This window comes from Streptomyces diversicolor (assembly GCF_057537855.1).
Genome location: NZ_BAAJXA010000034.1, coordinates 1 through 57,671, shown reverse-complemented (window position 1 = coordinate 57,671; position 57,671 = coordinate 1). Strand labels below are relative to the sequence as shown.

Sequence of the window (57,671 nt, the reverse complement as noted above, 5' to 3'; positions counted from 1 at the left end):
CGGCGACAAGGAGCTGCGCAATCGCGCCGATCTGCGCTGGTTCCTCGATCACGAGGCCGCGCCGGACACCTCACTGCTCGTCAGCAGCAGCAAGGTCGGCGAGTCCAACTACAAGGCCACGCGGGAATTCATCAAGCGGGTGGTGGCCACGCGCCTGACCCGGATCTCGTCGATCATCCTCGACAGCGGCGGACACAACTTCAACACCTGGCGGCGCGAGATCCCGGGAACGCTGCAGTGGCTGAGCCGTAGATTGACCGACCACTGAAAACGATCTTGCTGAATTCGGTGGCGCGGTGCGCCGATGACGTTCCCTATGTTGCGAGAAGGCTTCGGTATGGCTGTGTTTTTACGGGGCGGGCCACCACCATTCGCCTACGCGCGGTAAGTTTCTGGCCATGCCACGTGGACGTCACCGCCATTCCCCCCCTTTGCACAGGCTGTTGCCGCCCTCGGCGATCGCCGGCGTCTCCCTCGTCTGCGCGCTGGGCCCCTGGGTGTCCTCTGATCCGATGGTGCTCCGCCTGGTCGCCGCGGGCGCCGCGGCGACCGCGTTCGTGGGCGCGGCCGTGATGCGCCGCTGGGACGCGCAGGCGGGCAAGCAGGTCGCCGACCTCACGCGCGCGCGTGCCGGTGACGAGTGGCGCCACGAGGAGCGGGTCGCGGAACTGGAGAGCGACCTGGAGGAGTCGCGCGAACTGCGCGTCAAGCTGGAGCAGCGGCTGCGCGCCAAGCGAGCCGAACTGGCCGGGCTGCGCAACGAGCACGCCGCGCTGCTGCGGCGCTACGCCACGGCGGAGACCGAGCGCGCCACCGCCCTGGAGGGCCGCCGGCTGCTGGAGATCGAGGCCGCGCCCTCGCCCGCGCCGCCGTCCGCGCCGGCCGGGGCGCGGCCGGAGCCCGCACGGGCGGCTGCCGTCACGTCCGGGGCCGGCCGGTCCGACGCCGGCCGGTCGGCGGACGAGCCCGTGGAGCGCGCGGCGAATGCGGGGGACGACAAGAACGAGGCCGGTGAGGGGAAGCGGGCGGCTGCCGGGGCGTTCTCGCCCGAGGGGTCCCAGATGTTCCTGCGGGCCCAGGCGGCGCTGTCCCGCTTGGCCGGCGGTGACGTGGCTGCCGCGGCCGACGAGGCGCCTGTGGCCGAGGAAGTTTCCGCGGCTGACGAGGCTTCCGCTGCGGAGGGGGCTTCCGCGGCTGACGAGGCTTCCGCCCCCGAGGCTCCCGAGGCCGCCGCAGAGCACGCCCCCGAGCCCGCCGCCCAAACGGTGCCCGGTTCCGCCCTCGACGCCGTCTTGAAGGCCGCGTCCGCCTCGGCACCGGCGCCGCGGAGGGACCCAGAGTCCGCTCCCAAAGGGGAGAACAGGCGCGCCGACCGCGTGACGGACGAGGCCGAGGCCGCCGAGGCGCGGCCGAGCGGCGGCGACGCTGAGCACGTCAGGGAGCCCGCCACGGGATCCGTCCCGGAGGACGAGGACCAGGGGCAGCCCGAGGCGGTCGCCGGGCACGAGCACGCGACCGCCGTCAACACTCCCGCGCCCACCGGTTCCGCCAAGTCCACGGGGCAGCCCTCGGGGCACTTCACCGTGCCGACCGCGGTGGCCGTCGTACCGGCCGCGCCCGCGCGACGGCCGGCGGTCGAAGGCGGGTTCGACTTCTTCGGCACCCAGAAGGACGCTCCGTCGGCCCCCTTCGACGCCGTGCAGAACGAGGACCTGGCCGACGTGGTCGGCCAGGAGGCGCTCGCACTCCACAAGGCCGAGTCCGAGGGCGGGTTCAAGTCCGCGGACACGAAGGCGGACGACGCCGGCGAGGTCATCGACCTGACGGCGCACGACGAGACGGAACACATCGACCTGCACGGGCTGCGCAGCGCGGCCTCCTGACCCCGGCCGAGCGCGCTCCCACCGGCAAACTGGCTCGGCCTGCTCGGCCTGCTCGGCCTGCTCGGCCTGCTCGGCCCGTCCGCGCCAACGGCTCTGGGCGACCCCCGGCGGTGCCTGCGGTCGCGCGCGGCGGCGCGGGTCCGGGCCTGCCGCCGGCCAGTGCCTGTGGGCGCGTGCGCGGGCGGGCGTGGGGGCAGTCCGCCGATCCGGCGGGTCAACTCTCGGTGTGGTGCGGCGCGTTGAGGTCGGCTCCTGAGCCGGTGGGGGCGTTTGGGCCGACTTCCGTTCCGTCGGGCGTGTGCGGGTCAACTCTCGGTGTGGTGACGCGTATTGAGGTTGGCTGCTGAGCCGGTGGGCGCGTCGCCGACTTCCGATCCGCCGGGCACGTTCGGGCCAACCCTCGATCCGATCGGGCGTGTTCAGGCCCACTCCCGATCCCGGGGGCGTGTTGGCCGGCTCTCGGTCCGCCAGGCGTGTTCGGGCCCACTCCCGGTCCGCCGGGCGCGTTCGCCGGTTCCCGGTACGACGTCCCGGTGGCTCGACGGGTGGCGGGGCCGCGACCGGTGGGGGCGGCGCCCGGGCCGGCGGGCGGGTTCAGGTCATCCATCGGTCCGGTGGGGCGTCCCTGCGGCCCGTCCGGGAGCGCTCGGCCTGGGCGCGCAGCAGTTCCGCCGCCTCCCGGGCGTCCCGCAGACGGGCCGTGACGGTTCCGTCGGCCCCGGTGTCCACATGGACGTTCGCGAGGCGCCACAAGCGCCCCCAGGGGCCCTGAGTGAGCCGTACGCTCTGGACCTTGGCGTGCGGCACCAGCGACAGGCTCTGGCGCAGCAGCCCGTGCCGGGCGGCGAACACCGTGTCGGTGACCGCGACGCCGTGCCCGCGCCACCACACCGGCAGACACCGCCACGCGCGCCGCGGCGGGCGCTCCACCGACCGCGGCACGACCACGCCGGGCAGCACGCGCGCGATGACCGATTCGGCGACCTGGCGCGGGGCGACCGGCACCAGCACGGAGTTCGACGACCCGGCGACCTCCAGTTCCACCCGCACCCAGCCGCGCCGGCGCCACAGCGGCGGCTCCACGATCCGCACCGTCTGCACCCGCCCCGGCGGCACCGTCTCGTGCGCGCGGTCGAGCAGCCCGTGGTCGATCCGCAGCCCGTCCGGGGACTCGGCCACCGTCCAGTCGTACTCGGCGACGAACCGTCCCACGCTGCTCGCGCCCGCCGCGCCGAGCAGCGGCAGCCCGGTGGCGAGCACCGTCCACACGCTGTGGGTGGCCAGCCACAGCACGGGCGGCACGACGAGCGCGGCCAGCAACGAGCCCCAGGTGGCGCCCGTCAGCACCAGGGAGACCGCGAGGTCACGCGCGGGCAGCCGCAGCAGTTCGTGCGCCGGCGCCTCGCCGACCTCATGCGCCGTCTCGGGCGCGAAACCGGCGGCGCGCGCGAGCAGTTCCGCGCGCAGGGCGCGCGCCTCGCCCTCTCCCAGGAAGGCGAGTTCGTCCTTCTTGTCGGCCCCGACGACATCGATCCGCAGCTTGGCGACGCCCGCCACGCGCGCGAGGAGGGGACGCGTCACGTCGACGGCCTGGATGCGCTCCAGCCGGATGTGCGCCGTGCGCCGGAACAACAGGCCGGTGCGTATGCGCAGTTCGCTGTCGGTCACCGAGAAGTGGGTGAACCACCAGGACAGGAAGCCGTAGAGGGCGGCGGCCGGGACCAGCACGGCTAGCCCGGTCAGCAGCCATGCCGTGGTCAGCCTGGTCAGCTGCTCCTGCGCCTGGTTCGGATCGTGCATCGCCCATCCGGCGAGCACGGCGACCGGCGCCCACGCCCGCCGGAACGGCGTCACCGGGTGCAGCCGCCGCTCGGTCACGGCCCGCCGCGGTCGTACGCCGTCCTCGACGCCCGGCGCGGTCACAGGCCGGCCGATCGGGCCTCGCCCAGCTCGGTGAGCCGGTCCCGCAGCCGTTCCGCCTCGGCCGGATCCAGGCCCGGGATGGTGGCGTCGGTGGCCGCGGCGGCGGTGTGCAGCTGGACGCTGGCCAGCCCGAAGTGCCGCTCCACGGGGCCGGACGTCACCTCCACGAGCTGCATGCGTCCATAGGGCACGACGGTCTCCTCGCGCCACAGGACGCCTCGGCTGATCAGCAGGTCGTCGGCGCGCTCGGCGTACCGCCATGAGCGCCAGTTGCGGCCCAGCATCACCCAGCCCCATGCCAGCAGGGCGAGCGGCAGCAGCGCGAACGCGGCCCAGGGCGGCCCGGCGAGCAGGCCGGGCAGCAGGCCCGCGGCGAGGGCGACCAGGCCCAGCCACACCGACAGCAGCAGCCGCCGCATCCGCAGCAGCCCCGGCGGCAGCCCGGTCCACACCGGCTCGGACCCCGCCGTCCCGGTAGTCGCCGTTGTCACCTTTATCCCCGTTGTCCCGGTCGCGCCCGCTGTCCCCGTGCCCTCGGCGCTCCCCTCCGCTCCCGCCTCGCGCGGGCTCCCCGTCTCCATACGGCCAGCCTACGTAGGGGAGACTGGACGCATGACTCCTACGACGGAGACCACGGTCGGGATCGGCGGCGCGGCGGAGAGCACCGACATGGTGCTCAACATCGGCCCGCAGCACCCTTCCACGCACGGCGTGCTGCGGCTGCGGCTCGTGCTGGACGGCGAGCGCATCGTGCGCGCGGAACCCGTGATCGGCTACATGCACCGGGGCGCGGAGAAGCTCTTCGAGGCGCGCGACTACCGCCAGATCATCATGCTCGCCAACCGCCACGACTGGCTGTCGGCGTTCTCCAACGAACTGGGCGTGGTGCTCGCCGTGGAGCGGATGCTCGGCATGGAGGTCCCCACGCGCGCGGTGTGGACGCGCACGCTGCTCGCCGAGCTGAACCGGGTGCTCAACCACCTGATGTTCCTGGGCTCCTACCCGCTGGAGCTGGGCGGCATCACCCCCGTCTTCTACGCGTTCCGGGAGCGGGAGGTGCTGCAGAACGTCATGGAGGAGGTCTCCGGCGGGCGCATGCACTACATGTTCAACCGGGTCGGCGGCCTCAAGGAGGACCTGCCGGCCGGCTGGACGGCACGCGCGCGTGCCGCCGTCGCCGCGGTGCGCTCGCGCATGGACGTCTTCGACGACCTGGTCCTCGGCAACGAGATCTTCCGCGGCCGCACCCGCGGCGTCGGGACGCTCACGCCGCGGATCGTGCACGCGTACGGCGTGAGCGGGCCCATCGCCCGGGCGGCCGGCGTCGACTTCGACCTGCGGCGCGACGAGCCGTACCTGGCGTACGGGGAGCTGCGGGACACCCTGCGGGTGGTGACCCGGCAGGAGGGCGACTGCCTCGCCCGCTTCGAGTGCCTGCTGGAGCAGACGCACAACGCCCTGGCGCTGGCCGACGCCTGCCTCGACCGGCTCGCGGAGCTGCCGCCCGGCCCGATCAACCAGCGGCTGCCGAAGGTCCTGAAGGCGCCCGAGGGGCACACGTACGCGTGGACCGAGAACCCGCTCGGGATCAACGGCTACTACCTGGTGAGCAAGGGGGAGAAGACCCCGTACCGGCTCAAGCTGCGCTCCGCCTCGTACAACAACATCCAGGCGCTCACCGAACTGCTCCCGGGCACGCTGGTCGCGGACATGGTGGCGATCCTGGGCTCGATGTTCTTCGTGGTCGGAGACATCGACAAGTAATCGACAAGTACCGGCCCCCAGTCCCCGGGACGAGGAGGGGGCCCGGGGGCGCCTCATACGAGGGCGGGATCTGCGGGCGGCACGCGCGTGCACCGGGCGCGCGCCCCGGGGACGCCGGCCGCGGACTGGGCCTGCGGCGAGCGGCCCGGGCGTGTCGCATGGGCTGGGTCCGACGAGAGCGGCCCGGGGGTGTCAGGCGCGGGCGGGGTCCGAGGGCAGCGGCCTGGGCGCGTCAGGCGCGAGCTGGGACTCATGCGGGTGGCCTGGGCGGGGTGGGCGTGGGTTGGGTTCGGGGGTGTGGCCCGGGTGTCGCGCGGGCGGGGTCTGTGGGTGGCACGGGCGTGCGTTTGGGTGCTTGGGTGCGTCAGGCGGGGGCCGGGTCCGGGGGGAGCGGGTGTGGGATGCCGACTGGCTGGAGCAGCCAGCCGAAGTCGCCCAGGCCGCCGGTCGCGGTGAGTTCCGCGGCCTCGCCGGCGCTCGCGAGGGCGCGGAGGTATGCCTGGGGGTCCGTGGAGGCGAGCGCCAGCGGGGGGCGTGTGCCGGCGAGGCCGAGGGCGCGCAGCGCATCGCGTTGTGTGAGCAGGCGCGCGTCCGGGAGCGCCCGCGCCGCGCGGAAGGCTGTACCGGCGCCAGACCCGGCACGCACGCCCGCTGCTGCCGCACCTCCCGGCGCCGTGCCGACGCTACGCGCCCCTTCGGCTCCCGTCCCACCTGCGGCTCCGAGCGGGCTCTCGGCTTTCGGCGGGCCCTGGGCGTCCGGCGCGTCCTGTGCGCCTCGCGCGGTGGTCGACGTATCTGGCGCCGCTGAGGCACCCCGCGTGCGGGGGGCACTCTGCGCCGCTGACGCGCCCTTCGCACCGGCCTGCGCACCTTCCGGCGCCGTGTCGGCGCTACGGGGCCCTTCGGCTCCCGTCCCACCTTCGGCTCCGAGCGGGCTCTCGGCTTTCGGCGGGCCCTGGGCGTCCGGCGCGTCCTGTGCGCCTGGCGCGGTGGTCGACGTATCTGGCGCCGCTGAGGCACCCCGCGTGCGGGGGGCACTCTGCGCCGCTGACGCGCCCTTCGCACCGGCCTGCGCGCCTTCCGGCGCCGTGTCGGAGCTACGGGTCCCATCGGTCCCCGTCCCACCTTCGGCTCCCGTCCCACCCTCGACTCGCGGCGCGTCCTCTGCGCCTCGCGCGGCGGTCGACGCACCCGGCGCCGCTGAGGCGTCCCGGGTGCAGGGGGCGCCCTGCGCCGCTGATGTGCCCTCCGCGGCGGAGGCACCCCGCGCCGCTGTGGCGCCGCAGGCACCCGCCTGGGCTGCGCAGGCGTCCAGTGCCACATGGGCCGTGATGTCGCAGGAGCCGTCCGGCACGGGGGCCGTCTCGCGGCCGTCCCGGAATCCGGTGAGCGTCCCGAACGGGGGCCGTGAGCGCGCCGTGTGCGCATAGTCGACGGCCACCGCGAGCCCCCGCTCGACGCACGCGACCGCGGATGCCCACGCGGTGTCGCGCGGCAGCCCGATCTCCGCGCGCAGCCCCTCCTCGGGCGGCAGCGGCCACCAGCGCGCGAGCCATGCAGCCGCTGGCCCCGTCACGGGCTCCCCGAGCCGTTCGGCGCCGTCCTCCCGTACGAGCACCAGCCGGGGCACGCCTGCGTGGTCCACCTCGGCGACGTCCAGCGGCACGTTGTCCAGCCATTCGTTGGCGAACAGCAGCCCGGTGATCCCGGCAGGGGCCTGACTCAGCCAGCTGATCCGCGCGTCGAGCCCCGCCGGGCGGGCGGCGATCTCCACGGCGTACGCGCGCGTGCGTGCGGCCACCTCTTCGGGGAGCGCGGCGAGCACACCGGTGACCAGTTCACCCCGCCCCGCTGCCATGTCCACGAAGTCCAGCGTCCCGGGCCGTCCGAGCGCGTCGTCCACCCGGCACAGCAGCCTCGCCACGGCCGCGGCGAACAGCGGCGACGCGTGCACGGACGTACGGAAGTGCCCGGCGGGCCCCTCGGGACGCCGGTAGAAGCCGCCGGGCCCGTACAGCGCGGCCTCGGTGGCGGCCCGCCAGCCGCGCCACACGCCCGGCGCGAGGCCCCGCTCCGCGCCGCCCGTTCCGCCTGCGGACCCGCCCGTGGTTCCGCGCGTCGTCCCGTCCGTCATCGGACCAGACTAGGCGCACAGATGATCACGGTCTCCACCTTGCGGAGTATGTGCGTCAGCCGCGGATCGGCCCTCCGGTTGACCCCTGCACACATCACACTTCCCTACTCTGGGTTACGTGCAGCGCCTCTACGACTTCCTTCGCAGACACCCGACGTGGGTCGACACCTTCTGGGCCGTCGTCCTGTTCGGGATCTCCTGCGTGGGGGTCGTCAGTGTCCACAGGACGCCGCGCCACCACGGATCGGTCGCCTCGGGGCTGGCCGTGTCCGCCGTGCTGTGTGTCGTCATCGCGCTGCGCCGCCGGCTGCCGGAGCCGATGCTGCTGGTGGCCGCCGCGACCGGAGTGGCCCAGCTCGTCCTGGACGTCGAGACGACCGTCGCCGACTTCGCCATGCTGGTGATCATCTACACGGTCGCCGCGACCGGCGCGCGCTGGGCCTCCTGGTTCGCCCTGGGCACCGGCCTGTGCGCGGCGACCCTGGCGCAGATCCGCTGGCCGGCCGAGCACACGGGCTTCGCGGGGCAGATCGCGATGGCGGTCTTCCAGACGGTGCCGTTCGCCCTCGCCTGGGTGCTCGGCGACTCCATGCGCACGCGCCGCGCCTACTTCGCCCAGCTGGAGGAGCGGGCCGCCCGCCTGGAGAAGGAACGCGAGGCGCAGGCCAAGGTGGCGGTCGCCGCCGAGCGCGCCCGGATCGCGCGCGAGTTGCACGACGTCGTCGCGCACAACGTGTCGGTGATGGTGGTGCAGGCGGACGGCGCCGCCTACGTCCTCGACGCCGCGCCCGACCAGGCGAAGAAGGCCCTGGAGACGATCTCCTCCACCGGCCGCCAGGCGCTCGCCGAGATGCGCCGCCTGCTCGGCGTGCTGCGCACCGGCGAGCACAAGGAAGCCGGCGAGTACGTCCCGCAGCCCGACGTGGAGCAGATCGACGAGCTGATCGAGCAGTGCCGCAGCTCCGGGCTGCCCGTCGACTTCAAGGTCGAGGGCACCCCGCGCCCGCTGCCCAGCGGCGTCGAGCTGACCGCGTACCGCATCGTGCAGGAGGCCCTGACCAACACCCGCAAGCACGGCGGTCCGAACGCGGGCGCCAGCGTGCGCCTCGTCTACTTCGACGACGGGCTCGGCCTGCTCGTAGAGGACGACGGCAAGGGCGCCCCGCACGAGCTGTACGAGGAAGGCGGCGCCGACGGCGGGGGCCACGGCCTGATCGGCATGCGCGAGCGGGTCGGCATGGTCGGCGGCACTCTCGACGCGGGGCCCCGTCCGGGCGGAGGATTCCGCATCAGTGCCCTGCTGCCGCTCAAACCAGCGCATTGACGCCGGCGCACGCCCCTGCCGACACCTGTCACACCCCGCGGCAGACCCCCAGAGCCGAAGAGAGGACCCGATGACGATCCGCGTGATGCTCGTCGATGACCAGGTGCTGCTGCGCACCGGTTTCCGGATGGTGCTCGCCGCCCAGCCGGACATGGAGGTCGTCGCGGAAGCGGGTGACGGCGTCGAGGCCCTTCAGGTGCTGCGCTCCACCGCCGTCGACGTCGTCCTGATGGACGTCCGCATGCCGAAGCTGGACGGCGTGGAGGCCACCCGCCGCATCTGCTCGGAGCCCGACCCGCCGAAGGTGCTGATCCTGACCACCTTCGACCTGGACGAGTACGCCTTCTCCGGGCTGAAGGCGGGCGCTTCCGGCTTCATGCTGAAGGACGTGCCGCCCGCCGAACTGCTGGCCGCCATCCGCTCCGTGCACAGCGGCGACGCCGTCGTCGCCCCCTCCACCACCCGGCGCCTGCTCGACCGTTTCGCGCCGATGCTGCCCGCCGCCGGCCGGGAGCCGCAGCACAAGGAGCTGGACCGGCTCACGGACCGCGAGCGCGAGGTCATGGTGCTGGTGGCCCAGGGCCTGTCGAACGGTGAGATCGCGGCCCGGCTGGTGCTGTCCGAGGCGACGGTCAAGACCCACGTCGGCCGCATCCTGACCAAGCTGGGGCTGCGGGACCGGGTGCAGGTGGTGGTCCTCGCGTACGAGACGGGTCTGGTGCGGGCGGGCGGACACGGCTGACCGCGCGCCGGGGCATCGATAGGGTCTGCGCATGCTCCTGTGGATCAACGGCCCCTTCGGGGGCGGCAAGACACAGACCGCGCACGAGATCCAGCGCCGCCTGCCCGGCAGCGTGATCTGCGACCCCGAGCACCCCGGCTTCGGGCTGCGGCGCATGCTCCCGCCCGAACTGCGCGGAGATTTCCAGGACTTGGCCTCCTGGCGGCAGGGCGTGGTCGAAGTGCTCGATCTCGCCCTGGCCAAGCACGACGGCGTGGTGATCGCGCCCATGACGGTCACCGACCCCAGCCACTTCGCCGAGACCGTCGGCCGGCTGCGTGAACTCGGCCACGACGTCCAGCACTTCACGCTGCTCGCCGAGCGCGAGACGGTGCTGCGGCGGCTGCGCGAGCGGGGCCTCGGACATCTGCTGCGGCTCCCCGGCGGCAAGAAGACGGTTCCGCGCGGGGAGAGCTGGGCCGTCCAGCAGCTCGACCACTGCCTGGAGCGGCTGCGCGAGCCGGAGTTCGCCGAGCATCTGTGGACCGACCACTCGACCGTGCCCAAGACGGCGGACCGGATCGCGGTGCTGGCCGGGCTGACGCTGCTGCCCAACACCGAGGGCGCGCTGCGCACGCGGATCAGACAGGTCGGCGTGGGGCTGCGGCACATCCGCCTCGACTGATCACGGTCCGGCAGCGCCCCGAAGGGGCGCGGGGCTGTACCGATATGCGGCTCCGCCGCGCGAGCGCGACCAGCCACGATGCTGCCGCAGCCGACTGACCGCGCATCACGGCCCTTCCAGCGGAGCGCTAACGCAGCAGCCCCTCCAGGAGGTCGCCGCCCAGCCGGGCGACGACCGTCACGTCCAGCTGGTGCAGCACATAGCGGCCGCGCCGGCGGGTGCTGACCAGGCCCGCCTTCTTCAGCACGCCCAGGTGCCGGGACACCTCGGGTGCGGTCAGGCCATGTACCTGGGCCAGCTCGCTCGTGGTGTACGCGCTGCGCGCCAGATGGCGGCATATCCGCATGCGGACCGGGTGGGACAGCGCGGTCATCCGCAGCGTCAGCTGCTCCACCGACGGGGGCGAGGCCGGCTCGGGGGAGGCGATCGGGTAGTGCAGGGCGGGCTGCCACCCGTAGCGGTGCAGCACGCTCAGATGCGGCCGGCCCAGGGTCGACGGGATCAGGAGCAGGCCGCCGCCCGCGGTGACGGTGCGGCCCTCGGTGAGCTTGTCCACGGTGATCCGCGCGGCCGACTCGTCCAGCGTCACGGCCGGGGAGACGGCGGCCAGCGCCTCGGCCAGCCCCTTGCGGCGCAGCAGCTCGCCCTTGTGCCGGGCGTCCGCCGAGAGCTGGTGGCGCAGCCGGTCCCAGGTGTCCGCGAAGAACGCCTCGTCGCAGTCCTCCAGGAAGCGCCGCAGCCAGGCCCGGACGCTCGGCGGGTCGTCCAGCAGCCGCTGGGTGAACCGCACCTGCCGCGGCCCGCGCGAGGCGGCCGCCTCCAGCGCGCGGCGGCGCACCCCGGCGTTCGACAGGGTGTGCGGTGCCCGGTTGTCGTACGCGAGCACGCACGTGAACTCCAGGGCCGCGTCCACGAAATCCTCGTCCGCCAGCTTGTCCAGCAGGTCCATGTCCTCGGCCAGGGTGGTGCCCGGGACCGCGCCGGGCAGGCCCGCGAACGGCATGAACAGGTCCGAGAACGTCGTCCGCCACAGGAAGTCCGCGTCGCACATCCGGTCGGCGAGGTGCGCGTCCAGCCGGGCGGTGACGTCCGCCGCCCAGCCGCGCAGGCCCGGATGGTGCCCGGGCTCCGACAGCGCGTGCAGCGCCATGCCCAGTTCGGCCAGGGGCGAGGGCACGACGACGACCCGCTCCGGCCGCAGCCCCGCGATGTCGATGCGCACACTCATGCCCCCATGGTGCACGCCGCCACTGACATCGAGGGTGGTACGCGGGTTCCGACGCCCGGCGGCTACGGTTTCTCCGGCAGCCGGGCGGTGAACTCGGCCACGGCCGCCTTCACGTCCTGCGCCGTCCACTCCAGTCCGGCCGCCCCGACGGTGACCTCCGTCATGGCGAGGCCGGGGCCCCCGGACTGCCACGCGCCCGTGAAGAGGGCGACGGAGGTCTCCTCGGCTTGGCGCACCGCGGCCTCCGCGGCCACGTCCGGCTCGTACGGCAGCCAGACCTGGAACTGGTGGGTGTGCGGCTCCTGCGGGTGCACGCTCGCCCACGGCAGCCCGGCCGCGGTCAACCCCTCGCGCAGCGCGCCGGCCACCACGCGCGCGTGCCGCACGTACTCCGGCAGCCGGGGCAGTTCGCGCTCCAGTCCGACGAGCGCCGACAGCGCGGCCGGGAACTGCTGGAACAGCGTGCCGCCGTACCGGTGCCGCCAGACCTTGGCGTCCTCCACCAGCGCCCTGCCGCCGGCGAGCGCGGCGCCGCTCAGGCCGTCGAGGGACTTGTAGAACGACACGTAGACGCTGTCGGCCAGGCCGGCGATCTCGTCCAGGGAACGGCCGAAATGGACGGTCGACTCCCACAGCCGGGCCCCGTCGAAGTGCACCACGGCGTCCCGTTCCCGGGCGGCCGCCACGACCTCGGTCAGCTCCTGCCAGGTGGGCAGCACGAAACCGGCGTCCCGGAGGGGCAGCTCCAGCATCAGGGTGCCGAAGGGCTCCGCGAGGGCCTGTATCTCGCCGGCTGTGGGGAGCCGGGTCGCGGTGGTCACATGGACCGGGCGCAGGCCGCTGACCTGGCTGAGCGCATGCCGCTCGTGCACCTCGGGGTGCGACAGCGGGTGCAGTGCGACCGTGGTGTTGCCGGTGCGGGCCGCCCAGCAGCGCAGGGCCACCTGCTGGGCCATCGTGCCCGTTGGGAAGAACGCGGCGGCCTCCGTGCCGAGCAGCGCGGCGACCCGGTCCTCCAGGGCCGTCACGATCCGGTCGCCGTACATGTCCGCGGGTTCGTCCAGGTCGTACACCTGGGATCCGGCCTCCCGCAGCAGTTCCAGCCGTTCGCGGATCGTGGCCCGTATGCCGGGGCGGGCCAGCACGTGCCGCGTCTTCCGATGCGCCGCCGCCCGCCGCTCCCGCAGCCGCTCCGACGGCTCTCCGCCTCGCTCAGCCTCATCACTCATGCCTTGGATCATGCCGCGCCCCCCACCCCGAAGGCAGCCCCATTTCCAAGAGCCGCCGCCCCGGGCGCACCGCGGGCGCCGCGCAACGGTGCGGGTGGGGCGCGTGCGGGCGGTTCGAGTGGTGCGTGGACCGCGCGCGGGTGGTGTGGAGGCCACGCGCAAGCGGGTCGTGAGCTGGGCGTGGAGGGGCGCGTGCGAACCGGGGCTGTGCGGGGTGGGCGGTTCGCGCGTGGCGCGGCAGGCCGGGCGCGGCGATGGCATGCGATGCGGACGCCGGGCGGGGTGGTGCCCTGACGCGGGCTCGCGTGCGGTGGGGTCCATGTGTGGCCGGAGCGGGTTGACGGCGCATGTGGCATGGACGGCTGGTCGGTGCCTGTGGGGCCTGAGCCGTTCGACGGCCGTACGCGCACGATGTGGCTCTGGGGCTGTACGGGGCGGCTCGGATGGCGGGGCACGGGGCGGGGCCCGATGTGGGGCGTACGCAAGCAGTGGTGGTGGCGGACCTCCTCCGGGCGCCCCCGCGCACAGCCCGCCCCCGCGCGCGCCCGCTCTCGCGGCGCTCGCCCCCCGCGCGCGCCCTCTACTCGCGCCGCCCGCGCCTCGCCCCGCGCAGCCCCCGGGTGTCCCGCGCGACCCCCGATCCTGCGCGGCCCTCGATCCTGCGCGGCCCTCGATCCTGCGCGGCCCTCGATCCTGCGCGGCCCTCGATCCTGCGCGGCCCTCGCCCCGTGCGGCCCTCGATCCTGCGCGGCCCTCGCCCCGTGCGGGCCCCTTACCACAGAGCCCCAGCCGGTCCCGGGAAACCCACAGGCTGTGGATGAGCGGTTGGGGGCTGGGCCGATCGCGTTAACATGACGAGAAATCGTCCGGTACCCAGAGCGGACTGGAACGGGAAGGCCACCGTCGCGTGAGTACAGACCAACAGCCAGACCACAAGGACCGCCCCGCGCGGCTCACCGTGGGCGTCGTCGGCGCCGGCCGGGTGGGCCCGGCCCTGGCCGCGTCCCTGCGACTCGCCGGACACCGGCCGGTCGCCGTCTCCGCGGTCTCCGACGCCTCCAGGAGGCGGGCCGAACTGCTGCTGCCGGACGTGCCGGTCGTGCCGCCCGCCGAGGTCCTTGAGCGGGCCGACCTGGTTCTGCTCACCGTCCCGGACGACACCCTGCCGGGCCTGGTGACGGGCCTCGCCGAGACCGGCGCCGTACGGCCGGGTCAGCTGCTCGTGCACACCTCGGGGCGGTATGGCGCGCGGGTCCTGGACCCGGCGCTGCGCGCGGGCGCGCTGCCGCTGGCGCTGCACCCCGTGCTGACCTTCACCGGCACCCCCGTGGACGTGCAGCGGCTGGCCGGCTGCTCCTTCGGCGTCACCGCCCCCGACGAGCTGCGGCTGGCCGCCGAGGCCCTGGTCATCGAGATGGGCGGCGAACCCGAGTGGATCGCCGAGGAGAACCGCCCGCTGTACCACGCGGCCCTCGCCCTGGGCGCCAACCATCTGGTGACCCTGGTCGCGCAGTCCATGGAGTTGCTGCGCGCGGCCGGCGTCGCGGCGCCCGACCGGATGCTCGGCCCGCTGCTCGGCGCCGCCCTGGACAACGCCCTGCGCTCCGGTGACGCCGCGCTGACCGGGCCCGTCGCGCGCGGGGACGCGGGCACGGTCGCGGCGCACGTGACCGAGTTGCGCAAGCACGCCCCGCAGAGCGTCGCCGGCTATCTGGCGATGGCCCGCGCGACCGCCGACCGTGCCCTGGCGCACGGGCTGCTGAAGCCGGAGCTGGCCGAGGACCTGCTCGGAGTGCTCGCCACGGGCACGGACCTGCCCGAGAACGGGGAAGACCGATGAGCCGCCGTCACTTCGAACTCGTCCCCACGGCGGAGGACCTGACGCACCTGCGCGACCGTCGCGCGGTGGCCGGCCGCACCGCCGTCGTCATGACCATGGGCGCCCTGCACGAAGGCCACGCCACCCTGGTCCGGGCCGCGCGCGAGCGCGTCGGCGACGCCGGGTTCGTGATCGTCACCGTCTTCGTCAACCCGCTCCAGTTCGGCGCGGGCGAGGACCTCGACCGCTATCCGCGCACCCTCGAAGCCGACCTGAAGATCGCCGAACAGTCGGGCGCCGACGCGGTGTTCGCGCCGTCGGTGGACGAGGTCTACCCCGGCGGCCGGCCCCAGGTGCGCATCTCCGCCGGCCCCATGGGCGAGCGCCTGGAGGGCGCCGCGCGCCCCGGCCACTTCGACGGCGTGCTCACGATCGTCGGCAAGATGTTCCACCTCACCCGGCCCGACCTGGCCCTGTTCGGGCAGAAGGACGCCCAGCAGCTGGCCCTGATCCGGCGCATGGTGCGGGATCTGAACTTCGGCGTCGACATCGTCGCCGTGCCGACCGTGCGCGAACCCGACGGCCTGGCCCTGTCCAGCCGCAACCGCTATCTCTCGCCCGACGAGCGGCGCACCGCGCTCGCCCTGTCCCGGGCGCTGTTCGCGGGCCACGACCGGCACGCCGCCCAGGAGGCGCTGCGCGCGCGTGCCCTCGCGGTGCCCTCCACGCGTGCGCGTGCCGAGGCGCTGAGCGCGCTCGGGGAGGCCCGGGCGGCGGCCGACGCGCATGCCGTCGCCAAGGCCGTGCCGGGAGCCGCGGCGGCCGTCCGCGCCGCCGCCCGCACCGTCCTGGACGAGGCGGCCCGCTACGACCCGCCGCTGGAGCTGGACTACGTGGCGCTCGTCGACCCGGCGGACTTCACCGAGATCGACGACGACTTCACCGGCGAGGCCGTCCTCGCCGTGGCCGCCCGGGTCGGGACGACCCGGCTGATCGACAACATCCCCCTCACCTTCGGAACCCTCGGAGCCGCCTCGTGACCAGCACAGGCATACGACTGCACGCGCCCGCTCCCGGGTGGTCCATCGACGCGGACGTGGTCGTCGTCGGCTCCGGCGTGGCCGGCCTCACCGCGGCCCTGCGCTGCGAGGCGGCCGGCCTGCGCACCGTCGTCGTCACCAAGGCCCGCCTCGACGACGGCTCCACCCGCTGGGCGCAGGGCGGCATCGCGGCGGCCCTCGGCGACGGCGACAGCCCCGAGCAGCATTTGGACGACACCCTGGTGGCGGGCGCGGGCCTGTGCGACGAGGAGGCCGTACGGATCCTCGTCACCGAGGGACCCGACGCGGTGCGGCGGCTGATCTCCACCGGCGCCCACTTCGACACGGACGACGAGGGCGACATCGAGCTGACCCGGGAGGGCGGCCACCATCGCCGCCGCATCGCGCACGCAGGCGGCGACGCCACCGGCGCGGAGGTCTCCCGGGCGCTCGTGGAGGCCGTACACGCGCGTGGACTGCGCACCATCGAGAACGCGCTCGTGCTCGACCTGCTGACGGGCGCGGACGGCCGGACCGCGGGCGTGACCCTGCACGTCATGGGCGAGGGCCAGCACGACGGCGTGGGCGCCGTGCACGCGCCCGCCGTGGTGCTGGCGACCGGCGGCATGGGCCAGGTGTTCTCGGCGACCACCAACCCGTCGGTGTCGACGGGCGACGGCGTCGCGCTCGCCCTGCGCGCGGGCGCCGAGGTCTCCGACCTGGAGTTCGTGCAGTTCCATCCGACCGTGCTGTTCCTCGGGGCGGACGCGGAGGGCCAGCAGCCGCTGGTCTCCGAGGCGGTGCGCGGCGAGGGCGCCCACCTGGTCGACGGCGACGGCGTGCGCTTCATGCTCGGGCAGCACGAACTGGCCGAGCTGGCGCCCCGGGACATCGTCGCCAAGGCCATCACGCGGCGGATGCAGGAGCGGGACGCCGGGCACATGTTCCTGGACGCCCGGCACTTCGGCGCCGCCATGTGGGAGCACCGTTTCCCGACGATCCTGGCCGCCTGCCGCGCCCACGGCATCGACCCGGTCGAGGAGCCCATCCCGGTCGCCCCGGCCGCCCACTACGCCTCCGGCGGCGTCCGCACCGACTCCCGGGGCCGTACGACGGTCCCCGGGCTGTACGCGTGCGGCGAGGTCGCCTGCACCGGTGTGCACGGCGCCAACCGGCTCGCCTCCAACTCCCTGCTGGAGGGCCTGGTCTACGCCGAGCGGATCGCCGCCGACATCGCGGCGCGCCGGGCGGAGTACGGCCCGCACGCCGGCGGACCCGACCCGGTCGGGCAGCAGGGCCGGCCCGCGCACCCGCTGCTCGGCCCCGAGGCCCGCTTCGCGATCCAGCGGATCATGACCGACGGCGCGGGCGTCCTGCGCTCGGAGGAGTCCCTGGCCAAGGCCGCCGACCAGCTCCAGCGGCTGGACACCGAGGCCCGCGACGCCCTCGACGAGAACGGCAAGACCGCCGAGCCGGGCGTGGACACCTGGGAGGCCACCAACCTCCTGTGCGTGGCCCGCGTCCTGGTCGCCGCCGCCCGGCTGCGCGAGGAGACCCGCGGCTGCCACTGGCGCGAGGACCGGCCCGCCCGCGACGACGCGGCCTGGCGGCGCCACATCGTCGTACGGCTGAATCCGGATCGCACGCTGGCCGTGCGCACCACGGACACCGCAGACTTCCCCCCGACCCGGCAGCACCGTCCCCAGGAGCAGTGACACAAGTGAGCACCCCCGACCTTCCCCTCGCCTCGACCGGTGGCTGCGGCGACGGCTGCGCCTGCGGTGCCGAGGGCGACGAGGCATACCTGGAGTGCGGGCTCGACCCCGCGCTCGCCCAGCTCCTGGCCGACGCCGGGCTCGACCCCGTGGAGATCGAGGACATCGCGAACGTCGCCGTCCAGGAGGACCTGGCGGGCGGCGTGGACGTGACGACCGTGGCGACCATCCCCGAGGAGGCCGTGGCCACCGGCGACTTCACCGCGCGCGAGGCGGGCGTCGTGGCCGGCCTGCGGGTCGCCGAGGCGGTGCTCTCGGTGGTCTGCACGGACGAGTTCGAGGTCGAGCGGCACGTGGCGGACGGCGACCGGGTGGCGGCGGGGCAGCGGCTGCTGTCGGTCACCACGCGCACGCGTGACCTGCTGACGGCCGAGCGCAGCGCGCTGAACCTGCTGTGCCGCCTGTCGGGCATCGCGACGGCCACGCGCGCGTGGGCCGACGCCCTCGGGGACACCGGCACGAAGGTCCGTGACACCCGCAAGACGACGCCGGGCCTCAGGTCCCTGGAGAAGTACGCGGTGCGCTGCGGCGGTGGGGTCAACCACCGCATGTCGCTGTCGGACGCGGCGCTGGTCAAGGACAACCACGTGGTCGCCGCGGGCGGCGTCGGCCGGGCCTTCGAGTCCGTGCGGGCGGCGTTCCCCGACGTGCCCATCGAGGTCGAGGTCGACACCCTGCACCAGCTGCGCGAGGTCGTCGACGCGGGCGCCGACCTGATCCTGCTGGACAACTTCACGCCCGGGGAGTGCGAGGAGGCGGTGGCCATCGCGGACGGGCGGGCGCTACTGGAGGCGTCGGGCCGGCTGACGCTGGAGAACGCCAGGGCCTACGCGGACACCGGCGTGGACTTCCTGGCCGTCGGTGCCCTCACCCACTCCTCGCCGATCCTGGACATCGGCCTGGACCTGCGTGAGGCGGAGTAGGGCCATGCTCCTCACGATCGACGTGGGCAACACGCACACCGTGCTGGGTCTGTTCGACGGTGCCGACATCGTCGAGCACTGGCGCATCTCCACGGACGCCCGGCGCACGGCGGACGAGCTGGCGGTGCTGCTCCAGGGGCTGATGGGCATGCACCCGCTGCTCGGCGACGAACTCGGCGACGGCATCGACGGCATCTCGATCTGCGCGACCGTGCCGTCGGTGCTGCACGAGCTGCGGGAGGTGACGCGGCGGTACTACGGGGACGTGCCCGCGGTGCTGGTGGAGCCCGGGGTGAAGACCGGTGTGCCGATCCTGACCGACAACCCCAAGGAGGTCGGCGCCGACCGGATCATCAACTCGGTCGCGGCCGTCGAGCTGTACGGGGGGCCGGCGATCGTCGTGGACTTCGGCACGGCGACCACGTTCGACGCGGTCAGCGCGCGCGGGGAGTACGTCGGCGGGGTCATCGCGCCGGGCATCGAGATCTCGGTCGACGCGCTCGGGGTCAAGGGCGCGCAGCTGCGGAAGATCGAGGTGGCCCGGCCGCGCAGCGTCATCGGCAAGAACACCGTGGAGGCGATGCAGGCGGGGATCGTGTACGGGTTCGCCGGCCAGGTCGACGGCGTGGTGACCCGGATGGCCCGGGAGCTGGCCGACGACCCGGACGATGTGACGGTGATCGCCACGGGTGGGCTGGCGCCGATGGTCCTGGGCGAGTCGTCGGTCATCGACGAGCACGAGCCGTGGCTGACGCTGATCGGGCTGCGCCTGGTGTACGAGCGGAACGTGTCCCGTCTCTGACCTTGGCCTGTTTTTGACCCTGCGTGTCTCTGCCCGGCGCGGGGCGGGGCGCGGACGTCCAGGTGGGTGGGCTGCGCGCGCCACGCGCGCCCCTTGTGCCAAGTTTGTCTGATTAGTGCGTATCGTCGGTGCATGCCCACGCCATACGGATCCCGCGGCGGCATGGCGTTCGGTGCGGAGGAGCTGCGTGTGCTCCGCCGTGCTCTCGCCCTCGCCCTTCACCCCTGCCCCGCTTCGGCCGAGGACGTCCAGGACTGTCTCCGGCTCGCCGAGTCGCTCGACGAGGCGATGCGCGAGGGGGCCCGGTTGCGCGCCTTCCTGGTGGCGGACCTCGCCCGGTACCGCGCCGCCCTGCCCGGCACCGTCGTCGGGTATCTCGCGCTCCTGGAGGAGGCGCTGGCCGCCGGGTACCGGCCGTCGGACGACGACCTCGCCGCGCTGCGGGCGCTGCGCGGCAATCCCGGTGCGGCGGCCCTGCTGCGCCGCTGCACGGGCGGAGGGGGCGCAGGACTGCCGAGTGTGCCCGCTTCCCGCCGGAGCACGCGGCTGCTGGCCCTGCCGGGCGGCGCGGGCGAGGAACAGGGCAAGAAGCCCGCGGAGCGCCCGAAGGAGCGGCCGGGCGAGCGGCCCGGGCAGCGGCCGGCCCCGGCCCCGTCGAAGCCGTCGCGGCCCATTCCCACGCCCGGCGAGGTCTTCCCGCGCCGCAAGCCGCCTACGCCTCCCGCCAACCCCGGCCCCCCTCAGCAGCGGCTCGCCGCCGGCTGAGGGGCGGTCCGCCGGCGGCGCGGGTGCGTGGCTACCCTGGGGGCATGGACTACGTCTCCGCGCTCGTGCCGCCCGTCGTCATGGCGGCGTTCTTCATCGGTGTGGTCAGGGTGATCGTGAAGACCCAGGGCGGCGCCGCCAAGACCAAGGAAGACGCCGCAGTCGACGCGGCCCTGCCCCGCACGGAAACCCCCGCAGGCTCCGACGCCTGACCCACCCCGCCCCCGGGCAGCCACCGAACCCACGGTGCCCACCTGCCCCTGGGGCCGCCGGCCCCCGAGGCACCGTCCCGATTCGCCCCATCCGACGCGGCCGAGGCGCGCACCGCGCCCCAGGGCGTCGGCCGCCCCCAAAGCGCCCGCTCCGGAACACGACACCGGCCCACGCTCACGGCCCGCCGCGCCCGCGCCCGACTACGGCACCCGCTCCGCCCCGCGTCTGAGGTGCGCGCCCCGCGCCAGCGCGACCGCCCGCGCCCCAAGCGCCCGCTCCCGGCTCACCCGCCTCGCCGCGCCCACGGCGCCCGTCCCGGCCATCGGCGCCTGCCCGCGATCGTGGCGCCTGCTCCCGGACCACGTCCGCCTGCCCCGTATCCCGGCGACCGCCCTGGACCACGGCAGCCGTCTTGGATCGCGGCGGAACACCCCGAGCCCTGAGCGCTTGGTCCGGCGTGCGGTGGCTACGCGCCTGCGGCTACTGCTGCGACCTGCGGCGCCTGCCTCGACAGCCAAGGCATCCGCCCGGTCCGCCGCACCTGCCGCGGTTGAGGCGCGCGCCGCGCACCAAGGCGGCTGCTCACGCCCCAAGCGCCCGCCCCTCGGACCACCGCGCCCGCGCCCGACTGCGGCGCTCGCTCTGGGCCACGGTGTCTGCCCGCGATCCCCCTCTGGCCGGCGGTGAGCCGGCGTCTGCGGCGCCCGGCCCAGGCCGTGGCGCCTGTCCGGGCTCGTGGCGCCCGCCCTCGCCCGGGGCGCGTCCCGGGCCCGTGCCCACGGCGCCTGTCCCGGCCGCGGCGCCCGCGACAGGCCGTGGCGCATTCCGCCCCGCGTCTGAGGTGCGCGCCCCGCGCCAGCGGGGCCGCCCGCGCCCCAAGCGCACGCTCCCGGCCCACCTGCCTCGCCGCACCCACGGCGCCCGGCCCTTAAGCCGGCCCGGATCATGGTGCCTGGCGGTGCCGCCGGTGCCCGCCCCCCGGCCCGTGGCGCGTCCCGGATCGCGGCTCCGTCCGGGCCCACGGATCCGCCCCGGACCGTGGCAGTCGTTTCGGACCGGGGTGTTCGTGGGGCGGATCCGGTCTCGACCGGGGAGTGGGGGCTTTTTGGGCGGGTTGTTGGTGGAGGAGGCGTTTGGTGCGCCGTTGGTTGGGTCTCCTACTATTATTGGGAGTTGTGCCTCGCCCATTGGGAGATCTCGAAGACGCGGTCATGACGCGGGTGTGGAAGTGGAACCGCCCGGTGACCGTTCGAGAAGTCCTGGAAGACCTTCAGCGGGAACGGTCGATCGCGTACACCACGGTCATGACCGTATTGGACAATCTCCATCAGAAGGGCTGGGTGCGCCGCGAGGCCGAGGGCCGGGCCTATCGATATGAGGCCGTCTCCACCAGGGCCGCCTACGCCGCCGCCCTGATGAACGACGCGTGGTCGCACAGTGACAACCCGGCGGCGGCTCTGGTCGCCTTCTTCGGCATGATGAGCGACGAACAGCGCCAGGCCCTCAGGGACGCCGTCCGCATCGTCCAGGGCCCGGAAACCTCCGATACGGTCCCCGATACCGGCGCGGAGAACCCCGGCTCCGCCCAGGACGGCGGCGGGCGATAGCGTCCGCTCATGTCAGCAGAGCGCCCCGAAGTCACCGCAAAAGCCATCACCGTCCGGCGGGCCCGGACCAGCGATGTCCCGGCCGTGCGCCGCCTCCTTGACGTGTACGTCCGTGAGCGCATCCTGCTCGACAAAGCGACCGTCACGCTTTACGAGGACATCCAGGAGTTCTGGGTCGCCGAACGCGACGACAACGCCGAGGTGGTCGGCTGCGGCGCGCTGCACGTCATGTGGGAAGACCTCGCGGAAGTGCGCACTCTCGCGGTCAAGCCCGGGCTGAAGGGCGCCGGCGTCGGCCACCGGTTGCTGGAGAAGTTGCTGCACACCGCCCGTTGGCTCGGTGTTCGACGTGTTTTCTGCCTGACCTTCGAAGTGGACTTCTTCGGGAAGCACGGCTTCGTGGAGATCGGCGAGACACCCGTCGACACCGATGTCTACGCGGAGCTGTTGCGTTCCTATGACGAGGGCGTCGCCGAGTTCCTGGGTCTCGAACGAGTGAAACCGAACACCTTGGGCAACAGCCGGATGCTTCTGCATCTGTGATCGCCGGGGCTTGACCCGGTATTCCGGCCGCCGACCCTGCCCACGTTCCCTATGTCCGAAACGCGCATGTTTCCGGACTGGTGCGCCCCCCAGGGCCTCTGCCGGGGGTTTGTGTTTTTCCGGCAAAAGCGGTTTGCTTTCCGACGTACTGCAGTACTGCATATAACAGGGGGCGGCGAAACGGCGGACGCCGCGGGCCCCGAGCCCTCAAGTTATCGATGAAAGGAAATCCGGTGGCACAGAAGGTTCAGGTCCTTCTTGTCGACGACCTCGACGGTGGCGAGGCGGACGAGACCGTGACGTTCGCGCTGGACGGCAAGACGTACGAGATCGATCTCACGACCGCCAACGCGGACAAGCTGCGCGGACTTCTCGACCCCTATGTGAAGGGCGGTCGTCGTACGGGTGGCCGTGCTTCGGGCGGACGTGGAAAGGCCCGCGCCGCTTCCGGTGGCAGCCAGGACACCGCGCAGATCCGCGCCTGGGCGAAGGAGAACGGTTACGAGGTCAACGACCGTGGCCGTGTTCCCGCGTCCATCCGCGAGGCCTACGAGAAGGCCAACGGCTGAACGGCCGACGGCCCGGCGCACGCGCGCCGCAGCCGGATCCGGTGGCAGCACGTCGCCACCGTGTCCACCAGTCGTACGAGATCGGGGGCGCCCCCACCGCCCCCCACGGCCGACAGGGTCGGCAGCGAGGTCTCGACCTCGCGCCCCGGCTCGGGGGGCCGCAGCCACACGGCGGCCCCCTGCCCAGGACGAGCGGCACGCGCGGACCGCGGCGCGGGCACCGCGCGCGCGTGCGGCGCGGGACCGGCGCGGCCCGGGAGCGGCGGCCGCGGTCCTCCGGCGCCGGGCCCCGCAGGCACCGGCGCGTCCAGCCGCCCGCCCGCCCCCAGGGCGATCAGATCGAGCGGCAGTGAGCCCCACTCCAGCCATTCCAGCAGCCCCGGCAGTTCCTCCGCGCTGCCCGCGGCCACCAGAAGCCGCATCCGCTCGCCCCGCAGGGCCACCGGAGAGCCCGGAGCCAGATGCCGGAGCGCCGCGGCGCCCGCCGCGGCCGGGACGTCCAGGACGTCGAAGCGCACACCCGTGAGCAGCCGCAGCGGCTCCCCGGGCGCCGTGGCCCAGCCCAGCTCGTTCTCGTACCAGTCACGGGCCCGTGCGTCCGGCGCGACAGGCCGACGGGGCAGCGGGATCATGGGAACGGTGCCAACCATGCCAGGCGCAACAGCGGAACCTCGCCGAGAGTTACGCTTGGTGTACCGATGACTGCGCACAGTGCCGGACGAGGGGGCGCGCGGGGGCCCGAGCAGGCGCAAGGTTGTTCGCCCATAGCGGAGGGAACCGGGGCGCCCGGCATGGAGTGTCAGTCCGTACGGGTAAGACATCCCTAGTGGGAGGGGGCGACACGCAGAACAGGCCGTCTCACGTTCGCCATCGGCGTACTGATGGCGGGGGTAACTGCCTGGCCTGCGGGAACATCGTCTCGCACCATCGGGTTGGAGCAGATGTCGGCGTTCGGGGTCAGGAGGCAGCAGCTTGTCTCCGCGAGAGCGGAGGTGATCCGGACGGTGTCGGCAGTTGGAATGAGCGGTCCCCGCTTGCGGGACTAAGCTGCGGAAGGACAGAGAGGGGAGCGTCCCCTTACTGCCTGACCGCTCTGAGGAGCGATTAACGATGTTCGAGAGGTTCACCGACCGCGCGCGGCGGGTTGTCGTCCTGGCTCAGGAAGAAGCCCGGATGCTCAACCACAACTACATCGGCACCGAGCACATCCTCCTGGGCCTGATCCACGAGGGTGAGGGTGTCGCCGCCAAGGCCCTGGAGAGCCTCGGCATTTCGCTTGAGGCGGTCCGCCAGCAGGTGGAGGAGATCATCGGCCAGGGCCAGCAGGCCCCGTCCGGGCACATCCCCTTCACCCCCCGTGCCAAGAAGGTCCTGGAGCTGTCGCTCCGCGAGGCCCTTCAGCTGGGCCACAACTACATCGGCACGGAGCACATCCTGCTCGGTCTGATCCGTGAGGGCGAGGGCGTCGCCGCCCAGGTCCTGGTCAAGCTGGGCGCCGATCTCAACCGTGTCCGCCAGCAGGTCATCCAGCTGCTGTCGGGCTACCAGGGCAAGGAGACCGCCACCGCAGGCGGCCCTGCCGAGGGCACCCCCTCGACGTCCCTGGTCCTCGACCAGTTCGGCCGGAACCTCACCCAGGCCGCTCGCGAGTCCAAGCTCGACCCGGTCATCGGGCGCGAGAAGGAGATCGAGCGGGTCATGCAGGTGCTGTCCCGCCGTACCAAGAACAACCCGGTCCTGATCGGTGAGCCCGGCGTCGGCAAGACCGCCGTCGTCGAGGGCCTGGCCCAGGCCATCGTCAAGGGCGAGGTGCCCGAGACGCTCAAGGACAAGCACCTCTACACGCTGGACCTCGGCGCGCTGGTCGCCGGCTCCCGCTACCGCGGTGACTTCGAGGAGCGCCTGAAGAAGGTGCTCAAGGAGATCCGCACCCGCGGCGACATCATCCTGTTCATCGACGAGCTGCACACGCTGGTCGGTGCGGGTGCCGCCGAGGGCGCCATCGACGCCGCTTCGATCCTGAAGCCGATGCTGGCCCGCGGTGAGCTGCAGACCATCGGTGCGACCACGCTGGACGAGTACCGCAAGCACCTGGAGAAGGACGCGGCCCTGGAGCGCCGCTTCCAGCCGATCCAGGTCGCCGAGCCGTCCCTGCCGCACACGATCGAGATCCTCAAGGGCCTGCGCGACCGCTACGAGGCCCACCACCGGGTCTCCATCACGGACGAGGCGCTGGTCCAGGCCGCCACCCTGGCTGACCGCTACATCTCGGACCGCTTCCTGCCGGACAAGGCGATCGACCTGATCGACGAGGCCGGTTCCCGGATGCGCATCCGCCGGATGACCGCTCCGCCGGACCTGCGCGAGTTCGACGAGAAGATCGCCGCGGTCCGCCGGGACAAGGAGTCCGCGATCGACTCGCAGGACTTCGAGAAGGCCGCCTCCCTGCGCGACAAGGAGAAGCAGCTCCTGGCCGCCAAGGCCAAGCGGGAGAAGGAGTGGAAGGCCGGCGACATGGACGTCGTCGCCGAGGTCGACGGCGAGCTGATCGCCGAAGTCCTCGCCACGGCCACCGGCATCCCGGTCTTCAAGCTGACCGAGGAGGAGTCCAGCCGCCTGCTCCGCATGGAGGACGAGCTCCACAAGCGGGTCATCGGCCAGGTCGACGCCGTCAAGGCGCTGTCGAAGGCGATCCGCCGTACGCGTGCCGGTCTGAAGGACCCGAAGCGTCCCGGTGGCTCGTTCATCTTCGCCGGCCCGTCCGGTGTCGGTAAGACCGAGCTGTCCAAGGCGCTCGCCGAGTTCCTGTTCGGTGACGAGGACGCGCTGATCTCCCTCGACATGTCGGAGTTCAGCGAGAAGCACACGGTGTCGCGGCTCTTCGGTTCGCCCCCCGGTTACGTGGGCTACGAGGAGGGCGGCCAGCTGACCGAGAAGGTGCGGCGCAAGCCGTTCTCGGTGGTCCTGTTCGACGAGGTCGAGAAGGCCCACCCGGACATCTTCAACTCGCTGCTGCAGATCCTGGAGGACGGTCGGCTGACCGACTCCCAGGGCCGGGTCGTGGACTTCAAGAACACGGTCATCATCATGACGACCAACCTCGGCACCCGGGACATCTCCAAGGGCTTCAACCTGGGCTTCGCGGCCTCGGGTGACACGAAGACCAACTACGAGCGCATGAAGAACAAGGTCTCGGACGAGCTGAAGCAGCACTTCCGGCCCGAGTTCCTCAACCGCGTCGACGACGTGGTCGTCTTCCCGCAGCTGACGCAGGAGGACATCCTGCGGATCGTCGACCTGATGATCAGCAAGGTGGACGAGCGCCTGAAGGACCGGGACATGGGCATCGAGCTGTCCCAGTCCGCCAAGGAGCTGCTGTCCAAGAAGGGTTACGACCCGGTGCTGGGCGCCCGGCCGCTGCGCCGCACGATCCAGCGCGAGATCGAGGACACGCTCTCGGAGAAGATCCTCTTCGGTGAGCTGCGCCCCGGTCACATCGTGGTCGTGGACACCGAGGGTGAGGGCGAGACCAAGACCTTCACCTTCCGCGGCGAGGAGAAGTCCGCACTGCCGGACGCCCCGCCGATCGAGCAGGCGGCCGGCGGAGCCGGCCCGAACCTGAGCAAGGAGGCGTAAGCCTCCGGCCGACCGGCCGAGCCGAGGGGCCGGTGCCTTGAGGGGCACCGGCCCCCTCGGCCGTTCTCGGCGCGGTTCGGCCCCCTCGGCTGTGCTCGGCGTGGCTCGGCTCTTTCGGCTGTGCTCGGCGCGGCCCGGCCCCCTCGGCCGTTCTCAGCGTGGTTCCAGGCTCGTTTCCGCGCCGGGGAAGAGGCCCGCGAAGCGGGAGACGGGAACGGAGTGCCCCGCCCGGTTGGTGAGGATCACCGAACGCAGTCCGGGCAGCCGGGGCACCAGAGGAGCCAGATCCTCCTCGCCCGTCATCGAGGCGACCCGCAGCACCTCGATGCCCGGCAGCTGTGGCATCCGCGCGATGGACTGCGGGAACTCCTGGATGATCCGCGCGTTCAGACAGAGCTGGGTCAGCTCCGGCAGTTCGGTGACCGCCCGCCAGTCCGCGGCCGTCACTTCCGTGGTCAGCGGGCCGAGGCTGAGCGTCTTCAGACCGGTCCAGTGCTGCACCCCGCGCAGCCCCGTGCCGTCGGTGCTGTGTGCGCCGAGGAAGAGGAATTCCAGCGGCGCGTCGAGCGGCAGGGTGTCGGTGAGGCCGGTGCCCGGCAGGCGCTGGCTCAGGCTGATCCTGGTCAGCGACCGCAGGGCCCTCAGCCCCGTCAGGTCGCCGATTCCTGAGCAGCCGAAGAGGCTGAGCGGCAGCGCGGAGAGGCGGTCCAGGCCGCCCGCCGCCGGGCAGTCGTGGATCCACAGCCTGTGGAGGGAGCTGAACGGCAGCAGGGACCCGGGATCGGTGAGATGAGGGTTGTCCGACAACTGGAGCGCTGTCACCGCGTCGGCCCTCGGCACGGCGGCCAGGACGTCCGCCATCCGGTGCCCGCCCTGCAAGAAGAGCTGGTGCCAGGGCCGCATCCCGGCCAGTGCGGCGAGCTGTTCGGCCGACCCGCAGGACAGGTGCAGCTCCGCACGGTCCAGCCGGTCCAGTACCTCGGCCGCGTACTCGACGGCATCGAACCGGCCCCAGGTGCCTACCAGTTGGCGCCGGACGCCCAGGTCCGGGTGGTTCCGGAACCGGCGCAGCACCGCCAGCGCCCCCTCAGGCTCCTCGTCCCCGAGGAGTGAGGCCGTGACGGTCACGCTCCGCGCCTCCTCGTCCGTCAGCCCCTCGGGGCCGGGCAGCAGCTCCAGCACCAGCGGGCCCGCCTCGGCCAGCGTCCGCGCGTCCTGCGTGGTCCGCGGGGGGATCAGTGCGGCCGCACGCTCCTCCACCTCCGCCCGCACCGCCGGATCCACGGCCGTCGCCTGCTCCAGGCAGGCCAGCGCGAGCAAGCTCAGCCGGGGCGTCTCACGTGCCGTCAACTGGCGCAGCAGCGACGCCCGTTCGCGTGGGCGGGCGTGGGCCACCGCCATGCGGATGACGTCCTCCCATTGGGTGTCGTCCGCGTGGCTCATCAGCACGTCCAGGTGGCCCTCCGCCACGGCGTACCGGGCGCCCAGATAGTCCTGGAAGGTGCGGTGCGCGAAGTCCACGACGCCCTCCGCCGGTCGCCGCAGCAGACCGCTGCGCAGCAGCAGCGTGCGCAGCACGGCCGCCGCGTCTCCCTGGTCCGCGGCCGACGCCACCGCCGGCAGACAGCGCTCCACGATCCCCTCGGCCGCGTCCAGGTCCATCTCGGTACGGCCGGACAGCACCAGCGCGTAGGCCAGGCGCTGCAACAGCTCCAGTTGGGCCTCCTCGCCCAGCTCCATGCCGTCCACGGCGCCCATGCCCCGCTCCCGGTCCCGGCGGGACAGCAGCATGGTGAGGGAGGCGTCGTACAACTCCTTGCGGCCGGTGGGCAGATAGCCGCGGCGCTCGCGGTGCAGGGCGCAGATCAGGCCGCACATCAGCGGGTTGGTGGCGAGCCGGGCCAGATCGCGCTTGATGCGCAGGGAGTCCAGCAGCCCGGCCTTGTACTCCTCGGCCCGCGCCGCCGTGTGCCAGCGCCGTACGAAGGTGGTGACGTCGGCGCGGCGCATCGGAGCCAGGGCCCGCTCCCGGAAGCCCTCGGCGGCCAGCCAGTCGGGGCGTACGGCGGTGGGGCGGGAGGTCAGCAGCCACTGGTTGCCGGGGAAGGCGTGGACCAGGGCGAGCAGCCAGTCGCGGGTGCGATGGCGTTCGGCGGCCGGGATCTCGTCCAGGCCGTCGACGAGGACCAGCGCCCGGCCGGCGGTCAGGACGCGTTCGGCCCAGCCGTCGGGCGGTGACAGCGGGCAGTTCACGGCGGTGAGGAAGGCGGCGGGCGCCGGGAGCGTGCCCGCGCGGATCAGGGAGCGCAGCGGCAGGACGTAGGGGATGCGCCCGTCCCCGTGCAGGGCGGCCGTCACCGCGAGCCACTGCACCAGGGTCGTCTTGCCTGAGCCCGCGTCGCCCCGCAGCAGCACCCGGTCGTGGCCGCGCAGCGCGTCCTCGGCGGCCGGCCGGACGGTGGCCGCCAAGGGCTGCTCGTCCGGGGTGGCCTCGCCCGCGTCGTCGTCGCCCGTGGTCTCCAGGCTCAGGTAGGCCACTTCCAGGGGCCAGCGGTCGGGCAAGTCGCGCAGGTCGACGCCGTAGAGGGTGATGTGGTCGTGCTGTCGCGCGACGTAGGGCAGGTAGCGGCGTTCGAAGGCGGTGTCGCGGGCGTCGGGCCGTTGGGCGCGGGCCAGCAACTCGTCCACTTTGGCGATGAGTTCGGCCTGCCCGCGGGTCTGTTCGACGAGGGTGCGGGTGACAAAGGTGGAGCGCCGGGTGAAGAACTCCAGGATCTGCAGGCAGGCCCATTCGGTCGCGGAGTCGAGGAAGAAGGCGGCATCAGCGGACAGGCCGTCGGGAGCCGCCGAGCCGTGGTGCAGCCTCTTGGCCAGCTCGCGGTGGCCGAGCCGGACGGCCTGGGCGTCGTCCATGTCCAGGTCGCCGAGGGCGAGCAGCCTGCGGCCGAGGGCGTCGGCCACGGCCGGCTGTTCGTGGGCCGGGAAGGGCGGTTCGCCGGGGGAGTCCACCGCCTCCCGTCCACCCCCGTGGTCGTACCGCCGCGAACGAGAAATACCGCGAACGAGAAATACGGAGGGAGCCTAACCGGGGCGCGCGGTCCGCGGGGCGGGCGTAGCGCCGGTCACATTCAAGGGGAGTTGGATCTAGGGGCTCGGTGACATGCCGCACAGGGCAAATGTCCGTTACTACCCCACTTAGTGAGAGTGCGCGATGGGGCAAATCAGGACATTCGCCCCGTACGTCCGGAGGGTGATTCGCCGCTGCCAGGAGGCTTGTCCGACTAGTGGGGCTTTTGTCAAGAAAGGCAGTGATGTGCCGGTGACGTACTAGATCGCCTCGTAGATGGGGGTTTTGGAGGCGGGCGAGGTCGGGGGTTACCAAGGGATGGCCCGACCGGGAGCCGTCCGCGCTCCGGCCGGGTCTCCCGTCCCCGAGTACACGAGGTTTCGATGTTCCAGCGCGTCACGCCCCGCCGGTCCCGTACGTCCCTGCTCCGCAACCGTGCCGCGGTCCTTGCCGCCGGTCTCGGCGTCTCGGCCGTGCTGGGAGGCGGAGTCGCGGCGGCCGCCACTCCGTCCACCGCGGTCACGGGAACGACCGCCGCCCAGAGCGCGGCCGCATGGGTCGACCCGGTGAAGCGGTACACGCTCTCCGCGAGCTTCAACCAGGCCGGCGGCATGTGGAAGGCCAAGCACAGCGGCCAGGACTTCGCCGTGCCGATCGGCACGGAGGTCGTCGCCGCGTCCGCCGGCACCGTCGTGAAGGCCGGCGGCAACGGCGCCGGTGACGGCCCCGCGTACGGCAACGCCATCGTCATCAAGCACGGCAACGGGACGTACTCCCAGTACGCCCATCTGTCGAGGATCGATGTGACGGTCGGCCAGGCCGTCGGCGCCGGCCAGCACATCGCGCGCTCCGGCAACACCGGCAACTCCACCGGCCCGCACCTGCACTTCGAGATCCGTACGACCCCGAACTACGGCTCCGCGATAGACCCGGTCTCCTTCCTGCGTGGCAAGGGCGTACGGGTCTAAGTCCCGGTGTTCCCGGCGCCCTTGTGCGCCTGTGTCACCAGGTCGACGGCGACCTCAAGAACGGCCGCGCGCTTCTTCTCGGGGTCGCCTTCCAGGTCCTGGAGGACGAACATCCCGGCGTGCAGAGTGAAGATGGCGCTCACACAGCGGACCTGGTCGACCAGGTCCGCTTCCGGGTCGATGATGATGTCCCGCAGGCCCCGCATGCGGTCCTTGAAGGAGTCGCCGATGCGCAACTCCCGCACGGTCGCCTGGTTCTCCTGCATGAAGCGGAACAGCGGCGCCGCGTCGACGAGCGCCTGGCTGTAGCGCCGGATGATCTCCCGCTTGGTCTCCAGGGTGTGCGGCTGCCCCTCGCCCCAGGCGATCAGGTCCTCCATCGGCTTCGTCAGATCCTGGAAGAGGCTGACGATGATCTCTTCCTTCGTCTTGAAGTGGTAGTAGAGCGCCGCCTTGGTGACGTCGAGCCGTTCGGCGATCTCCCGCAGGGAGGTCTTCTCGTACCCCTGCTCCGCGAAGAGTTCGAGCGCCACGTCCTGGATGCGCTGGCGGGTGTTTCCGCGGCGCTGCTGCTTGGTCCCGTCCATGGTGACGCCCATTTTCGTACTCCTCGCGCTGCTGCGGAAACTTACTTGACGACCGGCTAGTGACGGGTCTACCTTCCCCAGTGTAGTCAACTAGCCGGGCGGCAAGTAAGTGGCCGCCGCAGGGGGAGTGCCGGACGATGGCGGACACACCGCAGGCCCGGGCGGGCCAGGAGATATCCGAAGAGCAGGACAAACAGCCGAAGAGCGTGCGCGTGGTCCTGCTCGCGCTGATGATCGCGATGATGCTCGCGATGCTCGACAACATGATCGTGGGCACGGCGATGCCGACGATCGTCGGCGAACTGGGCGGCCTTGAACACCTGTCCTGGGTGGTGACCGGGTACACGCTCGCCACCGCGGCGGCCACCCCGATCTGGGGCAAGCTCGGGGACATGTACGGCCGCAAGGGCGCCTTCATGACCTCGATCGTGATCTTCCTGATCGGGTCCGCGCTGAGCGGCATGGCGCAGAACATGGGCGAGCTGATCGGTTTCCGGGCCGTGCAGGGTCTCGGCGCCGGCGGTCTGATGGTCGGCGTCATGGCGATCATCGGCGATCTCATTCCGCCGCGTGAGCGCGGCAAGTACCAGGGCATGATGGCCGGTGTCATGGCGCTCGCGATGATCGGCGGCCCGCTGGTCGGCGGCACCATCACCGACAACTGGGGCTGGCGCTGGGCCTTCTACATCAACCTGCCGCTCGGCGCGATCGCGCTGGCCGCGATCAGCGCGGTGCTGCACCTGCCGAAGAAGCGGACCAAGACGCGCATCGACTACCTGGGTGCCACGCTGCTGACCGTCGGCATCACCGCGATCGTCCTGGTGACGACCTGGGGCGGCACCGAGTACGCCTGGACCTCCGCGCGGATCATGGAACTGAGCGCCATCGGCATCGTCTCGCTGGTCGCCTTCGTGTTCTGGCAGACCAAGGCCGCCGAGCCGGTGCTGCCGCTGCACATCTTCCGCAGCCGCAACTTCACCCTGATGTCGGTCATCGGCTTCATCACCGGCTTCGTGATGTTCGGCGCCACGCTGTTCCTGCCGCTGTACCAGCAGTCGGTGCAGGGCGCGTCCGCGACCAACTCCGGACTGCTGCTCCTGCCGATGCTCGGCGCGATGCTGGTCACGTCGATGGTCGCGGGGCGGGTCACCACCAACAGCGGCCGCTACAAGATCTTCCCGATCGCCGGTGGCGTGCTGATGGTCGCCGGTCTGTATCTGCTGTCCCTGATGGACACGGGCACCTCACGGTTCACCTCCGGCGTGTACATGGCCGTCCTGGGGCTTGGCATGGGCTGTCTGATGCAGATCACCATGCTGGTCGCGCAGAACAGCGTGCAGATGAAGGACATGGGCGTCGCGTCCTCGTCGACCACCCTGTTCCGTACGCTCGGCTCCTCCTTCGGCGTCGCCATCATGGGGGCGCTGTTCAACCACCGGGTCCAGGACGTCATGGCGGAGCGGGCCGGCTCGGCGGGCCGGCAGCTGACCGAGCAGTCCGCGCAGCTGGACGCGGCGAGCCTGGCGAAGCTGCCGGCGGCGGCACGGGAGGCGTACCAGCACGCGGTGTCCGCGGGCACCCACAGCGCCTTCCTGCTGGGCACGGCGGTCGCCGTGATCGTGCTGGTCGCGGCGCTGTTCGTGAAGGAGGTCCCGCTCAAGGGCGGACCTCAGAAGGACCCGGCGGACGCCGCCCAGGCGCAGGCGCAGGTGGCCGAGGCCGTCTGAGCCACGTCCGAGCCGAAGGCCCTCCGGCGGGTGTCCGCCCCGGAGGGCCTTCGGCTTGAGCCCGTCCTGCGGGGCGGGGGTACTACTGGAGTACGGGGTAGCTGCCCGTGTTCGTCGGAGCGTGTTCTGGGAGCCAGAGGACGGCCACCGCCCCCTCCGCGGGAACGTCCTCCGGTGTGCCCGCGGGCCGCACGTTGCGGAAGGTCAGCCGGGCGCCCAGCACCCGGGCCTGCCCGGCGGCGATGGTCAGGCCAAGGCCGTGGCCCTCGCCTGAGCGGTCCTCGCTGCCCGTGCGGAAGCGGCTCGGGCCATGGGCGAGCAGTTCCCCCGGAAAGCCGGGCCCATGGTCGCGGACCCGGATGACGCGGCCCTCGACGGTGACCTCGACGGGCGGCTTGCCGTGCCGGGCGGCGTTGGCGAGCAGATTGAACAGCACCCGCTCAAGGCGCCGCGGGTCGGTGGTGACCTCCGACTCGTGCACCACCCGCACCGTGATCTCCGGGTCCTTGGCGGCCACCCGCCGGGCCACGAACTCACCCAGCAGGATGTCCTGCAACTCGGCCCGCTCGGATGCGCCGTCGAGCCGCGCCACCTCCAGTACGTCCTCGACGAGCGTGCGCATCGCCTTGGCCCGGTCCAGGACCAGCTCGGTGGGCCGGCCCGGCGGCAGCAGCTCGGCGGCGGTCAGCAGCCCGGTCACCGGGGTGCGCAGCTCGTGCGCGATGTCGGCGGTGACCCGCCGCTCGGCCTCAAGCCGCTGCTGGAGCGCGTCCGCCATGGCGTCCACCGCACGCGCGAGATCGTCGGTCTCGTCCCGTACGACACCGCCGATCGCGTCCCGCACCCGGACGTCAGGCTCACCCTTGGCGACCTGGTTCGCGGCGGTCGCCGCCTTGCGCAGCCGCCGCGACAGCTGCCCGCCGATGAGCACGCCGAGCGCGCTGCCGCCGACGACGACCGCGATCGAGCCGATGACCAGGGCCTGGTCGAGGTCCTTCATCACGTCCGTGCTGCGGTCGGTGAAGTGGGTGTGCAGCGACAGCACGTGCCCGTCCTTGACCGGGACCGCCGCCCAGATGTCCGGCACCGGGCCGCCGTGATCGGTGACATACGTCGCCCGGCGCCCCTGTCCGACCTTCTGCCGCAGCTCGGGCGGCAGCTCCGGATCGTCGATCTTGATGCTCGGGAAGTTGGGCCGCCCGGACAGCTCGTAGTTGCGCTGGGCGATCTGCACCCGCTCGTCGGCCAGGTCGCGCGCGTTGTCCAGCATGGACACCCGGGCCGCGTTGTGCACGACCAGGCTGAGCGCGATCGCCACCAGCGCGCCGACCAGCGCGATCGCCGCGCTCAGCTTCCAGCGGAGCCCGGTGCGGAGGCCGGCCGCCAGTATCCTTCCGTGGACCGGACGCCGAATGAACCGCCTCATGTCGTCGCCCGCTCACGCCTTCAGCTTGTAGCCGAAGCCGCGGACCGTCTCGATCCTGTCCTGGCCGATCTTCGTCCGCAGCCGCTGCACATGGACGTCGACGACCCGGGTGTCACCGCCCCAGCCGTAGTCCCACACGCGTTCCAGCAGCTTGTCGCGCGAGAGCACCGTACCGGGCGCCGAGGAGAACTCCAGGAGCAGCCGCATCTCGGTCGGGGTGAGCGCCACCGGCCGGCCGTCCCGGCGCACCTCCATGCCCTCGGTGTCGATCTCCAGTCCGCCGAAGGTCAGCACGCCGCCGGACACCGTCGTGCCGGGGTTCTCGGCCTGCGCGGCCCCGCCGGCGTGCCCGAAGCGGCGCAGCACCGCGCGGATGCGGGCGACCAGTACGGCACCGTCGAAGGGCTTGGTCACATAGTCGTCGGCGCCCGCCTCCAGGCCCAGCACCACGTCGATGGAGTCGGCGCGCGCCGACAGCATGATCACCGGCACGGTCGACTCGTCGCGGATGCGCCGGCACAGGCTCACCCCGTCCAGGCCCGGGACCATGACGTCCAGGAGCGCGATGTCGGGGCGCCTGGCCCGGAACGCGTCCAGACCCGACAGCCCGTCGGGCATCGCGGTGACCGCGAAGCCGTCCCGCTCCAGGGCGAGTTGGGTGGCCTCACGGATGACGTCGTCGTCCTCGACGAACAGGACGTGGGTCTGCTCTGCCATCCCGCTGCTCTCAGTCCTCGTGTGGTTCTCATGCCGTCACCCTTGTGACGCCGGTGTCGTGTGCGGGGTTCACCGCGCTCGCCGTCAGCCGTCCGGTGGCTGTGTCGGTTCGGGCACCGGCGAGGCCACGCCGCCGGCCGCGTTGCCGTAGTCGGTGTGGTGGGAGGACTCCTCGACGAAGCGGCCCGCGGTCCAGGTGTAGGTGATCACGTTCTCGCCGGACGGACTGGAGACCGGGTCGCCCTTCTCGTACACCTGCTTGGTCACCATCAGATCGCCGCGGTCTATCTCGGCGTAGACGGGGGACTCCTCCGCCCGGAACACGTTCTGGTACCTGCCGTCCTCGCTGCGGTACACATACGAGCCGACCCCCACGGCGTCGCCGCAGGTCAGCACGTTGACCACGACGTCCTCGACGGTCGATCCGGTCAGGTTGCCGTAGGACACGTCGACCGGGTACTCGTCGGCGGCGCACGGCTTGAGGTCCCGTTTGACCGCGGGCGAGACCTGCGGGTCGTCCTTGACGAGGGTGACCGCGTTCACCCGCTGGTAGCTGTCGGAGGGGCTGGGCGTGGGGGATGCCTGCGCGCCCGCGACCGAGTCGGCGTGCGCCGGACCCTCGTCGCGGGCGCCGGTGCCGCCGGTGGCGCACGCGGCGACGAAAAGGGCGAGGGCGGTGAACACGGCCACCACCGTGCTCACCGCCTGCACACTCCCTCGGGCACTGGGCCCGGCGCCCGTCAGGCCGCGCAACGCTCCTGCTCCTCACGCTCCAGCGCGCGTGCGTCCAGATCGCGCGCCTCCAGCTCCTCGCGGAGCCGGGCGAGCGCCCGGTGCAGCGTGCTCTTGACCGTTCCGGCCGACATGCCGAGGGCGGCGGCCGTCTCGTCCGTGGACATCTGCTCCCAGTGTCGCAGCACCACGACACTGCGCTGCTTCGGAGCGAGCACCTTCATGATGTCCATGAGGAGCGCACGGTCGGCGTGCTGCTCGGTGGCGTCGTCCACGCACGACTCGGGCAGCTGCTCGGTGGGGACCTCCTCCAGCTTCCGCGCCCGCCACCACTCGGTCCGTGTGTTGATCATCACCCGGCGCAGATAGGCGTCGGCGAGGCGCTTGTCCGAGATGCCGTCCCAGCGGCCGTACGTCCGCGCGAGCGCGGTCTGGAGCAGGTCCTGGGCGTCGACCGGGTCCGGAACCAGCCGACGGGCGCTGCGCAGCAGCGCGTCCTGCCGGGTGCGGACGTACTCCTCGAATTCGAGCACCTCGCCCTGCGCCATTCCAACCGCCTCCGTTCCCCGTGCTGCTACGGCCCGTGCCTGTCGTTGCCCGGCCCGGTGGTCGGCCGGGCACGGAAATGAAGGTACGGAGCAGTTGTCACGGGGTTGTGCGGAGGAGCCTGCGGATGGCGCTCGGCTGTCCGTCGGTTGTGTAACGGAAGTAGGAACGGGGTAAAGAAGGGCTGCCTTCTGTCCCGATTTGGTGGTTTTTGTCTGTCCTGATGGGTCGTAACCGGGCCGCCCGCGCTGTGACCTGTCTGTACGTCAGCTGTGCGGAAGCCGATAACGGCCGCCCGCCAGCGGCTCCACCAGACCGTCCGAGACCAGCCCGTCCAGCGCACGGGCCCGCTGCACCGGCTCGTGCCACACCCGGTCGAGGGCCGCCTGCGGCACGGGCGCGTGCGCCTCGCGCAGCACGGCGAGGAGCTTGCCGCGCACCTGGCGGTCGGTCCCGGCGTACGTCTGACCGCGGCGCGGCGGGCCCTCGTGCTCCGGCTTGCCCGCCAGATGCCAGGCGCACTGGTCGGCGATCGGACAGCGCTCGCACAGCTCGTTCTTCGCCGTGCACACCAGCGCGCCCAGCTCCATGGAGGCGGCGGCCCAGCGCGCGGCGGTCCGCTCCTCCTCGGGCAGCAGCTCGCGGGCCAGCCTGCGCTCGGCCGCCGTGGTGGCGTTCGGCGGGTACTGCACGCCCGTGACCGCCCGCGCGAACACCCGGCGCACATTGGTGTCGAGCACGGCGTGCCGCTGCCCGTACGCGAACGAGGCCACGGCCGCCGCCGTGTACTCGCCGATGCCGGGCAGCGCGAGCAGTTGGGCGTGGTCCGTCGGCACGTCGCCGCCGTGCCGTTCCGTTATGGCGACCGCGGCGCCGTGCAGCCGCAGGGCGCGGCGCGGATAGCCGAGCCGGCCCCAGGCGCGGACGGCCTCACCGGGGGCCTCCGCGGCCAGATCGGCGGGGCGCGGCCAGCGGGCCAGCCACTGCTCATAGACCGGCAGTACGCGGTTGACCGGCGTCTGCTGGAGCATGAACTCGCTGACCATCACGCCCCACGGGCCCGCCTCCGGGCGGCGCCAGGGGAGGTCGCGGGCATGGGCGTCGAACCAGGCGATCACGGGGGCGTGGAGCTTCTCAGTCATGGCCCTCCCGATCCTGCCACGGGTGGGGCTGGCGTGCTCCGCGGCACCGCCGGGCCGGGGCGCGTGGCGGCCGAAGGGCGCTCCTCCCTACGGCAGTTACCGGGATGATGATCTGGAAAAGTTGGGTCGTGGGCGGCGGGTGGCGCAAGCAAGCGCGCCGATCTCTCGTACAGTTTGCGCCGTGGGATCTCTGCGCAATCCGATCGGGCCGCTTCCCTCCTCCATCTACTGGCGCCGGAGGGTCGTTCTGCTGTCCGTGGTCGTCCTGCTGGCGCTGCTGATCACCTGGATCGTGACCTCGGGCGGCGGGGGCGAGAAGAAGAGCGCCGACGGGTCCAACGGCAAGAGCCCCGCGCCCACCATCACGGCGGGGCCGTCGCCTTCCGGGTCCGCGATAAGCCAACACCCGGGCGGGCGCGACGAGTCGGGCGGCGGGGGATCGGGCGACGACGGCGCCGGTGCGGGCGACGGCGGCGCCACGGACGGCTCCGCCGGGTCGGACGACGGCGACTCCTCGGGATCCGGTACGGGGGCGGGCGCCGGGTCGGGCGGCGGCGGTACGGGTACGGGTACGGGCGCCGGGCCCACGCTGCCCGCGTCCTCCGGGTTGCCCGACTGCACGCCCGGCGCGGTGAAGTTGAGCCTGCGCAGCCTGCACAACACCTACGCGCCCGGACAGACGCCGACCTTCGAACTCACCGCGAAGAACTCTTCGTCCGCCGACTGCAAGGTCGATCTCGGTCCGAAGAAGGCCGTGTTGACCATCACGCCCGCGGACGACAGCGACGACTACTGGTCGTCCGCCGACTGCCCGAAGGGTGCCGGGAGCCTGGTGTACCGGGTGCCGGCGGGCAGCAGCATCACCTCCAGCGTGAAGTGGGACCGCAGGCCGAGCGCTCCCGAGTGCGCCACGCCCCCGTCCGGCTCGGCCGCCCCCGGCACCTACCTGGTCGAAGCCAGGGCCTCCGGCTTCGAAAAGGCCCAGACCTCCTTCGTCCTGACCGCGGACTGACCCACCCCGGCCGATCCCCTCGGAACGCCCCGGAGGAACCGGGGGAGCCGGGGGAAGGGGAGACACCGGCCGACCACATCGAGAAGCCCTCGGGCGACCGACACGCGTCGGGGTGGGGCCGGGCGGGGTTTCGATACACATCCGCGCCCGCCGCGCCGACGGTGTGCCGGGCCCGACCGGCTCGTTCCAGCCGCACGATGGGTGCCGCGGCAGACGAGCCGAGGCGCCGTCACCGGAGCGCCGGCCGCTCGAACCGCACCCGGTGGACGTGCCGCCGCACCGGTCGGGCGTGCCGCCGCACCGGTCGGGCGTGCCGCGGGCGGCGTTCCCTCCGCGGTCGATGCGGCGCCGACGTTCCGGTACCCGAAGCCGGTGTGTTGACGCGCTCGTGCCCGAGTCCGGTGCGGGTGGCGGAGTTGTGGGTGGGAGTCGGGGCGGGGTGGTCAGACGTAGCGTTCCAGGATCGAGGATTCCGCCAGGCGGGACAGGCCCTCGCGGACGCTGCGGGCTCGGGCCTCGCCGACGCCGTCCACCGTCTGGAGGTCGTCGACGCTCGCGGCGAGGAGCTTCTGCAGCCCGCCGAAGTGCTCCACGAGCCGGTCGATGATCGCACCCGGCAGCCGCGGCACCTTGGCCAGCAGGCGGAAACCGCGCGGCGACACCGCGGAGTCGAGCGCCTCGGGCGAGCCGGTGTAGCCCAGCGCCCTGGCCACCGTGGGAAGTTCCAGCAGCTCGGCATGGCTGAGCGCGTCCAGCTCCGACAGCGCCTCGTCCACCGTGCGGGAACGCTTCGCCGTCGGCTCCGGCACATAGTCCCGGACCACCAGCTCCCGCTCCGGCTCGACGCCCGCGATCAACTCGTCCAGCTGGAGGGCGAGCAGACGCCCGTCGGTGCCCAGTTCGACCACGTATTCGGCGATTTCGGTGGCGATGCGGCGCACCATCTCCAGGCGCTGCGCGACCGCCGACACATCGCGGACCGTCACCAGGTCCTCGATCTCCAGCGCCGACAGCGTGCCCGCGACCTCGTCCAGGCGCAGCTTGTAGCGCTCCAGGGTGGCGAGCGCCTGGTTGGCGCGGGAGAGGATCGCCGCCGAGTCCTCCAGGACCCGGCGCTGTCCGTCGACGTACAGGGCGATCAGACGCATCGACTGGGACACGGAGACCACCGGGAAACCCACCTGCTTCGAGACCCGGTCCGCCGTGCGGTGCCGGGTGCCGGTCTCCTCCGTCGGGATCGTCGGGTCCGGGACCAGCTGGACACCCGCGCGCAGGATCTTGGACAGATCGGCGGAGAGCACGATGCCGCCGTCGAGCTTGCACAGCTCCCGCAGCCGGGTCGCCGTGAACTCCACGTCCAGCACGAAACCGCCCGTGCACATCGCCTCGACGGTCTTGTCGGAGCCCAGCACGATCAGTCCGCCGGTGTTGCCCCGCAGAACCCGCTCCAGACCGTCGCGCAGGCCCGTACCGGGTGCCACGGCGCTCAGCGAGGCGCGCATCAGGCCATCGGAACCGGCACTCCCACCGGACTTTCCGGGAGCTGCTGCCCGGTCGTTGGCTGCCACTGCACTCCTCCGGTCGCAGGTTCTGGGGCGCCCCCGTTCCCGCACGACGTTCGTACGGACGGGCGAGACCAGGGCAAAGTCTACCGGCGGTCCTCCGCGTCCCGCGGGGCCTCTCGGCGACGGGAGCGCGGAAGCACTCTGAGCGCGTCCCCTATGTCGGCCACTTCCAGGACCTTCATGCCGGCGGGGATCTTGCCCGGATCGCCCGGCACGAGCGCGTGCGTGAAGCCCAGGCGGTGCGCCTCGGCGAGCCTGCGCTGCACGCCCGTGACCCGTCTCACCTCGCCCGCAAGCCCCACCTCGCCGATCGCGACGAGGTTCTTCGGCAGCGGGGTGTCGCTCGCGGCCGAGGCCAGGGCCAGGGCGACGGCGAGGTCGGCGGCGGGCTCGGAGAGCTTCACCCCGCCGACCGTCGCGGAGTAGATGTCCCGCTTGCCGAGCGCGCTGATCCGGCCGCGCTGCTCCAGCACCGCCAGCATCATCGACACCCGGGAGGTCTCCAGGCCGGACGTCGTACGGCGCGGGGAGGGGATCTGCGAGTCGACCGTCAGCGCCTGCACCTCGGCGACCAGCGGGCGGCGGCCCTCCAGGGTCACGGTCAGACAGGTGCCGGGCACCGGTTCGGCGCGCCGGGTCAGGAACAGCCCGCTCGGATCGGCGAGGCCCGTGATGCCCTCGTCGTGCAGTTCGAAGCAGCCCACCTCGTCCGTCGTGCCGTACCGGTTCTTGACGCCGCGCACCAGGCGCAGGCGCGCGTGCCGGTCGCCCTCGAAGTGGAGCACCACGTCCACAAGGTGTTCCAGCAGCCGCGGACCGGCGATCGCGCCGTCCTTGGTGACATGTCCCACCAGCAGTGTCGACATCCCACGGTCCTTGGACGCGCGGATCAGGGCCCCGGCCACCTCCCGCACCTGGGCCATGCCGCCGGGCGCCCCGTCGATCTCGGGGGAGGCGACCGTCTGTACGGAGTCGAGGATCAGCAGCGACGGCTTGACCGCGTCCAAGTGCCCGAGGACGGCGGCCAGATCGGTCTCGGCGGCCAGGTACAGATGGTCGTCGATGGCCTTGATGCGGTCGGCGCGCAGCCGCACCTGGCTCGCCGACTCCTCGCCCGTGACATAGAGGGTGCGGTGCTCCTCGCTCGCCGCCTTGGCCGCCACGTCGAGCAGCAGCGTGGACTTGCCCACACCGGGCTCGCCCGCGAGCAGCACCACGGCGCCGGGCACCAGGCCGCCGCCGAGCACCCGGTCCAGCTCGGGCACGCCGGTCGAGCGGGCGGTGGCCTGCCGGCCGTCGACCTGGCCGATGGGCAGCGCGGAGGTGGTGACGCGCCCGGGCGTCGTCGTCCGCACCGCGGGCGCGCCGTACTCCTCGATCGTCCCCCACGCCTGGCACTCGGGGCAGCGGCCGAGCCACTTGGCCGTCTGCCAGCCGCACTCCGTGCAGCGGTAGGACGGGCGGTCCTTGGTGGTCTTGGTACGGGCAGCCATGGACGAAACCGTAACGGCAGGCACCGACAGCGCGGGCACGGGCCGCCGTCCGGGGCCGCCGCCACTTACCCCGCGCCGTCGGGGAAAGTCACGGAATGAAACGTTCCTGTCCCCTTATGAGGGATCGTTTCACCCGTACGGATTAAAAGTGCTCAAGGTGGCGGAAGGGCCCATCCAGGGCCGCCTACGGTCGCACGAGTGATGAGCAGCAGTCCGGAAACCTTCCCCCGCACGACCGGCGCACATCGGGCGCACCGGGAGGCGCGCGACCGTGCCGCGGCGCGCACGCTGGCGCAGCGCACGCCGCCGCGCTACGAGCCTTACCTGGACGGCCTGTTCACCTACTGTCTGTCGGTGCTGTGCGACCACGACGCGGCGACCGCCGCGCTCGGCGACGTGCTCGCGCTGGCCGAGCGGCGCGGTCACCGCGGGCCGGAGTCGGCCGAGGACCGCAGGGCCTGGCTGTACGCGCTGGCCCGCTGGGCCTGCCTGCGCAAGCTCGCCGAGGCCAAGCAGAAACGTCAGGCCAGCCATGCGGCGGGCCGGCCCGGCACCGAGCGGCGGCCCGGCGCCGACGAGCGGCCCGGCACCGAGCGGCCGTCCGGCGCCGACGAGCGGCCCGGCACCGAGGACGGCCCCGAGGCCGGGCGGCGGCCCGACGCGCAGGCGGCCGAACCGGCGCTCACCGATGAGCTCCAGGAGCAGCGGAGGCGGGAACTGGCCCGGCTCGCCTGGCCGGAGGCCGCCGGGACCACCCCGGAGCAGCGCGAAGCGCTCGAACTCGCCGTACGCCACCAGCTCGCCGCCCACGAGGTCGCCGCCGTCCTCGGCCTTGACCTGGCCGCCGCCCGCGATCTGCTCGCGTCCGCCGCCTGCGAGGTGGAACGCACGCGTGCCGCGCTCGCCGTCGTGGAGACCGGCGGCTGCCCCGGAGTGGCCCGGCTCACCGGCGACCACCAGCTCGTGCTCAGCAGCACGGTCCGGCGCGAGCTGGTCCGGCACGTGGACGACTGTCCCCGCTGCCGCCGCACCGCCGAGCGCGCGGCGCCCGGCCGCTGGCCCGGCGCCGCCGTCACGCCCGCCCAACTGCCCGTCCTTGAGGCCCCGCGGGCGGCCCTGGGGCAGGCACTGGCGCACCGGCCGCGTGTGCGGGGCGCCGCGGTGCCGCGCTTCGACCGGCGCGGCTTCCCGATGGACCCCAAGGACCGGGCGGCCCGCCGCGACCGGCTACGCGCGCGTGCCGTCACCACGACCGTGGTGGCCACGGTCGTCGCCGCCCCCGTACTCGCCCTGTGGGCCGCCTACCGGGGCTCGCCCGCCGGCGAGGACCAGGACGGCCCCGCCGCCACCGCTCAGGAGGCGCACGACCACGGCGGCGATCACGGAGATGCGGCCGACGGCTACGGGAACACCGGCAACGCCGGCGTCGGGCCCGGCGCCCGCTTCCTGAAGGACGGTGCGGCGCCCGACGTCGCCGTGGAGGTCATCAGCGTCTCCGGGGCCGGCAAGAAGGGCGCGGGGCACCTTGGGGTGTCCGCCCGCACCAGCGGCCAGACCACCTACGTCACCCTCACCGCGTCCGGCCCCTCGCCGGTCCACTGGTCGGCGTCCACGCCCGCCGACTGGCTCTACCTCAGCCGCGCCTCGGGAACGCTCCAGCCCGGCGAATCGTTGACGATCAAGGTGTACGTCGACCCGCTGCGCGAGCCGTCCGGGTTCTGGAGCGCGCAGGTGGCGATCGCACCCGCGGGCGCCGTCGTCTCCATCCGGGGGTACGGCACCGCGCCCACCCGCCCCTCCGACCCGGGCAGACCGCCCACCAGCGCCACACCGGATCCGACGCCCACGAAGTCGGCTCCCGCCGATCCGCCGGCCAGCCCGTCGCCCACGCCGACCGAGCCGACCTCGCCCCCCACGGATCCGACTCCGTCCGACCCTCCGTCCTCGCCTCCGCCCCCGACCGACTCGCCGCCCGCCACAGACGAGTAGGCCGCCGGCGGTTTGGCGGATCCGCCTAGTGGGGTGCCGGGTTGGCGCCGTGGGCGGGTGCTGGTTCGTTGTGGCTTGGCGCGCAGTTCCTCGCGCCCCTGGGGGTGGTTGGGCGTGTGGCTTTTCTGGCAGTTGGGGTGGGTGTGTCCAGTGGGGTGCCTGGTTGGCGCCGTGGGCGGGTACTGGTTCGGTTGTGGTCGGGCGCGCAGTTCCTCGCGCCCCTGGGGGTCAGCTGGTCGGGTCGGCTGGGTGGGGGGCCAGTAGGGGGAGGTTCGTCGACAGGCGTTCCTCGCACAGTTCGGCCAGGCGGTCGTAGCCGGCCTTGCCCATCAGTTCGGTCAGCTCGGCCCGGTAGGAGACGTACACCGGGTCGCCCGCGCCGTGCGCCGAGGTCGCCGAGGTGCACCACCAGTGCAGGTCGTGCCCGCCCGGCCCCCAGCCCCGGCGGTCGTACTCACCGATCGACACCTGGAGGACCCGCGTGTCGTCGGGGCGGTCGATCCAGTCGTAGGTCCGCCGGATCGGCAGCTGCCAGCACACGTCCGGCTTGGTCTCCAGCGGCTCGCGGCCCTCCCGCAGGGCGAGGATGTGCAGCGAGCAGCCCGCGCCGCCGGGGAAGCCCGGCCGGTTCTGGAAGATGCACGACCCCTGGTACGGGCGGGTCTGCCGGGACCCCTCGTCGTCCTCCGCGACCCAGCCGTGCCGCATGCCCTCGTCATGGTGCTGCCAGATCTCCGGCGTGAGCCGCGCCACATGCTCGGCGACCCGCTTCTCGTCGTCCTCGTCGGAGAAGTGCGCGCCCAGCGTGCAGCACCCGTCGTCCGCGCGGCCCGCCTGGATGCCCTGGCAGCCGCTGCCGAAGATGCAGTTCCAGCGGGAGGTCAGCCAGGTCAGGTCGCACCGGAAGACCTGTTCGTCGTCCGCCGGGTCGGGGAACTCCACCCACGCGCGCGCGAAGTCGAGCCCCTTCTCGTCGGGCTCGGGGCCCTCCGCCGCGTTCTTCGGCTTCTGCGATGACTTCGCCTGCGAAGAACCGGAGGAGGATTTGGCGGTCTTGTGGTCCTTCGCCTTTTTCGTCTTTGGCACCCGTCCAGGGTATGCCGCCCCAGCCCGCTCCGGGGACGGACGACGGCCCAGGTGGCAGTAGCGTTCCGTGCATGAGACTCGGTGTCCTGGACGTTGGATCGAACACGGTGCATCTGCTGGTGGTGGACGCACACCCGGGCGCACGCCCGTTGCCCGCGCATTCGCACAAGGCGGAGCTGCGGCTCGCCGAACTCCAGGACGCGGACGGGGCGATCGGCCCCGATGGGGTGGACCGGCTGATCGGCGTCGTCCACGACGCACTCCAGGCAGCCGAGGACAAGGGCGTCGAGGACCTGCTGACCTTCGCCACCTCCGCCGTGCGCGAGGCCAGCAACGCCGATGACGTCCTCGCGCGCGTGCAGCACGAGACCGGCGTCGAACTCCAGGTGCTCACCGGCGCCGAGGAGGCCCGGCTCACCTTTCTCGCCGCCCGCCGCTGGTTCGGCTGGTCGGCCGGGAAGCTGCTGGTCCTGGACATCGGCGGCGGTTCCCTTGAGGTCGCCTACGGCATCGACGAGGAACCCGACGCGGCCGTCTCGCTGCCGCTCGGCGCCGGCCGGCTCACGGCCGGCTGGCTGCCCGGTGACCCGCCGGACGCCGGGGCGATAAGGGCCCTGCGCCGACACGTACGGGCCGAGATCGCCCGCACGGTGGGGGAGTTCAGCCGCTTCGGGGCGCCCGACCACGTCGTCGCCACCTCCAAGACCTTCAAGCAGCTGGCCCGCATCGCGGGCGCCGCACGCTCCGCCGAGGGCCTGTATGTGCAGCGCGAGCTGAAGCGGGAGTCCCTGGAGGCATGGGTGCCGCGGCTGGCCGGCATGAGCGCCGGGCAGCGCTCCGAACTCCCCGGTGTCTCCGAGGGCCGTTCCGGCCAGCTCCTCGCCGGCGCCCTGGTCGCCGAGGGCGCGATGGACCTGTTCGGCGTGGAGAGCCTGGAGATCTGCCCATGGGCCCTGCGGGAGGGCGTGATCCTGCGCCGCCTGGACCACATGGGGTCGCCGTGAGCGCCCCGCACCGGCACGCGGGGGTGTGCGGGGATGTGCGACGGGTCACCGACGGCCCGCACCGGCTCGCGAAGAACGGCCGAAACGGCGCACGGGGCATCCGGCACCCGAACCGATGCCACCCTGCCACCCCGTACCCTGTCCTTCGTGGCTGAAGCAAGGGACGTCCCCGTCCGTATCCCGGATGCGAAGGTCGCCCTGTCGACGGCCTCCGTCTACCCGGAGTCGACGGCGACGGCCTTCGAGATCGCCGCGCGCCTCGGCTACGACGGCGTCGAGGTCATGGTGTGGACGGACCCGGTGAGCCAGGACATCGAGGCGCTGCGCCGGCTCTCGGACTACCACCGCATCCCGATCCTGGCCGTGCACGCCCCCTGTCTGCTGATCACCCAGCGGGTGTGGTCCACGGACCCCTGGGTCAAGCTCCAGCGGGCCCGCTCGGCCGCCGAGAAGCTGGGCGCCGGCACGGTCGTCGTGCATCCGCCGTTCCGCTGGCAGCGGCAGTACGCCCGTGACTTCGTCGCCGGGGTCTGGCGGATGGCGAACGAGACGGACGTACGGTTCGCCGTCGAGAACATGTACCCCTGGCGCTACCGCGACCGCGAGATGCTGGCCTACGCCCCCGACTGGGACGTCACCAAGGACGACTACCGGCACTTCACGATCGACCTCAGCCACACGGCCACCGCCCGCACGGACGCCCTGCAGATGATCGACCGGATGGGCTCGCGCCTCGGCCATGTCCACCTCGCCGACGGCAGGGGATCGGGCAAGGACGAGCACCTGGTGCCCGGCCGGGGCGGCCAGCCCTGCGCCGAACTGCTGGAACGGCTCGCGCAGCGCGGCTACGACGGCCATGTCGTCATCGAGGTCAACACCCGGCGTGCCATGTCCAGCGCCGAACGCGAGGCGGACCTGGCGGAGGCGCTGGCCTTCACCCGTCTCCACCTCGCCTCCGCGGTGAAGGTGCCAGGACCGTGAGCGGCACCACCCCGGACCGGGAGGGCACGCCCGCCCGCCGCCGCGGCCGGCCCCCGCGCACCGAGTCGGGCGACACCCGCGACCGCATCCTGACCGCGGCCCGCGAGGAGTTCTCCGAGCGCGGCTACGAGAAGACGTCCGTACGCGGCATCGCCAAGGCCGCGGGCGTGGACTCGGCGCTCGTCCACCACTACTTCGGCACCAAGGAACAGGTCTTCGAGGCGGCCATCGAAGTCGCCTTCGCGCCCGCGCTGAACGCCTCGAACGTCGTGGGCGCCGGCCCGCTGGACGGCATCGGCGAGCGGCTGACCCGGTTCTTCTTCGGCATCTGGGAGAACCCGACCTCCCGGGCGCCGCTGCTGGCGATCCTGCGCTCCGCCGTCAACAACGAGACCGCCGCCGCCGTCTTCCGCCGGCTGATCGCGAGCCAGCTGCTGCGCCGTATCGCGGGACAGCTGGAGCTGCCGGACGCCGAGCTGCGCGCCGAACTGGCGGCCGCGCAACTGGTGGGCTGCGCCATGCTGCGGTACGTGATCAAGATGGAGCCGATGGCCTCGGCCGACCTGGAGCAGATCATCGCGCGGGCGGCGCCGGTGGTACAGGGGCATCTCACCGGGGCGTGAGCCCGCGGGCACCGGACCCGCGAGACGCACATCCCGCATTCCGGACACCGCGTCCCGATCCCTGGATGACCGGCGTAGGCTCGACGGACCAGAACCGTCTGGCAGAAGGTCTTCGAAGGAGCGAGCGACGATGCCCGAGCTGAGGTCCCGCACAGTCACCCACGGCCGCAACATGGCGGGCGCCCGCGCCCTTATGCGGGCCTCCGGTGTACCCGGTGCGGACATCGGCCGGAAGCCGGTCATCGCGGTCGCCAACAGCTTCACCGAGTTCGTGCCGGGCCACACCCATCTGCAGCCGGTCGGCCGGATCGTCAGCGAGGCGATCCGGGAGGCGGGTGGCATCCCGCGCGAGTTCAACACCATCGCCGTCGACGACGGCATCGCGATGGGCCACGGCGGCATGCTGTACTCGCTGCCCTCCCGGGACCTGATCGCGGACAGCGTGGAGTACATGGTCGAGGCGCACTGCGCCGACGCCCTGGTCTGCATCTCCAACTGCGACAAGATCACCCCGGGCATGCTGATGGCCGCGCTGCGCCTGAACATCCCCACGGTCTTCGTCTCCGGCGGCCCGATGGAGGCCGGCCGGGCCACCCTGGTCGACGGCACGGTCCGCACGCTCGACCTGATCGACGCGATCGCCGAGGCCGCCAACGACAAGGTCTCCGACGAGGACATCCTCCGTATCGAGGAGAACGCCTGTCCGACCTGCGGCTCCTGCTCCGGCATGTTCACCGCCAACTCGATGAACTGCCTGACCGAGGCGATCGGCCTGTCCCTGCCCGGCAACGGCTCGGTCCTGGCCACGCACACGGCCCGCCGCGGGCTGTACGAGGACGCGGCCCGCACGGTGATGGACATCACCCGCCGCTACTACGACCAGGACGACGAGACGGTCCTGCCCCGCAGCGTCGCGTCGTTCGCCGCCTTCGAGAACGCGATGGCCCTGGACATCGCGATGGGCGGCTCGACCAACACGATCCTGCACCTGCTGGCCGCGGCCCAGGAGGCGGGCGTCCCCTTCGGTCTGGAACAGATCGACGCCGTCTCCCGCCGGGTCCCCTGCCTGGCGAAGGTCGCGCCCAACGTCGCCAAGGACCGCACGTACTACATGGAGGACGTGCACCGCGCCGGCGGTATCCCCGCTCTGCTGGGCGAGCTGCACCGGGCGGGCCTGCTCAACGAGGACGTGCACGCGGTGCACAGCCCGTCCCTGGCGGACTGGCTGAAGACCTGGGACGTGCGCGGCGGCTCCCCCTCCCCTCAGGCCGTGGAGCTGTGGCACGCGGCGCCCGGCTGCGTCCGCTCGGCGGAGGCGTTCTCCCAGTCCGAGCGCTGGGAGGCGCTGGACGAGGACGCCGAGCACGGCTGCATCCGCTCCGCCGAGCACGCCTACTCCAAGGACGGCGGCCTGGCCGTCCTGCGGGGCAACCTGGCCGTCGACGGCTGCGTGGTGAAGACGGCCGGCGTCGACGAGTCCATCTGGACCTTCGAGGGCCCGGCGGTGGTCTGCGAGTCGCAGGAGGAGGCCGTCGAGAAGATCCTCGGCAAGCAGATCACCGAGGGCGACGTCGTCGTCATCCGCTACGAGGGCCCCAAGGGCGGCCCCGGCATGCAGGAGATGCTGTACCCGACGTCCTTCCTCAAGGGCCGCGGCCTGGGCAAGTCCTGCGCGCTGATCACCGACGGCCGCTTCTCCGGCGGCACCTCCGGTCTGTCCATCGGCCATGCGTCCCCCGAGGCCGCGTCCGGCGGCACCATCGCCCTGGTCCAGGACGGCGACCGGATCCGCATCGACATCCCGAACCGCAGCATCGAGCTGCTGGTGGACGAGGCCGAACTGGCGCGCCGCGAGCAGGCGCTGAACGGTGACTACGCCCCGAAGAACCGCGACCGCAAGGTCTCGTCGGCCCTGCGGGCGTACGCGGCGATGGCGACCAGCGCGGACAAGGGCGCCGTCCGGGACGTCAGCAAGCTGGGCTGAGCCCCGCCGCCCCCGCACGCTCCCAGGCCGCCTCCGGCGGGGCGGCCTGCCAAGGGGCGTACCGGACCGATCACTACAGGGGCCGCGGCCCGCTGGTCCCGGGCCCGCGCCCGGTCACCAGGAATCGGGGTCGCGGGCGTCCACGGCGATGACCGTGCCGTCGGGGGCGCCGGCGAAGAGCCGGCCGCCGACCAGCAGCGGCGCCGGGAGCGCGGCCATGACCTCGTCCGAGTTGGTACCGAGCCGCGGCCGGGTCTGCCCCAGCAGTGTGCCGTCGTGGGCGTCGACCGCGAGCAGCCGCCCGTCGGCGGCGCTGAAGTACACATGGCCGGCGTCGGCGACCGGCGCCGAGCCACGGCTCACGGACGTCTCCAGATGCCATCGCCGCTCGCCGTCCGCCACGTCGACGGCCTCCAGCGCGCCGCCACTGGACAGCAGATAGACGACGTCGCCCCGCACGGCGGCCTGCGGAGCCAGGCGCGGCACCGGCAGCGGCACCCGGCGCTCGGTCGCCGCGGCCGGCGTGTAGCGCACCACCTCGTCCGTCTCGCCGGTGGCGTTGTCCACCGACAGCAGGAACAGGGAGCCGCCCTGGCTGCCGACCGGCCTCAGGTTCCCCGCGAGCCGCGCCTGCCAGCGCTCGGCGCCCGTCACGGGGTCCACGGCCGTCACGCGCGTGTGCGTTCCGTCCTCGGAGCTGGTCGCATACGCCGACGAGTCGCCCGCGAACCAGTCGAGGGAGGGCGTGTGGGCCCCGGAGATCCGCCGGGTCCACTTGGTGTCGCCCGTCAGGCCGTCCACGCCGGTGACCGATCCGTCGGCGCCGCCGACGAGGAGCATCCCGCCGGCGAAGCGCAGCGCCGACTGCCCCGGCACCACCCGCTTCCAACGCGTCGTACCGGAGCCCGGGTCGACCGCCTCCACCCGCCCGCCCCCGTTCGCCGGCACCTGCAGGAGCCCGCCCGCCAGCACCGGCGCGACGCTCGCCCGGTCCCCGGCGACGGGGTGCCGCCACAGCAGGGAGCCGTCCGCCGGGTCGAGGGCGTAGGCCATGCCGGAGCGCAGACACAGCACCTTGCCGTCGCCGTATGTGCACTGGGGCATCCCGGAGCCCTCGCCCACCGGTTCGGCATGCCACCCCGGGAAGCCCGGCGGGGTGTCCTCGGCCGTGACACCCACCGGCACCGGCGGGCCGTCGCCGAGCCACAGCACCGACGCGAGCACACCGGACAGCGCGAGCGCGAGCGACCCGCCCACGAGCGCCGCCCGCTTGCCGAGCCACGCCCGCGGCCCACGGGGCGCCGGAGCGGTCCGCACCTCCTGTTCGGGCTCCTCGGGCGTGACGGTCCGCAGCCCCCAGGGGTCGTCCGTGTCGGGGTTCGCCCTCTTCGTGCCGTCCGCCCGCCGGTCCGCCGCGAGCGTCCGCTGAGACGGTATGAACGCCTGTGTGTCGTACAGGGCCGCCACCGACCGCAGTTCCCGCATCAGCTCGTCGGGCGTCGGCCGGTCCTCCGGCTCCTTGGCGAGGCAGCGCAGCACCAGCGGGGCGAGGTCGTCCGGCACCCCGGCCAGATCCGGCTCGTCGTGGACGACCTGGTAGGCCACGACGTACGGGCTGTCCGAGTCGAACGGTCCGCGCCCCGTCGCCGCGTGCACCAGCACCGACCCCAGTGTGAAGATGTCCGCGGCCGGTCCGACTTCGCGGGGCCGCCGGAACTGCTCGGGCGCCATGAAGGGCGGCGTACCGATCAGCTTGCCGGTCTCGGTGCGCAGTTCGCTGTCTTTCGGCCGTGAGATTCCGAAGTCGATGACCTTCGGACCGTCCTCGGCGAGCAGGACGTTGCTCGGCTTCAGATCGCGGTGCACCACCCCGACCCGGTGGATGTCGCGCAGCGCCTCCGCGAGCCCGGCCATCAGCCGGCGCAACTGAGCAGGCTCCATGGGCCCGTTCCGCTTCACATGATCGGCGAGGGTCGGACCCGGAATGAACAGCGTGGCCATCCAGGGCCGTTCGGCCTCCGGGTCGGCGTCGACGACCGGCGCGGTGAAGGCGCCGCTCACCCGCCGTGCGGCGGCCACCTCCTGCCGGAAACGGCCCCTGAACTCGCGGTCCTTGGCGAACTCGGCGTGTACGACCTTCACGGCGAGCTTCAGCCCCGAGGTGCTGCGGGCCAGGTGCACCACGCCCATGCCGCCCGACCCGAGGCGTGCCTCAAGACGGTAGTGACCGGCGTACTCGGGAAGTTCCGCTTCCGCGCCCGCTCCGGTGTTCCGCTGTGGCGCCATGGGACCACCCCCGTGCTGTTCGTCGGCGCGCGCGACGCTCGGAGCCTAGTCGATGACTCGGACGGGACCGAGGCGACTTGCTAGCCTCCGCGTGCGAGTCGCGCACGGGTGTTTCGTGGCTCGAAACAGGGGAATCAACGTGACCCCATGGAGGTCATGGGGTCTGACGGGGGGAGATCCACTCATGTCTGTCGACCGTGTGGAAGCGACGGAAACAACCGACGCCACGAATGAGACGAACGACACGAACGAGACGCAGGCGGCCGAGGCGACGACGGGCGGCGTCCGGACCGCGGCGGCCGCCACCGTGCGCACCTATCCGGTCGCCCCGGGTGTGCGGCTGAACGTCCGCAGCGGTCCCGGCACCAACTACGGCATCGTCCGGGTCCTGCCGGCCGACACCCGCGTCCCCATCTTCTGCCAGACGCCGGGCACGACGGTCACCGGCCCCTACGGCACCTCGAACATCTGGGACAACATCGACAACGGCGAATACGTCTCCGACGCCTATGTGTACACGGGCAGCGACGGCTACGTGGCCTCACGCTGCTCCTGACCCGCCCAGGAGCCCGCGGACCCGCGGCGCCATAATCGCCCCGTGAGCGACGAACGCGGCACCCCGGACGCCCCCGCGGGCTCCACCGGCGGCGGACCGAACGGCCCCCGCCCCGAGCCCCTGCGCTTCTTCGGCACGTCCTGGGTGCACCACGACGGCGGCTATGCGGCCCGCCGCGCCGGCGTGGCCGTGGGCTCGCTCGCCGCGGCGGTCGCCTCCTGCCTGATCCTCCGCTTCGCCTACCAGGGCCTGCAGATCGCCGACACGGGATCCTTCGTGACCGTGCTGGTCGTGGTGATGTTCGCGATCTGCAGCGCGCTGGCCTTCCGCAACACCTGGGACCGCTTCGGCAGGCGCCCCGACCCCGAGCGCCAGGCGTCCCTGCGCGGCCTGCTGGCCATCGGCTTCGTCGGCTCCCTCCTCGCGTACTTCTTCCGGTCCCTCATCGAGGCTCCCGGCGAGAAGCTGCACCGCGCCGAGTACGAGGAGGCCCGCACCCGGCACGAACGCCGCACAACCCGCCGCACCGGCAACCCCGCCAGAAAAAACCGCCGCCACTGACGATCTCCCACGCCGGTCAGCACGACGGAAGAGCGCCCGCTCCCTTCGGCATGGACGGCGCCCCGCAGCCCTGAGCGCGTCCCCTCGTACGGTCGCCGGTGCGGGGCCCAGGACCGAGGACCGCTGTCGCATACCGGTCAGCCGCATCACCATGGGCCTATGACCACTACGCCTCCGCCCTCCCATGCCAGCAGGGCGCAGTCCTTCAACGCCGCCGCGGCGCAGTACGGAGCCAATCGGCCCTCCTATCCACCCGCCCTCTTCGACGTCATCGAAGAACTCGCCGCCCGTCCCCTCGCCGGCGCCCGGGTCGTGGACGTCGGTGCCGGCACCGGAATCGCGACCGCGCTCCTGCGTGCCCGCGGTGCCGACGTGGTCGCGGTCGAACCCGGCGACGGCATGGCGGCCGAGTTCCGCCGCGGCCTTCCCGACGTCCCGATCGTCCGGGGCAACGGCAACGCCCTGCCCCTGGCCGACGCCGCCGCCGACCTGATCACCTACGCCCAGTCCTGGCACTGGACCGACCCCGCCCGGTCGGTGCCGGAGGCGCTGCGGGTGCTGCGCCCGGGCGGAGCCCTCGCGCTGTGGTGGAACACCAGCGCCCTCGACATCCCCTGGATCGACGCCCAGACCGACCGCATCGAACGCCACTTCGGCCACGACGGGGTGGTGGCCAAGAACGGCGACGGCGTGCGCACCGCCCTGGCCGACCCCAGCGGCCGACTCGACTTCGTCCACCGCACGGTCCGCTGGAGCCGCCGCGTCCCCCTCGACACCCACCTGGCCAACATCGGCAGCCACTCGATCTTCCTGACGCACGGCGAGGAGAACGCCACCGCCTTCCTCGCCCAGGAGCGGACCCACCTCCTGGCCGCCTTCCCCGACGGCACCGTCGAAGAGGTCTACGACGTCCAACTGCTGATCGCCCGCAACACCTAGCGACCCTTGACGGCCCCCGGCGCCGGGAGCATTATTCATCGAGTGATGAATAATGTCTCCGGCCCCTCGGCCACGCCCGAGGCCCCCGCCGTACACGCCACCGACCTGACCGTCGAACGCGGCCCCCGCACCGTCCTGCGCAACCTCCGCTTCACCGTCCCGCGCGGCCAGATCACCGGCCTGCTCGGCCCCTCGGGATGCGGCAAATCAACGCTGATGCGCGCCATCGTCGGCACCCAGGCCAAGGTCACCGGCACCCTCGACGTCCTCGGCCGCCCCGCCGGCCACCCCACCCTGCGCACCCGTATCGGCTATGTCACCCAGCACCCCTCCGTCTACGACGACCTGACGATCCGCCAGAACCTCGACTACTTCGCCGCGATCCTCACCCCCGGCCGGGCCGCCTCCGCACGCCGTCACGACGACGTCACCCGAGCCATCGCCGACGTCGACCTCACCAGCCACGCCGACGCCCTCGCCGGAAACCTCTCCGGCGGCCAGCGCAGCCGCGTCTCCCTCGCCGTGGCCCTGCTCGGCACCCCCGAACTGCTGGTCCTCGACGAACCCACCGTCGGCCTCGACCCCGTACTGCGCCGCGACCTGTGGACCCTCTTCCACGACATCGCCGCCACCCGCGGCGCCACCCTGCTCGTCTCCTCCCACGTCATGGACGAGGCCGAGCGCTGCCACCGCCTGCTGCTCATGCGCGACGGCGCATTCCTCGCCGGGGACACCTCCCGGCCGGAGGCCGGGGGAGACACCCCCGAAGCCCTCCGCACCCGCACCGGAACGGACACCGTAGAGGCGGCCTTCCTGCACCTCGTGGACCAGGCGACCGCAGCCGGCCGCGCCAAGGAGACGACCCGATGAACACGACCACCGCACCCGCCCGCACCGGCGCCCCGAACCTCTCCCGCACCACCGCCACCGCGACCCGGGTCCTGCGCCAACTACGCCACGACCCACGCACCATCGCGCTGATGCTCCTCGTCCCCTGCGTGATGCTGTTCCTGCTCCGCTATGTCTTCGACGGCAGCCCGCGCACCTTCGACACCATCGGCGCCTCTCTTCTCGGCATCTTCCCCCTCATCACGATGTTCCTGGTCACGTCCATCGCCACCCTCCGCGAGCGCACCTCGGGCACCCTCGAACGCCTCCTCGCCATGCCCCTCGGCAAGGGCGACCTCATCGCCGGCTACGCCCTCGCCTTCGGCACCCTCGCGATCATCCAGTCCGCCCTGGCCACCGGACTCGCGGTCTGGTTCCTCGGCCTGGACGTCACCGGCTCGCCCTGGCTGCTCCTGCTGGTCGCCCTCCTCGACGCCCTGCTCGGCACCGCCCTCGGCCTGTTCGTCTCCGCCTTCGCCGCCTCGGAGTTCCAGGCGGTCCAGTTCATGCCCGCGGTGATCTTCCCTCAGCTCCTCCTCTGCGGTCTGTTCACACCCCGCTCCGCCATGCACCCCGTCCTTGAGGGCATCTCCGACGTCCTGCCGATGTCCTACGCGGTCGACGGCATGAACGAGGTCCTTCACCACACCGACGTGACGGCCACGTTCATCAGGGACGTCCTCGTCGTGGCGGGCTGTGCGCTGCTGGTCCTCGCCCTGGGCGCGGCCACCCTGCGGCGCCGCACGGTGTGACCCGACACCCGGACGTCCGCCCAGCGGACAACACCGCACACCCCGGACCCCCGGTGCGAGGATGTACCCCGGACGACGCACCCCGGAGGGCACCCGCACCATGACCCACAAAGTCGCAGTCCTCGGCACCGGCAAGATCGGCGAAGCGCTGCTCAGCGGAATGCTCCGCGCCGGCTGGGCCCCCGCCGACCTGCTCGTCACCGCCCGCCGCCCCGAGCGGGCCGAGGAACTTCGCGCGCGCTACGACGTCACCCCGGTCACCAACACCGAGGCGGCCAAGACCGCCGACACCCTCATCCTCACGGTCAAGCCGCAGGACATGGGCACCCTCCTGGACGAACTCGCCCCGCACGTCCCCGCCGACCGCTTGATCATCAGCGGCGCGGCCGGTATCCCCACCTCCTTCTTCGAGGAGCGCCTGGCCGCGGGCACCCCTGTCGTCCGTGTCATGACGAACACCCCCGCCCTCGTCGACGAGGCCATGTCCGTCATCTCCGCCGGCACCCACGCCACCGCCGACCACCTCGCCCACGCCGAGGAGATCTTCGGTGCCGTCGGCAAGACCCTCCGCGTCCCCGAGTCCCAGCAGGACGCCTGCACCGCCCTCTCCGGCTCCGGCCCGGCCTACTTCTTCTACCTGGTCGAAGCCATGACGGACGCGGGCATCCTCCTGGGCCTGCCCCGGGACAAGGCCCATGAACTCATCGTCCAGTCCGCGATCGGCGCCGCCGTGATGCTCCGCGACAGCGGAGAGCACCCCGTCAAGCTCCGCGAGAACGTCACCTCGCCGGCCGGCACCACCATCAACGCCATCCGCGAGCTGGAGAACCACGGCGTACGAGCCGCCCTCATCGCCGCCCTCGAAGCCGCCCGCGACCGCAGCCGCGAGCTGGCCTCCGGCAAGAAGGACTGACGCCACCGAACCCCGCCTCGGCGGCGCCTACCCGGCCGCGTGCACCACCGGCTCCGACACGGGTTCCAGCAGCCCGATCGCCCGGTAGGCCGCATCGACCGTCGGCCGGGCCATGGCCCGCGCCTTCTCCGCACCCTCCCGCAGCACCCCCTCCACATACACAGGATCCGCGCACAACTCCTTGTGCCTGGCCTGTACGGGCCTGAGGACCTCGATCACGGCCTCAGCGGTGTCCTTCTTCAAGGCGCCGTACGACTCATATACACCGCCCAAGGTCTCCGGGTTCCCACCCGTGCACGCCGCCAGGATCTCCAGCAGATTCGCCACCCCCGGCCGCTCCTCCCGGTCGTACACGACGTCCCGCCCGCTGTCGGTCACGGCCCGCAGCACCTTTCTGCGCACCGCGTCCGGCTCGTCGAGCAGATAGACGATGCCCGGCCCGGAGTCGTCCGACTTCCCCATCTTCGACGTCGGATCCTGGAGGTTCATCACCCTGGCGGCGACAGCCGGGGGCGTCGCCTTCGGCACCACGAACGTATGCCCGTACCGCTGGTTGAACCGCACCGCGAGGTCCCGCGTCAGCTCCACGTGCTGCGTCTGGTCGTCCCCGACGGGCACCTCGTCGGCCCGGTACGCCAGGATGTCCGCCGCCATCAGCGCCGGGTACGTCAGCAGCGACAGCCGCACGCTTCCGCCCCGCGCGTGCTCCCGCGCGGACTTCTCCTTGTACTGGATCATCCGCCGCATCTCACCGTCGGTCGCCACGCACTCCAGTACGTACGACAGCCGCGTGTGCTCCGCGACGTGACTCTGCACGAACACGGTGCACAGCTCGGGATCAAGCCCCGAGGCCAGCAACAGCGTCGCCGCCTGCCGACTGAGCCGACGCACCCGCGCCGGGTCGTGGTCCACGGTCAGCGCGTGCAGATCGACGATGCAGAACAGCGCGTCGGACCGGTGCTGGTCCACATCCGCCCACCGCCGCATGGCTCCCAGGTAGTTGCCCAGCGTCAGATGCCCGGTCGGCTTGACCCCGCTGAAGACCCGTGCCATTCCCTCTCCACCTCCTGGTAGGGACCGCCGCTCCTGGCGGCCGGCCCTCGGAGGTTCTGGAGGGAGATACGAGAACGGCCGCCGGGGCGGCGGCCGTTGGATGCATACGTGAGCAGGGCCGCCGTCAGGCGGCCCACCACTGCTGGTTGCACGTACGCGTCATCACGTTCCCCAGCATACGCGGCAGGGGCGCCCCCAGGACGTGAGTTGACACACCCCCAACAGATACGTACTGTTCTCCGAGTTGTCCGACGTGAGCGCCGACCCCGGTCGGTCCCCGGACAGCGATTCCGCAGGTACCACCCGTCAAACGGCGATGCGTCGTCGTATGCCTTGGTGTGCGTATTTGCGGAATGAGGAATCCGCGTTCGAAAGGCGCAGGACCCCGATTAGCTCGGGAGCCGGGAATCCGCTAAAGTCTCACTCGTCGGAACGGCCCAGCGGGCCGGGAAGACAAATCCCGCCGACCGGGAATCAGGCTCCGATAAGGG

Annotated in this window: 48 protein-coding genes and 2 pseudogenes (1 of these 50 running past the window's edge); 31 read left to right on the top strand and 19 right to left on the bottom strand. The window is 72.6% G+C overall.

Translation table 11 applies throughout. The annotated features are described in order from the left end of the window. Positions 1-268: the final stretch of an alpha/beta hydrolase gene (locus AC27LF_RS32625; RefSeq protein WP_479659980.1), read on the top strand. It extends 851 nt beyond the left edge of the window; 268 of the gene's 1,119 nt are visible here — the last part of the coding sequence; the start codon falls outside the window, past its left edge; its stop codon occupies positions 266-268. 130 nt (positions 269-398) lie between these two features. Beyond that, positions 399-1,883: a hypothetical protein gene (locus AC27LF_RS32620; protein ID WP_479659979.1), complete on the top strand. Its 1,485-nt coding sequence runs from the start codon at positions 399-401 to the stop codon at positions 1,881-1,883. Between the two features lie 594 nt (positions 1,884-2,477). Here the strand turns inward: AC27LF_RS32620 and AC27LF_RS32615 are convergent. Then, positions 2,478-3,806 (bottom strand): PH domain-containing protein, encoded by a 1,329-nt coding sequence (locus AC27LF_RS32615; RefSeq protein WP_479659978.1) that lies wholly within the window; start codon positions 3,804-3,806, stop codon positions 2,478-2,480. Further along, positions 3,803-4,387 carry a PH domain-containing protein gene (locus AC27LF_RS32610; protein ID WP_479659977.1) on the bottom strand — a complete coding sequence of 195 codons (585 nt, stop codon included), beginning with the start codon at positions 4,385-4,387 and terminating at the stop codon, positions 3,803-3,805. The genes AC27LF_RS32615 and AC27LF_RS32610 overlap by 4 nt, the downstream gene beginning before the upstream one ends. Positions 4,388-4,418: 31 nt before the next feature. Here AC27LF_RS32610 and AC27LF_RS32605 point away from each other — a divergent pair, with 31 nt between their 5' ends. Beyond that, positions 4,419-5,570: an NADH-quinone oxidoreductase subunit D gene (locus tag AC27LF_RS32605; protein WP_479659976.1), complete on the top strand. Its 1,152-nt coding sequence runs from the start codon at positions 4,419-4,421 to the stop codon at positions 5,568-5,570. Positions 5,571-5,934: 364 nt separating this feature from the next. On the opposite strand, the pseudogene AC27LF_RS32600 reads toward AC27LF_RS32605, so the two are convergent. Both AC27LF_RS32600 and AC27LF_RS32595 read right to left on the bottom strand, forming a co-directional pair. Beyond that, positions 5,935-6,177 (bottom strand): annotated as a pseudogene (locus tag AC27LF_RS32600) (SAM-dependent methyltransferase); the annotation flags it as partial. Positions 6,178-6,863: 686 nt separating this feature from the next. After that, positions 6,864-7,704 (bottom strand): annotated as a pseudogene (locus tag AC27LF_RS32595) (SAM-dependent methyltransferase); the annotation flags it as partial. 118 nt (positions 7,705-7,822) lie between these two features. Between AC27LF_RS32595 and AC27LF_RS32590 the strand changes: the two are divergent. The 3 genes from AC27LF_RS32590 (at position 7,823) to AC27LF_RS32580 (ending at position 10,434) form a co-directional block, all read left to right on the top strand. Further along, positions 7,823-9,028: a sensor histidine kinase gene (locus AC27LF_RS32590; protein ID WP_479659975.1), complete on the top strand. Its 1,206-nt coding sequence runs from the start codon at positions 7,823-7,825 to the stop codon at positions 9,026-9,028. Between the two features lie 70 nt (positions 9,029-9,098). After that, positions 9,099-9,770 (top strand): response regulator transcription factor, encoded by a 672-nt coding sequence (locus tag AC27LF_RS32585; protein WP_479659974.1) that lies wholly within the window; start codon positions 9,099-9,101, stop codon positions 9,768-9,770. A 31-nt stretch (positions 9,771-9,801) separates the two neighbouring features. Beyond that, positions 9,802-10,434: an AAA family ATPase gene (locus AC27LF_RS32580; RefSeq protein WP_479659973.1), complete on the top strand. Its 633-nt coding sequence runs from the start codon at positions 9,802-9,804 to the stop codon at positions 10,432-10,434. 127 nt (positions 10,435-10,561) lie between these two features. Here AC27LF_RS32580 and AC27LF_RS32575 read toward each other — a convergent pair whose 3' ends face one another. Then, entirely contained in the window at positions 10,562-11,662 is a 1,101-nt protein-coding gene (locus AC27LF_RS32575) for a DUF5937 family protein (RefSeq protein ID WP_479659972.1), read from the bottom strand. A gap of 62 nt (positions 11,663-11,724) precedes the next feature. Beyond that, a complete protein-coding gene (locus AC27LF_RS32570; RefSeq protein WP_479659971.1) occupies positions 11,725-12,891 on the bottom strand; it encodes a threonine aldolase family protein in 1,167 nt (388 codons plus the stop codon). Positions 12,892-13,798: 907 nt separating this feature from the next. Here AC27LF_RS32570 and AC27LF_RS32565 point away from each other — a divergent pair. The 10 genes from AC27LF_RS32565 to AC27LF_RS32520 all read left to right on the top strand — a co-directional run bounded on the left by AC27LF_RS32565 (position 13,799) and on the right by AC27LF_RS32520 (position 22,947). Then, a complete protein-coding gene (locus AC27LF_RS32565; protein WP_479659970.1) occupies positions 13,799-14,731 on the top strand; it encodes a Rossmann-like and DUF2520 domain-containing protein in 933 nt (310 codons plus the stop codon). Continuing rightward, positions 14,728-15,750: a pantoate--beta-alanine ligase gene (gene panC, locus AC27LF_RS32560; protein ID WP_479659969.1), complete on the top strand. Its 1,023-nt coding sequence runs from the start codon at positions 14,728-14,730 to the stop codon at positions 15,748-15,750. The genes AC27LF_RS32565 and panC overlap by 4 nt, the downstream gene beginning before the upstream one ends. Further along, positions 15,747-17,465, top strand: a complete 1,719-nt coding sequence (locus AC27LF_RS32555; protein WP_479659968.1) for an L-aspartate oxidase — start codon at positions 15,747-15,749, stop codon at positions 17,463-17,465. The genes panC and AC27LF_RS32555 overlap by 4 nt, the downstream gene beginning before the upstream one ends. Positions 17,466-17,470: 5 nt before the next feature. Next, positions 17,471-18,448 (top strand): carboxylating nicotinate-nucleotide diphosphorylase, encoded by a 978-nt coding sequence (gene nadC, locus AC27LF_RS32550; RefSeq protein WP_479659967.1) that lies wholly within the window; start codon positions 17,471-17,473, stop codon positions 18,446-18,448. A gap of 4 nt (positions 18,449-18,452) precedes the next feature. Continuing rightward, positions 18,453-19,250, top strand: a complete 798-nt coding sequence (locus tag AC27LF_RS32545; RefSeq protein ID WP_479659966.1) for a type III pantothenate kinase — start codon at positions 18,453-18,455, stop codon at positions 19,248-19,250. Positions 19,251-19,382: 132 nt separating this feature from the next. After that, entirely contained in the window at positions 19,383-20,015 is a 633-nt protein-coding gene (locus AC27LF_RS32540; protein ID WP_479659965.1) for a hypothetical protein, read from the top strand. A gap of 44 nt (positions 20,016-20,059) precedes the next feature. Continuing rightward, positions 20,060-20,227: a hypothetical protein gene (locus tag AC27LF_RS32535; protein WP_479659964.1), complete on the top strand. Its 168-nt coding sequence runs from the start codon at positions 20,060-20,062 to the stop codon at positions 20,225-20,227. Positions 20,228-21,439: 1,212 nt separating this feature from the next. After that, entirely contained in the window at positions 21,440-21,835 is a 396-nt protein-coding gene (locus AC27LF_RS32530) for a BlaI/MecI/CopY family transcriptional regulator (RefSeq protein WP_479659963.1), read from the top strand. 9 nt (positions 21,836-21,844) lie between these two features. Beyond that, complete coding sequence (locus AC27LF_RS32525) at positions 21,845-22,378, top strand: amino-acid N-acetyltransferase (RefSeq protein WP_404031478.1); 534 nt, start codon at positions 21,845-21,847, stop codon at positions 22,376-22,378. Positions 22,379-22,611: 233 nt separating this feature from the next. Continuing rightward, on the top strand, positions 22,612-22,947 hold the full coding sequence (locus tag AC27LF_RS32520; RefSeq protein ID WP_149512141.1) for a histone-like nucleoid-structuring protein Lsr2: 336 nt from the start codon (positions 22,612-22,614) through the stop codon (positions 22,945-22,947). Here AC27LF_RS32520 and AC27LF_RS32515 read toward each other — a convergent pair. Beyond that, complete coding sequence (locus AC27LF_RS32515) at positions 22,926-23,597, bottom strand: SCO3374 family protein (protein ID WP_479659962.1); 672 nt, start codon at positions 23,595-23,597, stop codon at positions 22,926-22,928. The two genes, AC27LF_RS32520 and AC27LF_RS32515, sit on opposite strands and share 22 nt — an antisense overlap. A gap of 460 nt (positions 23,598-24,057) precedes the next feature. Between AC27LF_RS32515 and AC27LF_RS32510 the strand changes: the two genes are divergently transcribed. After that, complete coding sequence (locus AC27LF_RS32510; RefSeq protein ID WP_388719710.1) at positions 24,058-26,583, top strand: ATP-dependent Clp protease ATP-binding subunit; 2,526 nt, start codon at positions 24,058-24,060, stop codon at positions 26,581-26,583. A 153-nt stretch (positions 26,584-26,736) separates the two neighbouring features. On the opposite strand, the gene AC27LF_RS32505 is transcribed toward AC27LF_RS32510, so the two are convergent. Then, entirely contained in the window at positions 26,737-29,592 is a 2,856-nt protein-coding gene (locus AC27LF_RS32505; RefSeq protein WP_479659961.1) for an NACHT domain-containing protein, read from the bottom strand. A gap of 441 nt (positions 29,593-30,033) precedes the next feature. On the opposite strand from AC27LF_RS32505, the gene AC27LF_RS32500 reads away from it, so the two are divergent. Beyond that, a complete protein-coding gene (locus tag AC27LF_RS32500) occupies positions 30,034-30,618 on the top strand; it encodes a M23 family metallopeptidase (RefSeq protein ID WP_479659960.1) in 585 nt (194 codons plus the stop codon). Here the strand turns inward: AC27LF_RS32500 and AC27LF_RS32495 are convergent. After that, entirely contained in the window at positions 30,615-31,217 is a 603-nt protein-coding gene (locus AC27LF_RS32495) for a TetR/AcrR family transcriptional regulator (RefSeq protein WP_479659959.1), read from the bottom strand. The genes AC27LF_RS32500 and AC27LF_RS32495 overlap by 4 nt on opposite strands. Positions 31,218-31,342: 125 nt before the next feature. On the opposite strand from AC27LF_RS32495, the gene AC27LF_RS32490 reads away from it, so the two are divergent. After that, positions 31,343-32,932 (top strand): MDR family MFS transporter, encoded by a 1,590-nt coding sequence (locus AC27LF_RS32490; protein WP_479659958.1) that lies wholly within the window; start codon positions 31,343-31,345, stop codon positions 32,930-32,932. 82 nt (positions 32,933-33,014) lie between these two features. On the opposite strand, the gene cseC is transcribed toward AC27LF_RS32490, so the two are convergent. From cseC to AC27LF_RS32465, 5 genes are all read right to left on the bottom strand, one after another. Beyond that, positions 33,015-34,358, bottom strand: coding sequence for a two-component system sensor histidine kinase CseC (cseC, locus tag AC27LF_RS32485; protein WP_479659957.1), 1,344 nt, complete (start codon positions 34,356-34,358; stop codon positions 33,015-33,017). Positions 34,359-34,370: 12 nt separating this feature from the next. Next, positions 34,371-35,075, bottom strand: a complete 705-nt coding sequence (cseB, locus tag AC27LF_RS32480) for a two-component system response regulator CseB (protein WP_388721898.1) — start codon at positions 35,073-35,075, stop codon at positions 34,371-34,373. Between the two features lie 84 nt (positions 35,076-35,159). Beyond that, entirely contained in the window at positions 35,160-35,828 is a 669-nt protein-coding gene (locus tag AC27LF_RS32475; RefSeq protein ID WP_479659956.1) for a hypothetical protein, read from the bottom strand. After that, positions 35,816-36,355 carry a SigE family RNA polymerase sigma factor gene (locus tag AC27LF_RS32470; protein ID WP_479659955.1) on the bottom strand — a complete coding sequence of 180 codons (540 nt, stop codon included), beginning with the start codon at positions 36,353-36,355 and terminating at the stop codon, positions 35,816-35,818. The genes AC27LF_RS32475 and AC27LF_RS32470 overlap by 13 nt, the downstream gene beginning before the upstream one ends. 264 nt (positions 36,356-36,619) lie before the next feature. Next, positions 36,620-37,495, bottom strand: a complete 876-nt coding sequence (locus AC27LF_RS32465) for an HhH-GPD family protein (RefSeq protein WP_479659954.1) — start codon at positions 37,493-37,495, stop codon at positions 36,620-36,622. A gap of 181 nt (positions 37,496-37,676) precedes the next feature. Here AC27LF_RS32465 and AC27LF_RS32460 point away from each other — a divergent pair, with 181 nt between their 5' ends. Next, on the top strand, positions 37,677-38,507 hold the full coding sequence (locus AC27LF_RS32460; protein ID WP_479659953.1) for a hypothetical protein: 831 nt from the start codon (positions 37,677-37,679) through the stop codon (positions 38,505-38,507). Positions 38,508-38,950: 443 nt separating this feature from the next. On the opposite strand, the gene disA is transcribed toward AC27LF_RS32460, so the two are convergent. Together disA and radA are read right to left on the bottom strand one after the other, a co-directional pair. Continuing rightward, positions 38,951-40,075 carry a DNA integrity scanning diadenylate cyclase DisA gene (disA, locus tag AC27LF_RS32455; RefSeq protein ID WP_479659952.1) on the bottom strand — a complete coding sequence of 375 codons (1,125 nt, stop codon included), beginning with the start codon at positions 40,073-40,075 and terminating at the stop codon, positions 38,951-38,953. 80 nt (positions 40,076-40,155) lie between these two features. Continuing rightward, entirely contained in the window at positions 40,156-41,565 is a 1,410-nt protein-coding gene (gene radA, locus AC27LF_RS32450; RefSeq protein ID WP_479659951.1) for a DNA repair protein RadA, read from the bottom strand. A gap of 198 nt (positions 41,566-41,763) precedes the next feature. Here radA and AC27LF_RS32445 point away from each other — a divergent pair, with 198 nt between their 5' ends. Continuing rightward, complete coding sequence (locus AC27LF_RS32445; protein ID WP_479659950.1) at positions 41,764-43,554, top strand: BACON domain-containing protein; 1,791 nt, start codon at positions 41,764-41,766, stop codon at positions 43,552-43,554. Positions 43,555-43,782: 228 nt separating this feature from the next. Here the strand turns inward: AC27LF_RS32445 and AC27LF_RS32440 are convergent, their stop codons facing one another. Further along, positions 43,783-44,640, bottom strand: coding sequence for a DUF3109 family protein (locus AC27LF_RS32440; protein WP_479659949.1), 858 nt, complete (start codon positions 44,638-44,640; stop codon positions 43,783-43,785). 71 nt (positions 44,641-44,711) lie between these two features. Here AC27LF_RS32440 and AC27LF_RS32435 point away from each other — a divergent pair, with 71 nt between their 5' ends. The 4 genes from AC27LF_RS32435 (at position 44,712) to ilvD (ending at position 49,232) form a co-directional block, all read left to right on the top strand. Next, complete coding sequence (locus tag AC27LF_RS32435) at positions 44,712-45,644, top strand: Ppx/GppA family phosphatase (protein WP_479659948.1); 933 nt, start codon at positions 44,712-44,714, stop codon at positions 45,642-45,644. Between the two features lie 147 nt (positions 45,645-45,791). Next, positions 45,792-46,625, top strand: a complete 834-nt coding sequence (locus tag AC27LF_RS32430; RefSeq protein ID WP_479659947.1) for a sugar phosphate isomerase/epimerase family protein — start codon at positions 45,792-45,794, stop codon at positions 46,623-46,625. Next, positions 46,622-47,248 carry a TetR/AcrR family transcriptional regulator gene (locus AC27LF_RS32425; RefSeq protein ID WP_479659946.1) on the top strand — a complete coding sequence of 209 codons (627 nt, stop codon included), beginning with the start codon at positions 46,622-46,624 and terminating at the stop codon, positions 47,246-47,248. Before AC27LF_RS32430 ends, AC27LF_RS32425 begins: the two co-directional genes overlap by 4 nt. 130 nt (positions 47,249-47,378) lie before the next feature. After that, positions 47,379-49,232, top strand: a complete 1,854-nt coding sequence (ilvD, locus tag AC27LF_RS32420; protein ID WP_479659945.1) for a dihydroxy-acid dehydratase — start codon at positions 47,379-47,381, stop codon at positions 49,230-49,232. A 114-nt stretch (positions 49,233-49,346) separates the two neighbouring features. On the opposite strand, the gene AC27LF_RS32415 is transcribed toward ilvD, so the two are convergent. Continuing rightward, entirely contained in the window at positions 49,347-51,518 is a 2,172-nt protein-coding gene (locus AC27LF_RS32415) for a serine/threonine-protein kinase (RefSeq protein WP_479659944.1), read from the bottom strand. Between the two features lie 184 nt (positions 51,519-51,702). Between AC27LF_RS32415 and AC27LF_RS32410 the strand changes: the two genes are divergently transcribed. From AC27LF_RS32410 to proC, 6 genes are all read left to right on the top strand, one after another. Next, complete coding sequence (locus tag AC27LF_RS32410) at positions 51,703-52,074, top strand: SH3 domain-containing protein (RefSeq protein ID WP_479659943.1); 372 nt, start codon at positions 51,703-51,705, stop codon at positions 52,072-52,074. A 42-nt stretch (positions 52,075-52,116) separates the two neighbouring features. Continuing rightward, positions 52,117-52,635 carry an EamA/RhaT family transporter gene (locus AC27LF_RS32405; protein WP_479659942.1) on the top strand — a complete coding sequence of 173 codons (519 nt, stop codon included), beginning with the start codon at positions 52,117-52,119 and terminating at the stop codon, positions 52,633-52,635. 159 nt (positions 52,636-52,794) lie between these two features. Further along, positions 52,795-53,574, top strand: a complete 780-nt coding sequence (locus AC27LF_RS32400; protein WP_479659941.1) for a class I SAM-dependent methyltransferase — start codon at positions 52,795-52,797, stop codon at positions 53,572-53,574. 42 nt (positions 53,575-53,616) lie between these two features. Further along, a complete protein-coding gene (locus AC27LF_RS32395) occupies positions 53,617-54,444 on the top strand; it encodes an ABC transporter ATP-binding protein (protein WP_479659940.1) in 828 nt (275 codons plus the stop codon). Then, on the top strand, positions 54,441-55,214 hold the full coding sequence (locus AC27LF_RS32390; protein WP_479659939.1) for an ABC transporter permease: 774 nt from the start codon (positions 54,441-54,443) through the stop codon (positions 55,212-55,214). The genes AC27LF_RS32395 and AC27LF_RS32390 overlap by 4 nt, the downstream gene beginning before the upstream one ends. A gap of 100 nt (positions 55,215-55,314) precedes the next feature. After that, a complete protein-coding gene (gene proC, locus AC27LF_RS32385; protein ID WP_479659938.1) occupies positions 55,315-56,127 on the top strand; it encodes a pyrroline-5-carboxylate reductase in 813 nt (270 codons plus the stop codon). Positions 56,128-56,154: 27 nt separating this feature from the next. On the opposite strand, the gene trpS is transcribed toward proC, so the two are convergent. Continuing rightward, the gene (gene trpS / locus AC27LF_RS32380) at positions 56,155-57,180 is read right to left on the bottom strand and encodes a tryptophan--tRNA ligase (protein ID WP_479659937.1); all 1,026 of its coding nucleotides are present in this window, start codon (positions 57,178-57,180) and stop codon (positions 56,155-56,157) included. Positions 57,181-57,671 lie beyond the last annotated feature (491 nt).

Excerpts from the sequence above, each read along its gene's own strand:
- trpS (WP_479659937.1), bottom strand. The coding sequence starts at position 57,180 with ATGGCACGGGTCTTCAGCGGGGTCAAGCCGACCGGGCATCTGACGCTG.
- AC27LF_RS32525 (WP_404031478.1), top strand. The coding sequence starts at position 21,845 with ATGTCAGCAGAGCGCCCCGAAGTCACCGCAAAAGCCATCACCGTCCGG.
- AC27LF_RS32535 (WP_479659964.1), top strand. The coding sequence starts at position 20,060 with ATGGACTACGTCTCCGCGCTCGTGCCGCCCGTCGTCATGGCGGCGTTC.
- cseC (WP_479659957.1), bottom strand. The coding sequence starts at position 34,358 with ATGAGGCGGTTCATTCGGCGTCCGGTCCACGGAAGGATACTGGCGGCC.
- AC27LF_RS32415 (WP_479659944.1), bottom strand. The coding sequence starts at position 51,518 with ATGGCGCCACAGCGGAACACCGGAGCGGGCGCGGAAGCGGAACTTCCC.
- AC27LF_RS32495 (WP_479659959.1), bottom strand. The coding sequence starts at position 31,217 with ATGGGCGTCACCATGGACGGGACCAAGCAGCAGCGCCGCGGAAACACC.
- AC27LF_RS32410 (WP_479659943.1), top strand. The coding sequence starts at position 51,703 with ATGTCTGTCGACCGTGTGGAAGCGACGGAAACAACCGACGCCACGAAT.
- cseB (WP_388721898.1), bottom strand. The coding sequence starts at position 35,075 with ATGGCAGAGCAGACCCACGTCCTGTTCGTCGAGGACGACGACGTCATC.
- AC27LF_RS32465 (WP_479659954.1), bottom strand. The coding sequence starts at position 37,495 with ATGACTGAGAAGCTCCACGCCCCCGTGATCGCCTGGTTCGACGCCCAT.
- AC27LF_RS32575 (WP_479659972.1), bottom strand. The coding sequence starts at position 11,662 with ATGAGTGTGCGCATCGACATCGCGGGGCTGCGGCCGGAGCGGGTCGTC.
- AC27LF_RS32610 (WP_479659977.1), bottom strand. The coding sequence starts at position 4,387 with ATGGAGACGGGGAGCCCGCGCGAGGCGGGAGCGGAGGGGAGCGCCGAG.
- AC27LF_RS32530 (WP_479659963.1), top strand. The coding sequence starts at position 21,440 with ATGACGCGGGTGTGGAAGTGGAACCGCCCGGTGACCGTTCGAGAAGTC.
- AC27LF_RS32490 (WP_479659958.1), top strand. The coding sequence starts at position 31,343 with ATGGCGGACACACCGCAGGCCCGGGCGGGCCAGGAGATATCCGAAGAG.
- panC (WP_479659969.1), top strand. The coding sequence starts at position 14,728 with ATGAGCCGCCGTCACTTCGAACTCGTCCCCACGGCGGAGGACCTGACG.
- proC (WP_479659938.1), top strand. The coding sequence starts at position 55,315 with ATGACCCACAAAGTCGCAGTCCTCGGCACCGGCAAGATCGGCGAAGCG.
- AC27LF_RS32470 (WP_479659955.1), bottom strand. The coding sequence starts at position 36,355 with ATGGCGCAGGGCGAGGTGCTCGAATTCGAGGAGTACGTCCGCACCCGG.
- AC27LF_RS32390 (WP_479659939.1), top strand. The coding sequence starts at position 54,441 with ATGAACACGACCACCGCACCCGCCCGCACCGGCGCCCCGAACCTCTCC.
- AC27LF_RS32500 (WP_479659960.1), top strand. The coding sequence starts at position 30,034 with ATGTTCCAGCGCGTCACGCCCCGCCGGTCCCGTACGTCCCTGCTCCGC.
- AC27LF_RS32580 (WP_479659973.1), top strand. The coding sequence starts at position 9,802 with ATGCTCCTGTGGATCAACGGCCCCTTCGGGGGCGGCAAGACACAGACC.
- AC27LF_RS32435 (WP_479659948.1), top strand. The coding sequence starts at position 44,712 with ATGAGACTCGGTGTCCTGGACGTTGGATCGAACACGGTGCATCTGCTG.
- AC27LF_RS32540 (WP_479659965.1), top strand. The coding sequence starts at position 19,383 with ATGCCCACGCCATACGGATCCCGCGGCGGCATGGCGTTCGGTGCGGAG.
- AC27LF_RS32515 (WP_479659962.1), bottom strand. The coding sequence starts at position 23,597 with ATGGTTGGCACCGTTCCCATGATCCCGCTGCCCCGTCGGCCTGTCGCG.
- radA (WP_479659951.1), bottom strand. The coding sequence starts at position 41,565 with ATGGCTGCCCGTACCAAGACCACCAAGGACCGCCCGTCCTACCGCTGC.
- AC27LF_RS32400 (WP_479659941.1), top strand. The coding sequence starts at position 52,795 with ATGACCACTACGCCTCCGCCCTCCCATGCCAGCAGGGCGCAGTCCTTC.
- AC27LF_RS32570 (WP_479659971.1), bottom strand. The coding sequence starts at position 12,891 with ATGAGTGATGAGGCTGAGCGAGGCGGAGAGCCGTCGGAGCGGCTGCGG.
- AC27LF_RS32585 (WP_479659974.1), top strand. The coding sequence starts at position 9,099 with ATGACGATCCGCGTGATGCTCGTCGATGACCAGGTGCTGCTGCGCACC.
- AC27LF_RS32545 (WP_479659966.1), top strand. The coding sequence starts at position 18,453 with ATGCTCCTCACGATCGACGTGGGCAACACGCACACCGTGCTGGGTCTG.
- AC27LF_RS32510 (WP_388719710.1), top strand. The coding sequence starts at position 24,058 with ATGTTCGAGAGGTTCACCGACCGCGCGCGGCGGGTTGTCGTCCTGGCT.
- AC27LF_RS32605 (WP_479659976.1), top strand. The coding sequence starts at position 4,419 with ATGACTCCTACGACGGAGACCACGGTCGGGATCGGCGGCGCGGCGGAG.
- AC27LF_RS32620 (WP_479659979.1), top strand. The coding sequence starts at position 399 with ATGCCACGTGGACGTCACCGCCATTCCCCCCCTTTGCACAGGCTGTTG.
- ilvD (WP_479659945.1), top strand. The coding sequence starts at position 47,379 with ATGCCCGAGCTGAGGTCCCGCACAGTCACCCACGGCCGCAACATGGCG.